The sequence below is a fragment of the Rufibacter sediminis genome, assembly GCF_014269285.1.
GTDB lineage: Bacteria > Bacteroidota > Bacteroidia > Cytophagales > Hymenobacteraceae > Nibribacter > Nibribacter sediminis.
Genome location: NZ_JACOAF010000042.1, coordinates 1 through 42,769 on the forward strand (window position 1 = coordinate 1; position 42,769 = coordinate 42,769).

General features: G+C 53.7%; 35 protein-coding genes. 14 read left to right on the forward strand and 21 right to left on the reverse strand.

The window, feature by feature from the left end; translation table 11 throughout:
• Positions 1-114 precede the first annotated feature (114 nt).
• Positions 115-504, reverse strand: coding sequence for a rhodanese-like domain-containing protein (locus H7U12_RS17755; protein WP_186640539.1), 390 nt, complete (start codon positions 502-504; stop codon positions 115-117).
• A 336-nt stretch (positions 505-840) separates the two neighbouring features.
• Here H7U12_RS17755 and H7U12_RS17760 point away from each other — a divergent pair, with 336 nt between their 5' ends.
• The 3 genes from H7U12_RS17760 to H7U12_RS17770 are packed head-to-tail and all read left to right on the forward strand — an operon-like array spanning position 841 to position 3,436.
• Positions 841-1,380, forward strand: a complete 540-nt coding sequence (locus H7U12_RS17760) for an RNA polymerase sigma factor (protein ID WP_186640541.1) — start codon at positions 841-843, stop codon at positions 1,378-1,380.
• A gap of 13 nt (positions 1,381-1,393) precedes the next feature.
• The gene (locus tag H7U12_RS17765) at positions 1,394-2,281 is read left to right on the forward strand and encodes a hypothetical protein (protein WP_186640543.1); all 888 of its coding nucleotides are present in this window, start codon (positions 1,394-1,396) and stop codon (positions 2,279-2,281) included.
• A gap of 12 nt (positions 2,282-2,293) precedes the next feature.
• Positions 2,294-3,436, forward strand: a complete 1,143-nt coding sequence (locus tag H7U12_RS17770) for an outer membrane beta-barrel protein (protein ID WP_186640545.1) — start codon at positions 2,294-2,296, stop codon at positions 3,434-3,436.
• A gap of 425 nt (positions 3,437-3,861) precedes the next feature.
• Here H7U12_RS17770 and H7U12_RS17775 read toward each other — a convergent pair whose 3' ends face one another.
• Complete coding sequence (locus H7U12_RS17775) at positions 3,862-4,608, reverse strand: RNA methyltransferase (RefSeq protein WP_186640547.1); 747 nt, start codon at positions 4,606-4,608, stop codon at positions 3,862-3,864.
• A gap of 13 nt (positions 4,609-4,621) precedes the next feature.
• On the opposite strand from H7U12_RS17775, the gene tamL reads away from it, so the two are divergent.
• Complete coding sequence (tamL, locus tag H7U12_RS17780; protein WP_186640549.1) at positions 4,622-7,072, forward strand: translocation and assembly module lipoprotein TamL; 2,451 nt, start codon at positions 4,622-4,624, stop codon at positions 7,070-7,072.
• Between the two features lie 133 nt (positions 7,073-7,205).
• Here the strand turns inward: tamL and H7U12_RS17785 are convergent, their stop codons facing one another.
• Positions 7,206-9,287, reverse strand: a complete 2,082-nt coding sequence (locus H7U12_RS17785) for an alpha-ketoacid dehydrogenase subunit alpha/beta (RefSeq protein ID WP_186640551.1) — start codon at positions 9,285-9,287, stop codon at positions 7,206-7,208.
• Between the two features lie 128 nt (positions 9,288-9,415).
• On the opposite strand from H7U12_RS17785, the gene hemF reads away from it, so the two are divergent.
• Together hemF and H7U12_RS17795 are read left to right on the forward strand one after the other, a co-directional pair.
• Positions 9,416-10,312 carry an oxygen-dependent coproporphyrinogen oxidase gene (hemF, locus tag H7U12_RS17790; RefSeq protein ID WP_186640553.1) on the forward strand — a complete coding sequence of 299 codons (897 nt, stop codon included), beginning with the start codon at positions 9,416-9,418 and terminating at the stop codon, positions 10,310-10,312.
• Positions 10,313-10,314: 2 nt separating this feature from the next.
• Positions 10,315-10,884: a phosphatase PAP2 family protein gene (locus H7U12_RS17795; protein WP_186640556.1), complete on the forward strand. Its 570-nt coding sequence runs from the start codon at positions 10,315-10,317 to the stop codon at positions 10,882-10,884.
• Between the two features lie 60 nt (positions 10,885-10,944).
• On the opposite strand, the gene H7U12_RS17800 is transcribed toward H7U12_RS17795, so the two are convergent.
• Both H7U12_RS17800 and H7U12_RS17805 read right to left on the reverse strand, forming a co-directional pair.
• Positions 10,945-11,532 carry a riboflavin synthase gene (locus H7U12_RS17800; RefSeq protein WP_186640558.1) on the reverse strand — a complete coding sequence of 196 codons (588 nt, stop codon included), beginning with the start codon at positions 11,530-11,532 and terminating at the stop codon, positions 10,945-10,947.
• A gap of 170 nt (positions 11,533-11,702) precedes the next feature.
• Positions 11,703-13,109, reverse strand: a complete 1,407-nt coding sequence (locus tag H7U12_RS17805; RefSeq protein ID WP_186640560.1) for a sugar transferase — start codon at positions 13,107-13,109, stop codon at positions 11,703-11,705.
• 181 nt (positions 13,110-13,290) lie between these two features.
• Between H7U12_RS17805 and H7U12_RS17810 the strand changes: the two genes are divergently transcribed.
• From H7U12_RS17810 to H7U12_RS17820, 3 genes are all read left to right on the forward strand, one after another.
• Positions 13,291-13,941, forward strand: a complete 651-nt coding sequence (locus H7U12_RS17810; protein ID WP_186640563.1) for a protein-L-isoaspartate(D-aspartate) O-methyltransferase — start codon at positions 13,291-13,293, stop codon at positions 13,939-13,941.
• Between the two features lie 137 nt (positions 13,942-14,078).
• Positions 14,079-14,600 carry an acyl-CoA thioesterase gene (locus H7U12_RS17815; RefSeq protein WP_186640566.1) on the forward strand — a complete coding sequence of 174 codons (522 nt, stop codon included), beginning with the start codon at positions 14,079-14,081 and terminating at the stop codon, positions 14,598-14,600.
• A gap of 32 nt (positions 14,601-14,632) precedes the next feature.
• A complete protein-coding gene (locus H7U12_RS17820; RefSeq protein ID WP_186640568.1) occupies positions 14,633-15,280 on the forward strand; it encodes a hypothetical protein in 648 nt (215 codons plus the stop codon).
• 73 nt (positions 15,281-15,353) lie between these two features.
• Here H7U12_RS17820 and H7U12_RS17825 read toward each other — a convergent pair whose 3' ends face one another.
• The 3 genes from H7U12_RS17825 to alaS form a co-directional block, all read right to left on the reverse strand.
• Positions 15,354-16,478 carry a TlpA disulfide reductase family protein gene (locus H7U12_RS17825; RefSeq protein ID WP_186640570.1) on the reverse strand — a complete coding sequence of 375 codons (1,125 nt, stop codon included), beginning with the start codon at positions 16,476-16,478 and terminating at the stop codon, positions 15,354-15,356.
• Positions 16,479-16,496: 18 nt separating this feature from the next.
• Positions 16,497-17,954: an Asp-tRNA(Asn)/Glu-tRNA(Gln) amidotransferase subunit GatB gene (gene gatB / locus H7U12_RS17830; protein WP_186640572.1), complete on the reverse strand. Its 1,458-nt coding sequence runs from the start codon at positions 17,952-17,954 to the stop codon at positions 16,497-16,499.
• A gap of 338 nt (positions 17,955-18,292) precedes the next feature.
• Entirely contained in the window at positions 18,293-20,929 is a 2,637-nt protein-coding gene (gene alaS, locus H7U12_RS17835; protein WP_186640574.1) for an alanine--tRNA ligase, read from the reverse strand.
• A 267-nt stretch (positions 20,930-21,196) separates the two neighbouring features.
• Here alaS and H7U12_RS17840 point away from each other — a divergent pair, with 267 nt between their 5' ends.
• The 3 genes from H7U12_RS17840 (at position 21,197) to H7U12_RS17850 (ending at position 23,620) form a co-directional block, all read left to right on the forward strand.
• Positions 21,197-21,535 carry a MerR family transcriptional regulator gene (locus H7U12_RS17840; protein WP_186640576.1) on the forward strand — a complete coding sequence of 113 codons (339 nt, stop codon included), beginning with the start codon at positions 21,197-21,199 and terminating at the stop codon, positions 21,533-21,535.
• Positions 21,536-21,639: 104 nt separating this feature from the next.
• Complete coding sequence (dprA, locus tag H7U12_RS17845) at positions 21,640-22,743, forward strand: DNA-processing protein DprA (protein ID WP_186640578.1); 1,104 nt, start codon at positions 21,640-21,642, stop codon at positions 22,741-22,743.
• 49 nt (positions 22,744-22,792) lie between these two features.
• Entirely contained in the window at positions 22,793-23,620 is an 828-nt protein-coding gene (locus tag H7U12_RS17850; protein WP_186640580.1) for an aminotransferase class IV, read from the forward strand.
• Positions 23,621-23,681: 61 nt separating this feature from the next.
• Here H7U12_RS17850 and H7U12_RS17855 read toward each other — a convergent pair whose 3' ends face one another.
• From H7U12_RS17855 to H7U12_RS17875, 5 genes are all read right to left on the reverse strand, one after another.
• Complete coding sequence (locus tag H7U12_RS17855) at positions 23,682-24,881, reverse strand: dipeptidase (protein WP_186640582.1); 1,200 nt, start codon at positions 24,879-24,881, stop codon at positions 23,682-23,684.
• 143 nt (positions 24,882-25,024) lie between these two features.
• The gene (locus H7U12_RS17860) at positions 25,025-26,230 is read right to left on the reverse strand and encodes a threonine synthase (protein WP_241749506.1); all 1,206 of its coding nucleotides are present in this window, start codon (positions 26,228-26,230) and stop codon (positions 25,025-25,027) included.
• A 74-nt stretch (positions 26,231-26,304) separates the two neighbouring features.
• A complete protein-coding gene (locus tag H7U12_RS17865) occupies positions 26,305-27,201 on the reverse strand; it encodes a LysR substrate-binding domain-containing protein (protein WP_186640584.1) in 897 nt (298 codons plus the stop codon).
• A 26-nt stretch (positions 27,202-27,227) separates the two neighbouring features.
• Positions 27,228-27,590: a cupin domain-containing protein gene (locus H7U12_RS17870; RefSeq protein WP_186640586.1), complete on the reverse strand. Its 363-nt coding sequence runs from the start codon at positions 27,588-27,590 to the stop codon at positions 27,228-27,230.
• A 174-nt stretch (positions 27,591-27,764) separates the two neighbouring features.
• Positions 27,765-28,091 (reverse strand): hypothetical protein, encoded by a 327-nt coding sequence (locus H7U12_RS17875; RefSeq protein ID WP_186640588.1) that lies wholly within the window; start codon positions 28,089-28,091, stop codon positions 27,765-27,767.
• Positions 28,092-28,447: 356 nt separating this feature from the next.
• Between H7U12_RS17875 and H7U12_RS17880 the strand changes: the two genes are divergently transcribed.
• Positions 28,448-29,929, forward strand: coding sequence for a nicotinate phosphoribosyltransferase (locus H7U12_RS17880; RefSeq protein WP_186640591.1), 1,482 nt, complete (start codon positions 28,448-28,450; stop codon positions 29,927-29,929).
• Between the two features lie 64 nt (positions 29,930-29,993).
• On the opposite strand, the gene pncA is transcribed toward H7U12_RS17880, so the two are convergent.
• The 4 genes from pncA to proB form a co-directional block, all read right to left on the reverse strand.
• Complete coding sequence (gene pncA / locus H7U12_RS17885) at positions 29,994-30,605, reverse strand: bifunctional nicotinamidase/pyrazinamidase (RefSeq protein WP_186640592.1); 612 nt, start codon at positions 30,603-30,605, stop codon at positions 29,994-29,996.
• 95 nt (positions 30,606-30,700) lie between these two features.
• Positions 30,701-31,321 carry a peptidoglycan recognition protein family protein gene (locus H7U12_RS17890; protein WP_241749508.1) on the reverse strand — a complete coding sequence of 207 codons (621 nt, stop codon included), beginning with the start codon at positions 31,319-31,321 and terminating at the stop codon, positions 30,701-30,703.
• A 60-nt stretch (positions 31,322-31,381) separates the two neighbouring features.
• Positions 31,382-32,629 (reverse strand): glutamate-5-semialdehyde dehydrogenase, encoded by a 1,248-nt coding sequence (locus H7U12_RS17895; RefSeq protein ID WP_186640593.1) that lies wholly within the window; start codon positions 32,627-32,629, stop codon positions 31,382-31,384.
• A gap of 85 nt (positions 32,630-32,714) precedes the next feature.
• Positions 32,715-33,809, reverse strand: a complete 1,095-nt coding sequence (gene proB / locus H7U12_RS17900; protein ID WP_186640594.1) for a glutamate 5-kinase — start codon at positions 33,807-33,809, stop codon at positions 32,715-32,717.
• 608 nt (positions 33,810-34,417) lie between these two features.
• Here proB and H7U12_RS17905 point away from each other — a divergent pair.
• Complete coding sequence (locus tag H7U12_RS17905) at positions 34,418-37,270, forward strand: T9SS type A sorting domain-containing protein (protein ID WP_186640595.1); 2,853 nt, start codon at positions 34,418-34,420, stop codon at positions 37,268-37,270.
• Between the two features lie 128 nt (positions 37,271-37,398).
• Here the strand turns inward: H7U12_RS17905 and H7U12_RS17910 are convergent, their stop codons facing one another.
• From H7U12_RS17910 to pcaF, 4 genes are all read right to left on the reverse strand, one after another.
• The gene (locus H7U12_RS17910) at positions 37,399-38,163 is read right to left on the reverse strand and encodes an enoyl-CoA hydratase/isomerase family protein (RefSeq protein WP_186640596.1); all 765 of its coding nucleotides are present in this window, start codon (positions 38,161-38,163) and stop codon (positions 37,399-37,401) included.
• A 317-nt stretch (positions 38,164-38,480) separates the two neighbouring features.
• On the reverse strand, positions 38,481-40,532 hold the full coding sequence (gene paaZ, locus H7U12_RS17915) for a phenylacetic acid degradation bifunctional protein PaaZ (RefSeq protein WP_186640597.1): 2,052 nt from the start codon (positions 40,530-40,532) through the stop codon (positions 38,481-38,483).
• A 270-nt stretch (positions 40,533-40,802) separates the two neighbouring features.
• Positions 40,803-41,399, reverse strand: coding sequence for an acyltransferase (locus tag H7U12_RS17920; protein ID WP_186640599.1), 597 nt, complete (start codon positions 41,397-41,399; stop codon positions 40,803-40,805).
• A complete protein-coding gene (gene pcaF, locus H7U12_RS17925; RefSeq protein ID WP_186640601.1) occupies positions 41,396-42,601 on the reverse strand; it encodes a 3-oxoadipyl-CoA thiolase in 1,206 nt (401 codons plus the stop codon). Before pcaF ends, H7U12_RS17920 begins: the two co-directional genes overlap by 4 nt.
• Positions 42,602-42,769: the final 168 nt, after the last annotated feature.

Sequence of the window (42,769 nt, forward strand, 5' to 3'; positions counted from 1 at the left end):
GATCTCATAACGACGCATAGGCTTTTTGATACTCTAACAACTGCCAGGAAAAATAATTCTACAATTGTCAACGCGCCCTAAAACAAGCAACGTGCTGATTTAAATAGCGCTTGGTTATTTCTTGGTTTGTTCTTTGGTTTTGAGTCCGGCGGCTTTCAGGTCTTTGTAGGCTCCCACGTTGTAGACCTTGGTAAAGCCGGCCTCCTGCATTAATTTCAGGGCTTGTCCGCTGCGGTTGCCCGAGGCGCAGTACAGGTAGTACGTTTTGTTTTTGTCCCACTGCTGGAAGTCCTGGCTGAACTGCCCTCCCCTGAAATCTGAGTTCACCGCTTTTTTGAGGTGGCCGCTCTGGAATTCCTCCGGGGTACGCACATCCACCAAAACGCCTTTCTCTTTCCGGCTGATTTCCTTGTATTCTGAAGGAGCAAGCAGGTGGGCGGGTTTCTCCTGCGCCCAAAGAGGCTGCGCACAAAACAAAGCGACGGCTAATAAGAATGTTTTCATAGCTCAAAGATGAGACGATTGTCTCTTTAAACCAACAACTGCCGCGCTGCCCGGTTGGTTCCTCCCCTGTTTTAGGCCTGCTTTCCAGAAAACAGCCCTAAAACGATTCCTCCACTTTTTTCAAAAGTTTTTAAACCGATTTCAGAATAGAGTAAACGATTAATTGCGCTGATTTTGAAGACTTTACCTGAATAAAAAGGAGCTGATTACTGAAAGTATTCGCAACTGCTTATATTTACTTAACTTTTTTTCTGGAGCCCGGGCAACCGATTTTACCGGTGGTGCATCTATCCATACAAACAGGCAAACTTTATATCGCTTAAACTTCTACAACCCGTGAATGAGACAGATCTGGTACTAGCACTGCAGCAAGGCGATGCCAAAGCCCAGCGACTCTTGTACGACCGCTACGCCGGCCCCATGATGGGAGTTTGCCTGCGGTACCTCAAGAATGAGATGGATGCCGAGGAAGTCCTCATTAACGGGTTCATGAAAGTGTACCAGCACGTGGGTCGGTTTGAGCAGAAAGGGAGCTTTGAGGGCTGGGTGCGCCGCATCATGGTGAACGAGGCGCTGCAGCAGTTACGCAAGCAGGAGCCCATGCACCTGGCCATTGAAAAAGAACACAACTACCTGGCCTCTGAGGATGCCTCGGCGGACAGCGACATGAGTGCCGGCGAGATGATGGAATTACTCCAGGAACTTCCGGCCGGTTACCGGGCAGTCTTCAACTTATACGCCATTGAAGGCTACTCGCACAAGGAAATCGCCGATATGCTCCAGATCAGCGAAGGCACTTCCAAATCACAGTTAAGTAAAGCGCGGGCCATGCTGCAACGCATGCTGGCCCAGCAAGGAGTAACAATCGCCCTCTAAACAGACAAAGACGATGAGCGCAGAAGATTTAGATAAACTATTCAGAGATAAGCTGAAAAACAACCCTGTAACACCCGGCAACGATGTGTGGGAACGGATGCAGGCGCGCATGCAGCAAAACAGCCAGTCGCAAGTACCCAATCTGTTTGTGGTGCCGGTGGCCGAAGAGCAGAAAGAGGAACGCAGCCCCATCCGGATGTGGTACTACTCGGCCGCCGCGGCCGTGACCATGCTGCTGAGTGTGGGTCTCTGGGTAAACCGCGAGAACATAGATCCGCTGCAGCCCTCGGGAACGGTAGCCACGGTGCAGGAGACCAAACCAACTGCCCCGCAAAGCGTCTCTCCTTCAAGTGAAATGGTGACAACTCCTGCGGCCCCTGAAAACGAGAGCACCGCTGAGTACCCAACTAATACGGCGGTAACGCCCGCCCCCAACCAAGCCCTAGCGGCAGTGGAAGCTAATTCAGCTGCTCCTGCTGTAAACGGAAACGTGAAAGCCACCCCGTCGGCAATTAAGAGAAACGAAGTTCGGGAGATGGAGGCACCTAAGGCGGTTTCTGCGCCAGAGCCCGCCGCTATGATGGCGGTGGCTACCCCCGCCAAAGTACAGGAACCTAACCAAGCCTCGGCAGATGCGGCCCCCGCTTTGGAAATAATTGTAAAATTAGACAATGCTCAGGCAACCACCTCCCTCGCCTCGGCATCTACTAAAGAAACGGACCCACCGCAGGGAGAGGAACCAGCTGGGACAGGACGCGTTCTGAAAGGCATCCTGAAGCAAGTGAAGAACCTCAAAGACGGTGAGAAAGTGAATCTTTCAGAACTAGGTATTACCAAACACACCTACGCCTTAGAAACCCGCATAGGCAACAAAAAAATCACAAAGTCAATAGAACTCTAAAATCCCATTTCAATGAAACGTATGTACGCCCTGCTTACGGCCATCATGATGGCTGCAGCTATCGCCTTGCCTTCTCACGCCAGTTCAAAAAGCCCTAAACCGGCTGCAATCCAGGATACGCTCATCATGAAGCTCAGAAACGAAGCCCGGTTGCTGATTGTAGTGAAAGACGTCAAGGATTTGAAAAGTCTTAAATCACAGAGCATTGACTCCATCATGCTGCTGGTAGAAAAATACGCCGACCAGATAGAAGCCGCCGGCAAAAAAGGCGATGAGGTCACCGTCACCATTGACAAATCCAGCGCCAACACCGCCGATGACGTGAACATCACCATCACCCAGCACGGACCAGAGGGAACCGAAGTCACCATCAAAGAGAAAAACCGCATCCGGATCACCGACAAGATCGGCATCGACATTGACCGTGACGAGGACAACAACTCCACCAAGGTAAAGGTGAACGTAGGCCAGGGAGACTCCACTGAGATAAGAGAAAGAGACGAGAAACGCTACAAGAACCGCAACCCCAGACAGGAATTTGATTTTCAGATAGACCTCGGCGTTTCGCACTGGATGAACAAAGAGGAACAGGCGGGCAGCCCCGTGCAGGACATCAAGCTTAGACCGCTGGCCTCGCGCTACATCAGCCTCAACAGCAAATGGCACTACCGCTTGGGTGGTGAAGCCAGCCCGCTGCGCCTGATCACCGGTTTTACTTTTGACTTCCACAACTACATGTTTGATGACAACATCATCATCTCCCAATCCGATGAAGGAACCCAGTTCTCCAAAGCAGTGGACATGAACATAGACAAAAGCAAACTGGCCACTACCTCCTTCAACGTGCCCCTGGAACTTGGCTTGGACTTCAAGAACCGGAAAGGGAAGACCAACTTCAAAATAGGCGGCGGCGGTTTCGTGGGCTACATGCTCAGCAGCCACTCCAAACTGAAGTACTCTCAGGACGGTGAAAACCACAAGAGCAAAACCAAAGATGATTTCTTCCTGAACGATTTCCAGTACGGAGTCTCTGGCTTCATTGGAGTGAGAAGCCTAGAGTTCTTCGTGAAGTACAACCTCAACGAGGTATTCGAGGAGAACAAAGGTCCGCAGGCCAATGCCATCGCCGCCGGCGTCCGGATCATGAAATTCTAATCCTTCACCTTTCTGCATAAAAACAAAAGAGGAGCGGCTTCGCTCCTCTTTTGTTTTTCTGGGAATTCTATCATGCACGTTTCAAAGCTCTTTTTCTGAAAACAGCCATAAAACGCCTAAGCGCACACTAGAGCAAAGTCTCTGATATTATCGAAAGCACCATTTCCCTTCTATGGCTCGGAACTTCTATGGCGCGGAAGTTACTTCCGTGACTAAAAAACAAAACCTATTAGTCACGGAAGTAACTTCCGCGCCATAGAGGGAGCTTCAGCCCTAAAGGGATGCAACTAAACCGTTCAAGCTTCAAAGATTTATGGCACAACCGGACGCTTGCGCCAGTACCGCCCGTTTTGAAGCTCCTTTTCTGAAAACTGCCTCAAAATGTCTTTAGCCTAACATCAACTGAAAGAGTACAACGCGAATGGTTAGATGTTCCGGAAGAAGTTATCCAGGAGAATGGCCGTGGCAGTACCTACGTTCAAGGACTCGGCGCCGCCTCTGCCGGGAATGTGCAGGGGCTTTGTCACCAGTTGCATGATCTCTGGCCGGATGCCGTGCGACTCGTTGCCCATCACCAGCACGCCTTCGGGTTGTAAGCTTAAGCGGTGGACATTCTCGCCTTCCAGGGCCGCGCCAAACACCGGCACGTTTTGGGGCCGGTTTTTCATAAACGCGGCTAAATCAACGTACTGCGGGGTGATGCGGGTAAAGGAACCCATGGTGGCCGCAATGACTTTCTGGTTGTAGAAATCGGCGGAGGTCTCGGAGAGGATGATGGAGGTGAGGCCGTACCAGTCGGCAATCCGGATGATGGTGCCCAGGTTTCCGGGGTCTCGCACCTCGTCCAGGGCCAGCACAAACGGGTGGTCTGGCCAGGAGAACTCGGGCACGGGGCGCATCTTGGCAATGGCCAGCGCGGCGTTGTTGGTTTCCATGGAACCGGCTTTCCCCAGCTCGTCTTCCCCTACCGTGATCACCTCAAAACCTTTCCTGAGCAGATGGGTATGTCTGGAAAGAAATTTATCCGTGGCCAGCACCGTTTCCAGTTCAAAGTCTGATTGCAGCAGTTCGGCCACACTCTTTTCACCTTCCACCGTGAAAGCTTGGTGAAGCAACCGATATTTCTTTATTTGCAGTGACCTAATGTACTTCAAAAGCCCCTTTGAGATCATAATCCTTCTACGTTTGAAGCTACGATGTTACGTATTCGGCGCGGTATTCACAATGCTGGGCTTGTCCATGGGCTGCACGCCCACCCGTCACTTAGCTCCAAATGAGCGGCTCCTCTGGAAAATAAAACTGGAGGGAGTGAAACAGGCAGACAAATCTGCCATCTCGCAGCTGTACCAGCAGAAACCCAACCGCCGGGTCTTAGGCGCGCCTATCTACCTGAACCTTTATTACTTAGGCAAAAGCTTCTATGACCCGGAGCGCATTCAGCAGGACATAGACAAAGAGACGGTTGACTTCAATAGCCGTATTCAGCGGGCCGGCAGTGATTCCGTCAAAGTAGACAAGCTGATCGAAAAAAAGGAGAATCATTTAACCAAACTGCAGAACAAGAAAGAGAACGGCAACTGGCTCATGCGCACCGTGGGTGAGCCGCCGGCCATCTTTGACTCCCTGAAACTGGTGCAAACCGAGGAGCAGGTGGGCATTTACTTAAGCTCCAAAGGCTTCTTCCGGAACAAGGTGTCTTCCGTAACCGAGGTGAAAAACAAAAAGGTGTTTGTCACGCTGCAGGTACAGGAAGACAAGCCATACGTGGTCACCAACCACACCTATCAGGTGCAGGACACCACCATTCAGCGGCTGCTGAATCAAAGCCAGGCGGCCAGCCTCATCAAGGTAAACCAGAACTTTGACGAGGCCCTGCTCACCCAGGAACGCACCCGCATAGAGCAACTCCTCAAGAACAACGGCTTCTATGATTTCCGGCAGCAGTTTATCACCGTAGAGGCAGATACCAGCTATGAGGCCTACACCGTTCGGCTGAACACGCTGGTGGCAAACCCCACTGACTCTACCGAGCACAAAGTCTACTCCATCCATGAGGTGTACTTCACCTCAGACGCCAACATCAACCGGTTTGGCCGCACCAGAGATACGGTAGACCTGAACAACATCCACTTTCTGGCCTATGAGCAGCGCGTGAAACCGCGCATCCTGAACCGGAAAGTGATCATTAGAAGAGGTCAGACCTATTCCGCGAACCGAACGTTGAACAACCAGCGCATCATCAGCAACCTGGATGTCTTCAAGTACACCACCATCAGCTACACGAAGGTAGACACGGCCCAGACCGATCCGCACTATGGCTGGCTGAACGCCCACATCAACACCGCGCTGCTGCCCCGGTTTCAGGAAACCACCGAGGTGGGCGGAACCTTTACGGAGCAGGTGCCCGGCCCTTACGCCAGTATCCGGTTCCGGATCAGGAACATCTTTGGCGGAGCCGAAATTTTCGACATCGGGGTACGGGCGGGCGTAGAAGGCCAGCTCCGCCGAAACGTGGCCACCGTGGGCCGCCGAACCGAGATTGGTGCTGACATGGGCGTGACCTTCCCGCAGATTCTGGTTCCCTTCCGGACCAATGACATTCTCATCCGGTTTAACCCGCGCACACGGTTGAGTACCGGCTATACCTATGTAGACCGCAATGAGTACACCAGAACCAACCTGGACTTCTCGTTTGACTACATCTGGCAGCGCCTGAACATTCACCAGTTCAGTTTCTCGCCGCTGGACATCAGCGTAATCAGCACCCCCAGAATTGACCCTACGTTTGAGCAGTACCTGGTGACGCTGGAACAGTCCGGCAACCCGTTGCGGGAGAGTTTCAGGAACGCCTTTGTCTCGTCCATTAATTTCACCAGCCTGTACAACACCGCCAACTACAACCAGTCCAATGACGCCAAACTGTTCCGGATTTTCGTGGAGACGGGCGGGCTCCTCTGGAATTATGTGGCGGAGCAGGTCAAGGATTTCAATACTTATCGGTTTGCCAAACTGAACCTGGATTACCGGCGGTACCACGTGTTGGGCAACAATACATCCTTCGTGTACCGCGCGAACGGCGGGGTGGCTAAACCGCTGGGCAGTTCCAAAGCGCTGCCCTATGATAAATACTTCTTCGCCGGTGGATCTTCCAGCGTGCGGGCCTGGTTGCCGCGCCGTCTGGGACCCGGTTCCAGCTCCCTCATCAGCAAAGAAACCGGCGAGACGGACTATCTGTTCGAGCAAACCGGCGAGATTCTGCTGGAGCTGAACACCGAGTATCGGTTCCGGATGTTCCGTTTCGGGAACACCAATGTCAACGGAGCCTTGTTTATGGACGCCGGGAACATCTGGTTATTCAACGAGCGGAATACTAACCCCAATCCAGATCTGTACGTGGCCCAATCTGGGGCCAAGTTTGAGTTTGACCGGTTTTACAAAGAATTCGCCGTGGGTACCGGTTTCGGGCTCCGGTTCGATTTCACCTTCGCCATCTTCCGGTTTGACATCGCCACCAGAGTGTATGACCCCGCTTTGCCCGAAGGCAGCCGGTTTGTCATCAACAAGTTCCGGAGCGATAGAATCTTTGGCAACAACACCCAAACCACTTTCAACCTGGGAATCGGCTATCCGTTCTAAGAAAGTAGCTGTTGATCGGTACATCATCGGAAACAAAGAAACCGCCTTCGTTTTGCGCTCAGTTTTTAGAAAACTGGCTTAAAACGAAGGCGGTTTCTGTTTAGATCTACCGAGCTAGTGCTGGTTAAAGACGTTAATATGCCAGCAACTCAGTTAAAGCAGCCAGAACCTTATCGGCGTTAGGTAACATCATCTTCTCCAGCTCCACGTTCAGCGGCACGGCAGGCAGGTTCTCGGCACCTAAGGTGAGAACCGGGGCATCCAGGTGTTGGAAGCAGGTTTTACCAATGCGGCCGGCCAGAGACTCGGCGAAGGAATTCATCAGCGGTTCCTCAGTCAACACCAGCACCTTACCGTGACGCTTCACCGAGGCTTCCACTGCTTCATAATCCAGCGGGTTCAGCGTTCTCAGATCCACGATCTCCACGCTACCAGTTAAGTGCTTACTTGCGGATTTCGCCCAGTAAACGCCCATGCCGTAGGTGATCACCGTGACGCTGTTCCCCTGGCGCACCTGCTCTTCCGCAGCGTGCTGGACCACGTTGGCTTTTCCCAGCGGCAGTACATAATCTGCGGCTGGCTCGGTAGTTTTTGCGTCTTCGGTGCCCGGCACTTTAGACCAGTACAGGCCTTTGTGTTCCAGCATCACCACGGGGTTCGGGTCCAGGAACGCGGCTTTCATGAGCCCTTTCATATCGGCCGCGTTGCTGGGGTACACCACTTTGATGCCCCGGATGTTCAGCAAGGTAGACTCAATGCTCCCGGAATGGTAGGGTCCGCCACCGCCGTAAGCACCAATGGGCACCCGGATCAAGCTTTGGATGGGGAACTTGCCCATGCTCAGGTAGCAGCTTTTGGAAAGCTCTTCCACCAACTGGTTGATGCCCGGCCAGATGTAATCCGCAAACTGAATCTCCACGATGGGTTTGGCCCCCACCGCTGACATGCCCGCTGTAGACCCCACAATGTACGCTTCCTGGATGGGCGTGTTGAAGACCCGGTTATCGCCGTATTTCTTGGCCAGCAGAGCCGCCTCGCGGAACACGCCACCTAATTCGCCGCCTACATCCTGGCCGTAGAACAGCGCCTCTGGGTATTGCTTCAGGAGATCATCCACGGCGTGGAGTGCGGCATCTACCATGGTGGTTTTCTCCCCTTTTTCCGGGGTTCTGGTGCCGCTTTCCTCGGTCACGGGCGTGGGCGCGAACTCATGCAGGTGAAACGTGGCGGGGTCTGGATCTGCGGCTGCCAACGCTTTCTGGTATTGTTCCTGCACCTCCTGCTTCACCTCCTGAGCAATGGAAATGAGGGCATCGGCGGTAATGCCTTGCTCCAACAGATACGTTCCCAGTTTCGGCAGCGGGTCCAGTAAACTATGCTCGGTTAAGTTGTCGCCCCGGTACCATTCCCGGCGAACGCCCGAGGTATGATGGCCCAGCAACGGGCACTTGGCGTGCACCAGCACCGGACGGCGTTCCTGGCGGGCAATCCGGAAAGCCTCGGTTAGGCCGGTATACGAATCAATGAAATCAGCCCCGTCTACGCGCATTCTTTCCAGACCTTTGAACCCGGCCGCGTACTCGTAGGCATCCATGGCCCGCATCTCCGTTCCTTTCGCCGAGATTCCCCAGTCGTTGTCCTGCACCAGGTAAATGATGGGCAGCTTTTTCAAGACCGCCATCTGGAAGGCCTCGGCCACTTCGCCTTCGGTCACGGAGCCATCGCCCAGGGAGCAAACCACCACGCGCCCTTCAGCAGCCTCCATGATGTTCTGTGACTCCAGGTAAGCCAAGGCGTGCGCCATGCCGGTGGCCGGAATGGCCTGCATGCCCGTGGCGGAGCTTTGGTGCGGAATTACGGGAAAGCCTTCCCGCCGGAGCGACGGATGGCCGTAATAGGTTCTGCCGCCGCTGAACGGATCATCGCGTTTGGCCATGAGCTGGAGCATGAGCTCGTACGGCGACAAACCCAAGCCCAGCAAAATGGACTCGTCTCGGTAGTAAACGGATAAAAAATCTTTCTCAGTGAGATGAAACGCCGTGGCCAACTGAATGGCTTCATGGCCGCGGGAGGTGCTATGGACGTATTTGCTGCAAATGGCCTTGTTTTCTTCGTATGTATCGGCCAGCGCTTTGGCGGTGAGCATCAGGCGGTAGGCTTTAAGCAGAAGGTCCAACTCCACTTGGGGTGCGGCTTCAACAGAAGTCTGGTTCATAAGCTAACATTTGTTCGGTTTTCTAAGTTAGGGCTTCTGCCGTAGAAAGCAAAATCAGGAAAGTATGGGCCTCTGCCATTTATCGCCTATTTTTGCCAAAACGCCTGTAAAACAGAAAAGAATCTACCATGAGAGATACGATACAAAAATGGTTTAAGTCATTTCAGGAACGCCTTTGCCAGGATCTGGAAACCTGTGACGGCGTGGCCCACTTCCAGGAAGACCATTGGGAGCGGCCTGGCGGCGGCGGCGGTGCGGCTCGCGTGATCCAGAATGGCGCTGTTTTTGAAAAAGGAGGCGTTAATTTCTCCGCCGTGGAAGGGGTTTTGCCGCCCAAAGGAGCCGCCGCGCTGCATTTGCCCGACCCGCATTTCTTCGCCACCGGCGTATCGGTGGTCATGCACCCAGGTAATCCGCATGTACCCATTACGCACATGAACGTGCGCTATTTTGAGGCGGGCAACGGCGAGGCTTGGTTTGGCGGCGGCATAGACCTCACGCCCATTTACGTGAACAAGGCGCAGGTAAAATTCTTCCACCAGCAACTGAAAAACACCTGTGACCGGTTCCAGCCGGCTTACTACCCGGAATTCAAGAAGTGGGCCGATGACTATTTCTACATTCCGCACCGCGAGGAAACCCGCGGCGTGGGCGGTATTTTCTTTGACCGGCTCAGCGCCACCCCCGAGATTTCCATCGAAGAACGGTTTGCCTTTGTGCAGGCTGTGGCAGATACCTTCGCGCCCACGTATACAGCCATTGTAAACGAGAATAAAACTCGCGATTTCAGCCCGCAGGAGAAAGAATGGCAGCTGATCCGGCGCGGACGCTACGTGGAGTTTAATCTGGTCAACGACAGGGGCACCAAATTCGGGTTGGAGACAAACGGTAGAACCGAATCCATTTTGATGAGCCTGCCCCCGCTGGCCAGCTGGCACTACAGCCACGCCCCTGCTGAAGGATCGGCGGAAGCCGAAGCTTTAGCTTGCTTCCGGAAAGACATAGATTGGGTCAATTCCCTATAACCATGGACGAGATCATCGCATTTGACCAGGCCCTTTTTCTGGAGCTGAACAGCCACCAGTCCCCCTTCTGGGATGCCGCCATGGTGCTCATCTCCAACAAGTACGTGTGGTTTCCTTTTTACGGGGTGCTGGTGGGCCTGTTCATCTACTTCTACAAACGGAAAGGCTGGCTGATGGTCCTTTCGCTGGGTGCCAGCGTGGGCCTCGCGGATTTTATTTCCTCCGGAATTCTGAAGCCCACGGTCGCCCGCCTGCGGCCCTGCCATGATGCTATGTTAGGTACCGTGAACGCCATTGACGGCTGCGGCGGCCAATACGGGTTTGTCTCTTCACACGCCGCCAACGCCTTTGCCGTGGCTATTTTCGTGATTCTGCTGCTGCCTAAAAAGCAGTGGCTCTTCAAGATTCTGCTGTTGGTCTGGGCGCTGGCTATTTCCTACAGCAGGGTGTACCTGGGCGTGCATTACCCCGGAGATATCACCGCCGGAGCTTTGATTGGCATAGCCACCGCCTGGCTGAGCATGTACTTCTACCGGAAAGCCTCAGAACGCTTTCTTTTCTGGCAACGCTAAGCTTCTGCAGAAAATCTGTTTTGGGCCTCTTTTCCCAAAAAAAGGCCTAAAACAATTATGTTACTTTTGCAGCAAGCGGGCCACGTATTTCCCGATGATATCAAATTCTAGGTTCACCTGATCTCCTGGTTTCACCGCGTGCAGGTTGGTGAACTCATAGGTATACGGGATGATGGCCACGGAAAAAAAGTTCTCCCCAGATTCCACCACCGTAAGGCTGATGCCGTTCACGCAGATGGAGCCTTTCTCCACGGTCACGTTCCCCGCCGCCTGCGGTTGATAGGAAAACCGGAAAAGCCAGCTTCCCTGTTGGTCTCTCACCTCTTCACAGATGCCCACCTGGTCCACGTGCCCCTGCACAATGTGTCCATCGTAGCGGCTGTTGGCCAGCAGGCAACGCTCCAGGTTCACCTTGTCCCCCTCCTTCAGCTGCCCCAAATTGGTCCGGGACAACGTCTCGGCAATGGCCGTCACGGTATACGTATCTCCCTCTAGAGCCACCACGGTGAGGCAAACACCGTTATGGGCGACACTCTGGTCAATCTTCAGCTCATGGGTGAACGGACAGCTCAGCGTGAAATGACGGTTCGCCTGCTCATCTCTAATGGCCTTCACCTGGGCCTGCGCTTCTATGATTCCTGTAAACATGGTTTCTAATGTGCTAATTAGGTAATGTGCTGATGTGCTATCTTCTAGTTTGCTACTTAGGGAATGTGCTTATTAGTTCTGAATTTTTTGATGTACATGTGTGATACTCATAGCAATGTACGTATGTGATACAATTAGCACATCAGCACATTAACCAATTAGCACATTCCCTACTTCCCTCTTCCCTGAATAATGATCTTGATGGTGTAGAGCAGTACCCGGAAGTCCATGACCAGGGACATGTTCTCAATGTAGAGGATGTCGTATTTCAGGCGGCGGACCATTTCGGGCACGTTCTGCGCGTATCCAAACTTCACCTGCCCCAGGGACGTGATGCCGGGCCTCACCCGCTGCAGGTGTTTGTAGTGGGGAGCCTGCTCGGTGATCAGATCGATAAAATGTTGCCGCTCCGGCCGCGGCCCTACCAGACTCATCTCCCCGATCAAGACATTGTAGAACTGCGGAATCTCATCCAGCCGTACTTTTCGCATGAATCTACCTAGTTTGGTCACCCGAGGGTCATCGTCCGAGGAAAGCGCCGGACCGAATTTCTCGGCATCCTGGTACATGCTTCTGAATTTAAGGATGTTGAACGGCTTGCCGTGCTGCCCGATCCGCTCCTGCCGGAATAGCACGGGCCCCGGGGAGGACGTTTTCACCAAAATAGCCAGTAAAGCGTACAGAGGCGAGAGAATGGTCAAGACCAGAATAGCGGTGACCAGATCCAGTACCCTTTTGAGCAGTTGTTGCCAAACGGGCATCAAATCGCGTTTCACTTCTATCAGCGGCGTCCCGAACAGGTGCGATACCCTTACGGAACCCAGCAGAATCTGGTAGACATCGGGCAGAATACTGATCCGGACATCCTCTCCTTCCAGGTACGTCAGAATCTGCTGAATGAGTTGGTGTTCTGAAGGCTCAATAGCGATAATCACTTCCTGCACCTGCTGCTCTTTGATCACCTCGGGCAGCTTATGGAAAGAACCCAGTGAGGGAATCTCCTCCTGAAACGCATGCGGTTGCGAGGGCTGGCTCTGCACAAAGCCGATGATCCGGAGGCCCAGGTGCCGGTTGTTGTTCACCAATTCATTGTACACCTCCCGGGCATTGCCGCTGGAACCCACCACCACCGTCCGGAAATACACCTCTCCGTTGTAGACCAGCTTTTTAAGATGGCTCAATACATAGGTCTTGATGAACACCGAAAAGAAGAAATGCAGCAGAAAGTACATTCCAATGGGCTTGGAATACACATGGAATTTGATCAGCTCAGGGTCATCATAGATAAACGCCAGGTAAATGGCCGTGGCTCCCCCCAGCGAGATACTGGCCAGGAGAACAACTTCCCGGAACCGCGACAACCGGAAGATGTCCCGGTAGCGGCCCAGCAAGGCGTAGAGCACCACCCAGGAGCTGGCAATGACAAAAGAGCGGCTTAGAAAAGCCAGATTGAGAATATCGGGGAAGCCGACAAAAGCATAGTTATTAGAAAGATAGAAGACAGACCAGGCCAGGAAGGCTGCCAAAAAATCTCCGAGAATAAGTTTGTAGATATGTCTGGTACGGGTGAACAGCATGGATTCTCACATGAACAGAGCAGCGGAAAATGGCTCCATCGGGCCACAAAGCTACACGAATTTCAGAACGCAAGGTTAAAAATTAAATTTCGTGTCTATGAACACCTAATTGCTAATTTCGCGACGTTGTTTCTTCAGATTCGGCAGCTAAACGTATAAAAGTAATTTACCTGACCCATTTATGCTGATAGATAATTACCGACACAAAGGCATGCGCAAGAGTTTGGTGCGTACTGTTCAGGAAAAAGGAATCAAAGACCCAAGGGTGTTGCAGGCGCTGGAGAAGGTGCCCCGGCACTTCTTCTTTGAGAAAGCCTTCCTGGAGCAGGCGTATCAAGACAAAGCGTTCCCCATTGGCGAAGGACAGACTATTTCTCAGCCCTACACCGTTGCCTACCAGACCGAGCTGCTGGAAGTGCAACCCACTGACAAAGTGCTGGAGATTGGCACCGGCTCTGGATACCAGTGCAGTGTGCTGTTGCAACTTACCCCGCAGGTGTACACCATTGAGTACAACGAAGTGCTCTTCCAGAAGGCCAACCGCCAGTTTCAGCTGATGGGCCTGGCTCCTTTCACCTTTCTGGGCGACGGCTCTGAAGGCTTGCCGCAACACGCCCCGTACCACAAAATACTGGTCACCGCCGGTGCCCCCATCATCCCCAAAACCCTGCTCCGTCAACTCACCATCGGGGGGAAACTCGTGATTCCGGTGGGCGATACCGGGGTACAGAAAATGCTGCGCATCACGCGGGTGGGCGAAGGGGAATTCACCAAGGAGGAGTTTGGCGACTTTAAGTTTGTGCCGCTTCTGGGTAAGCAGGGCTGGCAATAACTCGGCTGTTTTAGCCTTCCTTTTTCAGAAACACCCCTAAAACGCTGCGCGAGGGCAGCGGCTCTGCAGGCAAAAAAGTAACGAGCTTTGGGGTTTCCGGTGTATCTTTACCAACTCAATTACACCTCTTCTATTATATGCGTAAGCAAAAATCTGTTAAAGAATCCTATGTAAGGATGACAGAACTCGTTCTGCCCAATGATACCAATACCCTAAACAACCTCATGGGGGGCAGAATGATGCATTGGATGGACATTGTTTCGGCCATTTCGGCCCAGAAACACTCCAACCGCATTGTCGTGACCGCGTCCGTAGACAATGTCTCTTTCCGGGAAAGCATTAAACTGGGCAACGTGATCACGCTGGAAGCGCAGGTTACGCGGGCTTTCAGCACGTCTATGGAAGTGCACATCACCGTGTGGGCCGAAGACATTCCTTCCGGCACCAAGGTAAAGTCCAATGAAGCCTATTTCACCTTTGTGGCGCTGGATGAGAATGGACAGGCGGTCACCGTGCCAGAAGCCCTCCCCGAGTCTGATGAGGAAAAAGAGCAATATGCCGGAGCCCTGCGCCGCCGTCAGCTTCGCCTCATTCTGGGTGGCCGCATGAAACCGCATGACGCAAACGAACTCAAAGCCATCTTTGACTTAGCAGATTAATTCACAGCGTTTTAAATCACGTCACCAACTCTATGTCTTCAACTGCCAACGACCTCTTGTTTCTACAGAACCTGTACGGACAAGACACGCTGTATGTGATCCCTGAACCGGCAAACGAAGAAGCCATCTCCTTCACCCAGGCAGCGACCGTCACTCCGGAACCAGTGCAGGTGGAAGTTCCGTTAGCCACGACAGCTCCTCTTCTGGATAAGATTTCGGTGCCGGAGGAAGTGCAACCAGAACCAGCTCCTGCTCCTATTTCGACGCCAGCCGCCGTAGCGCCGACGGAAATCCAGTGGCTGGGAGAAGCTGAGCGCGGTACGTATCTGTTGTTTGAAGTAGCAGATGACGTGTTCCGGAAATTGCCGCAGCACCAATTCCTGCAGAAGGTTATGGCGGCAGTGGGCTTAACCACGGCGCAGATCAAGTTCGGGAATATGTCCCGGGAGCTGACGCATGACGTGAAACAGATTGCCGCTCAGAATGCCGCCAGACACATCATCCTGTTCGGGCAGGGCTTGCCGGTGGCTAACTTGTCCCGCATGGAGTTCTACCGGATGTACAAGTTTGAGGAATCGCGCTTTGTATTGGTAGACTCGCTGGAGGACATTGAGCAAAGTGTGGAGTTGAAGAAGAAGCTCTGGGAGGTATTGCAGAAGATATTTTTGCAGCAGAATTAAAAAAACGGCCCTAAAACGGAAACGGCTGCCATTGAGGAATGGCAGCCGTTTCTGTTTTAGGGTACTTAATAAATTATTGCAGCAGGGAAGCGAGTTTCTCCTCCAGGGCAGCGCCCCGTAGGTTTTTCGCGATGATCTTACCTTCCTTGTCCAGCAGCACGGTTTGCGGAATGGCGGTGATGCCATACAGGGCAGCGGCAGAACTTTCCCAGCCTTTCAGGTCAGACACATGCGGCCAGGTAAGTTTATCGTTTTCGATGGCTTTCAACCATTTGCCGCGATCCTGGTCCAGACTCACCCCGAATATCTCGAAGCCTTTGTCTTTGTATTTGTTGTACATGCGCACCACGTTGGGGTTCTCCTGGCGGCAAGGTCCGCACCAGCTCGCCCAGAAATCAATCAAAACATACTTGCCCCGCAGTGAGGTCAACGCGATCTCAGGACCCGACGGAGACGGAAGTTTGATATCCGGCGCGGCACTGCCCATGGCGGTGCTACGCATTTTGCTCAGGCGCTCTTCCAGCGATTTGGTGTACTTGGAGTTGGGCAAAGCCGCTTTGAACGAAGTAGCCATGCTGTCCACGAAGGTGTAGTGCTCATCCAGGTTCAGGATGTTGCCCGCCGTGTACACCGATACCACCGAGTTTGGATTCGCTTTCACGAAGGCCTTTAGCTGGCTCTGGTTTTCCTGCTGCAAGGCCATGAATTTCTCCTGCAGTCGTTTCACCTCGTCCTGGTTTCCGGCGTTCGCCGCTTCCTGGAACTGCTGGTTCAGGGCCGTGGCGTTCTGCTGCATGCCCTGCATGATGTTGTTCAACTGCTGGATCAGCTCAGAATCCTTAGAACCCTTCACAGTATACGACTGGGCCACCTTGCCGGAGTCAGCGGTCACTTCAATGGCGTTGTTCTCTACCACCAGCATGATGCCTTCCTGGTTCTCGAACCCGAGTTTGTAGATGGCGGGCTCAGCCACGGTGCCTTCCAGCACAAAGGTGCCGTCTTTGTTGATGGTGGCGGTGTCAAAAGGAACAAACGCCTGTTCGCCCAGCTCGTCCAGGTAGACTTTGCCGGTGGTCATGTTGTTGATCTTGCCCGAGATCCGATAGCTTTTATCGGTATCAGTGGTCGCCACTCCTTTCTTTTGGCAGGCACCCATCACCAGAAGCATGGAGGCGGCCAGTAGTATGTTCTTCTTCATCTTTTTATAGAATTGAGCTTATCTTTCCAGACTCTCCTTCAGTAACTTATTCGCCAGTTTAGGATCGGCTTTGCCTTTGGTTTGCTTCATGAGATCGCCCATGAACATGCCCAGCAACGACGCTTTCCCGGCTTTGTATTCAGCCACTTTCTGCGGATTGGAGGCCAGCACCTGGTCAATCATTTGTTGCAAAGCACCCTCGTCTGACTCCTGCACCAGGTTCTGCTCCGTGGCTACCTGCTGCGCCGTTTTAGCGGGGTTTTCCAGTAAATACGGGAAAATCTGCTTGGCTGCCACGCTGTAGCTTACTTTGTTGCTGTCCACCAAGTCAATGAGTCCGGCAAGTTGCTCCGGCTTCAGCGGGAAAGCATCCATGGACAGCGTGAGTTCGTTCAGGTACGATTTCACCGGACCGCTCATCCAGTTGGCAGCGGCTTTGTAGTTTTTGGTTTGCTGGCAAAGCGCGTCAAAGTACAGCGCGATGTCTTTGTCATCGGTGAGTACGCCGGCATCATAGTCAGACAGGCCGTACTCCTGCGTGAAGCGGTTGTAGAGCACCTGCGGCAGCGCGGGCATGCTTTCCTGCACAGACTGGAGCCACTCCTCGGAGATGATCACCGGCGGAAGGTCGGGCTCCGGGAAGTACCGATAATCGTTCATGGTTTCCTTGGAGCGCATGCCGGTGGTGGTGCCGGAGTTGGCGTCAAAGTTCCGGGTCTCGGAGTCAATGGTGCCGCCGTTCTCCAGAATCTCGATCTGCCGCTCAATCTCGTGCTCAATGGCGCGCTGCACGTTCCGGAAGGAGTTCATGTTCTTCACCTCCACCTTGGTGCCCCACTTGCTGGCGCCTTTCTTCATCACGGAGATGTTGGCATCGCAGCGCAGCGAGCCTTCCTCCATGTTGCCGTCGCAGATCTCCAGGTACTGCACCAGTTTCTTGATCTGGGTCAGGTAGGCGTAGGCTTCCTCCGAATCCCGAATATCGGGCTCCGATACAATCTCGATCAGCGGCGTTCCGGCGCGGTTCAAATCCACCAGCGTCTCGGTCTCGCCGGCCAAGTGCATGGATTTCCCGGCATCCTCTTCCATGTGGATGCGGGTAATGCCAATACGTTTCTCGCCGCCTTCTTTGGTTTTGATGTCCAGATGCCCTTGGGTGCAGATGGGCGTTTTGTCCTGCGTGATCTGGTAGCCCTTGGGAAGGTCTGGGTAGAAGTAGTTTTTGCGGGCGTAATAGTTGTTGCGCGTGATCTGGCAGTCAGTGGCCAGGCCCATTTTCATGGCCATCTCCACTACTTTCTTGTTCACGCGCGGTAACGTACCCGGGTGGCCTAGGGTAATCACGCTCAGGTTGGTGTTCGGCAGCATGCCGAACTCCGTGGAATCTGAGGAATACGCCTTGCTCTCGGTGAGCAGCTGGGCGTGCACCTCCAGACCGATGATGGCTTGGTATTGGGAACGGATCTCTTCGTTCATGTTTTTAGGGGCACGTGTCACGTTTGGCACGCAACACGATTTCTGTTTTAGGTCTATTTTTCAGAAAACAGCCATAAAGTGGCTCTTGTTTCTCTCTTCTACAACTCTCTGGCTCACTCTGGCGCGAGTCTCAGACTCGTGCCGAAGGATGAGTGGAGTCTCCAGACTCCTTTTTCAATATGTTTCAACGGCGGTCTGGAGACTCGCCTCATCCCCAGGTCACGCGTCTGAAGACTCGCGCCAGAAATGGCTGATTCAGCGTTAAACCAGTGAGGTTGTGAAAACTTCACAGGTTTCTACTTTGGGGCCGTTTTCCGGAAAATGGCCCCAAACTAGACTTATTTGGAGAGTTCCTGCTGAACGAATCCTTCGGCTTTGGCGAGGGCGGCTTCTAAACCGGCTACTTCTTTGCCGCCGGCCGTGGCGTAGAACGGTTGTCCGCCGCCGCCGCCTTTGATCTCTTTGGCGAGTTCCTTCACCATCTGCACGGCGTTTAGTCCTTTGCCAGCCACCACCTCATCTGAGAGCATAACGGCCAGTTGCGGTTTTCCGTCTACATCGGCGGCCAGTACCAGCACCAGGTTGTTAACCACGCTGCGCAGGTCGAAGGCGAGTTTCTTCAGGTAATCGGCGGAGCTCACGTCTACGCGGGCAGCCAGGAAGTTGAGACCCTGCACGTCGCGTACCTGCGCAGCCAGTTTCTCTTTCTGGGCAGTGACCTGCTTCAGTTCGAAGGCTTCCAGTTGCTTGCGGAGCGCGGTATTCTCGTCCTGTAGTTTTTCAATGGCTTTCCCGAATTCCTTCTGCACGCCCAGGAGCTGCTTTACTTCCTCAAACTGAGTGATCTGCTCGTCCACGAACTGCTCGGCCACATCGGCGGTCACGGCTTCAATGCGGCGTACGCCTGCGGCCACCGAGCTTTCGCTCACAATCTTGAAGAACCCGATGTTGCCGGTGTTGGCCACGTGGGTACCGCCGCACAGTTCAACGGAGTACTCTTTATTGAAGGTGATGACACGCACAAACTCGCCGTATTTCTCCCCGAACAGAGCGGTCGCGCCAAAGGCTTTGGCTTCCTCGATGGGCACATTGCGGCGCTCGTCTTTCTCAATGGACTCCCGGATGCGCTCATTTACGATCTGCTCCACCTCGCGGAGTTGCTCCTCGGTTACTTTGGTGAAGTGCGAGAAGTCAAAGCGCAGCAGTTTGTCGCTCACCAGTGAGCCTTTCTGGTTCACGTGATCGCCCAACACCTGCTTCAAGGCCGCGTGCAGCAAGTGGGTGGCCGAGTGGTTCTTCTGAATCAGGGCGCGGCGCTTGCGGTCAATTCTGGCTGTTACCGGCGCTTCCAAATCTTTGGGTAGCTCGGCGGTGATATGCAGAATCAGGTCGTTTTCTTTCTTGGTGTCCAGCACTTTTACGTTGCCGGACGCAGATTCCAGCACGCCGGTGTCGCCTACCTGTCCGCCGCTCTCGGCGTAGAACGGCGTGCGGTCCAGCACCACATGGTATTCCTTTTTGTTTTTGGTGGTCACCTGCCGATACCGCACAAGGCGGGTTTGTACTTCCTCGGCATCGTAGGCCACCCATTCGGTCTCCACATCGGGTTGCAGCACCACCCAGTCGCTCTGCTCCGACTGCGCCGCGTTGCGGGAGCGGTTTTTCTGCTGCTCCATTTCAACGGTGAAGTCCGCCTCGTCAATGGTGAAGCCGTTCTCTTTGGCGATCAGGGCCGTTAAGTCCAGCGGAAACCCGAAGGTGTCATATAATTCAAAAGCGGTTTTGCCGTCAATGGTATTGCCGTTCGCTTTGAAGGTATCTTGTAAAGTATCCAGCCGTTTCAGGCCGTTCTCCAGCGTGCGAAGGAAGGCGTTTTCCTCTTCCTCAATCACGCGCTGCACAAAGGCTTGCTGGGCTTTCAGTTCCGGAAACACGTTCGCCAACTGATCTGCTAAGACCGGCACGATGGTGTTCAGGAACGGTTTCTTGAAGTTCAGGTACGTAAAGGAGTAACGTACGGCGCGGCGCAGAATCCGGCGGATCACGTAACCGGCCTTGTTGTTGGACGGCAACTGCCCGTCCGCAATGGTAAAGGAAATGGCCCGGATGTGGTCTGCGATAACCCTAATGGCGATGTCCGTTTTCTCGTTTTCGCCGTAGATCACGCCCGCTTCCTTCGCGATGAACTGGATCATCGGCTGGAAAACGTCAGTGTCATAGTTGGACTGCTTGCCCTGGATGGCCATGCACAAACGCTCGAAGCCCATGCCCGTATCTACGTGTTGCGCAGGTAGTTTCACTAAAGATCCATCGGCCAAGCGGTTGAACTCCATGAACACGTTGTTCCAGATCTCCACCACCTGCGGGTGATCGTTGTTCACCAGGTCTTTACCCGGAATTTTGGCAATTTCCTCATCGGAGCGCAAATCCACGTGTATCTCGGAGCAGGGTCCGCAGGGGCCGGTATCGCCCATTTCCCAGAAGTTGTCTTTTTTGTTGCCCTGCAAGATGCGGTCTTCGGCAATCATGGTCTTCCAGATATCATACGCCTCCTGGTCCATGGGCAGGTTCTCAGAACCGTCTCCCTGGAAAACAGAAACGTACAATCTGTCTTTGGGCAGCTTGTAAACCTCGGTGAGCAATTCCCAGGACCATCTCAGCGCGTCCTGCTTGAAGTAGTCGCCAAATGACCAGTTACCCAGCATCTCAAACATGGTATGGTGGTAGGTATCATAGCCTACTTCCTCCAGGTCATTGTGCTTGCCCGACACGCGCAGACACTTCTGGGTATCGGCCACGCGCGGCGATGGCGCGGGTTTGTTGCCCAGGAAATAGTCCTTAAAAGGCGCCATGCCCGAGTTGATGAACATAAGGGTAGGATCATCTTTCACCACGATGGGTGCAGACGGAACAATCTGATGGCCTTTGGAGGCAAAGAAATCGAGGAACTGCTGGCGTATCTCGGCGGAGGTCATGTATCTAAATAATTGCTTTCTTAAACTGGGCGCAAGGGCTTGTAAATGCGAAAGAAAAAGCGAATTTTTGCCTTTTCGGTGCGCCCCGCAGTGTCTGCAAAAGTAAGCTTTTTTGGCAAACTGCGGTGGATGTGCCTGTGTTTTACGCCTGTTTTTCAGAAAACAAGCTTAAAAAGAGTCCTGAGTTCTGCCTCTTGAGTCCTGAGTCGATTCAAGATACTTCCCAGACTCAGCACTCAAGACTCAAGACTCTGAACTTACAAAAAGGTGCCTTACAAAGAACGAGATATAGAAAAGCAGTATTACAGCATTGGGGAAGTGGCGGCCATGTTTGAGGTAGCTCCTTCGCTGATCCGGTTTTGGGAGACGGAGTTTGACATCCTCAAGCCCAAGAAAAACAAAAAAGGAAACCGGCTGTTTTCACCAAAAGACATTGAAAACCTGCGGTTTGTGTACCATCTGGTGAAGGAGCGCGGCTACACCATCCAAGGAGCCCGCGAAATGCTGAAGACCCGCGGGGTGCAGGCCAGAGAGAAATTTGAGATGATTCAGAGCCTGGAGAAAGTAAAGGAGTTCTTGATCAGCATTAAATCACAGCTTCCTTAAAGAAGTCCTGAGTTCTGAGTCTTGGGTTCTGAGTCAAACCAGGATCTTATTTCCCGTATACTCCAACTCAGGACTTAGAACTTAAGACTCAGAACTCTCATCCTATGCTCCACGAAGTTGCTTTGCCTTTAATTCCGGGAATTGGCGGCGGAAACGCGCGGCTGCTGGTGAGTTACTGCGGATCAGCTAAGGACGTGTTTTCGTTCCCGAAGGACCGGTTGAAGAAAATTCCGGGCGTGGGCGAAATCCTGGCCAGTAGAATTGCCTCGTACCAGAAAGAGGTGCTACGGCAAGCCGAAGTGATACTGGAAAGGGCCGCGCGGGAAGAAGTGAAGCTTCTGTTCTACACCTCGCCGGAGTACCCCAGCCGACTCCGGAACCTGCCCGATTCCCCGCTCCTGCTCTACTACAAAGGAACCGCTGATCTGAATGCCTCCAAAGTCATCAGCGTTGTGGGCACGCGCAAAAGCACCGAGTACGGCCGGGTAGTCACCGAGCAGTTGGTGCAAGGGCTGGTCAAGCACCAGGCCCTGGTGGTGAGTGGACTGGCGTACGGGATTGACATCTTAGCCCATCGAGCAGCTTTGAAGGCGGGTTTACCCACGGTGGGCGTGATGGCCACCGGCATTGAAGCCGTGTACCCGGCAGTACATAAACCGTACGCCGAGAAGATGCTCCTGCAAGGCGGATTGCTGACCGAGTTTCCGTTCGAGACCAAACCAGACGCGCCCCGTTTCCCGGCCCGCAACCGGATCATTGCTGGCCTCGCTGATTGCACCATTGTCATTGAATCAACCCAGAAAGGCGGCTCGCTGATCTCAGCGGACATCGCGCACAGCTATGACCGCGAAGTGATGGCCGTGCCCGGCCCAATCACCTCCGAAACCTCGCAGGGCTGCAACCACCTGATCAAATCCCTGAAAGCGGTGCCCTTTACCCAGCTCAAAGACCTGGAAGAACTCCTGAACTGGGACAAAGCCCTGGCCTCCTCCAGCATTTCCGCAGCGCAGGAGGAGTTTGATGTGACGCAGTTTACCGAGGAAGAGCGCCGGGTCCTCCGCGCTTTAAAGGAAGCAGGCCCCACGCACATCGATGTCCTCAGCCGGTATACGCAACTTTCCATGAACCAGCTTTCCACGGTTTTGTTAACGCTGGAGTTTACCGGAAAGGTTAAAAGCCTGCCCGGTAAACAGTTCGCCTTACTTTAATCTTCTGTTTGTTGAACTTACTTCCACCTATCCTTTAGCTCCCACCCACGTGTTTCTGCTTTACAACGGCCAACTTCTTCCTGAAAACGAGCTCCAACTACCGCTCTCTAATCGGGCGTTCCAGTACAACGACGGCTTCTTTGAAACCATCATCCTGGAAAACGGCAAGCTGCGGTTTTGGCCGGAGCATCAGGAAAGAATCACAGAAGCCGCCGCCGTGCTGGGTCTTGAACTTCCGGAGGAAATCATGAACGAAACGTTCCAGGAGCGGGTGAAGGAATTGGCCCGTCGCAATGAAGGGTTGGGAAATGCCAGAATTAAATTGAAAGTCTGGCGGGCGGGCGAAGGGCTCTACACTCCACAAACTGATCAAGCCGATTGGCTCGTGACCACGAGTCCTGCACCGAAGGTTTCTGAAGAACCGCTACATGTAGGGATTGCCCAATCCGTATGCACCGTTCCTTCGGTCTTTTCCTCCTTCAAAGGCATCCATTCACCGGTGTACGTGTTAGCCAGCCGTGAAAAAGCAGCCCACGGGTTGGATGACGTGATCCTGCTGGACCCCAACGGAAATCTGGCCGAGTTGACCGCTTCTAACTTGTTTTGGCTGAAGGAAAAAACCTTGTACACCCCCGCCCTAACCACCGGCTGCCTGAACGGCATCATGCGCCGGAAACTTCTGCAATGGGCGAAGCAAAAAGTCTGGAAGGTGCAGGAAGGATTATATCATCCGGAAGAACTTGCCAGCGCGGCCGTGGTGTTTGCCGGAAATGTGACAGGTCTCCGCGGAATAGAAACCTTGAACCATGAGCCGATGAATCTCGATCCGGATCTTCTACAGCAAATCAGAAGCGAGATCTTTCAGTCTGGTTCTTAACTGATTTTTTACTTTGGGGCTGGCTTTGAGAAAACATGCTCTTAACGCTCTATTCGGCTACTTACTTTTTAGCCACGGCCGCAGGTGCGTTGGCTTCCAACACCCGGAGAAAGTTGCCGCCCAGAATCTTCATGATGTCTTTCTTTTTGTACCCGCGCTCCAACAGGGCTTTGGTGATCAAGGGATAGGTGCTCACATCCTCCAGTCCTAGGGGAGCGGAGCCGATGCCATCGTAATCGGAACCGAGGCCCACGTGGTCAATCCCGGCGAGTTTCACCACATGGTCAATGTGATCGATCAGCAGGGAAATGGGTGGTTCAATGCTTTTGGTTTCCTGGGGGTACTTCTGGTACAAGGCGTTTTTCAGGGCCATGCCATTCACGCCCTTCGCCTGGAGATCTTTGATTTCCTGCGAATGGGCCGCCATGAACGCATTGATGCGCTGGCTGTAGCCGGGGTCAAGAAATTCTGAGAAGAAGTTCAGGTGGATGACGCCGCCGTTCTTCCCGATGGCTTTGATTTGGTCATCGGTTAAGTTACGCGGGTGCGGACTCAGGGCGGCGGCACAGCTATGCGATACCAGCACTGGTTTGGTAGTAGTAGCCAGAGCATCCCAGAACGTCTGCTCCCCCACGTGCGACAAATCCACCAACATCCCCAGCTCGTTCATGCGGCGCACCACCTGCTTCCCGAATTCATTCAGGCCCTTCTTTCCGTTGAAGCCGGTGCCTTTGGTCTCATCGGCGGCCGAAGAGGCCCAGGAGGTACTGTTGTTCCAGGTGAGGGTAAGATACCGGACCCCGCGGTTATACAGGAGGTTCAGGTTGTCCAGGTTGTCTTCGATCATGTGTCCCCCTTCCACCCCGGTTAAGGCTGCAATTTTCTTCGCCTTGATGGCCGCCGGAATCTGACTTGGCGTATACACCAGTTGGAGTTGATCAGGGTTCCGTTTCACGATGGCTTCCAGGGTGTCAATCTGCTGGTTCGCAAACTTGAAGGCCCGGCCCGGACCGTAGGTTTCATCCGAGAAAACGGCAAACACCTGCACATCCATGCCGCCTTGCTTCATGCGGGCCAAGTCAGTGTGCGCTTTTCCGGTTAAATCCTGTTCCACCGACTGGCCTTCCATGATCACCTGGGAGAGAACGTCATTGTGCGTGTCTACCAAAATGGCTTTCTGATGAAGGGACTGGTACGAACTGGTGCAGGAAAACAGAAACCCGAGGGCGGTACAGGCAAGAAGAGACGCGGAGACTTTCATGAAGTAGATAAAGGCTAAACACAGATTTGCGTTTACAGTTTACACATTCCCGGCCAATCTGCCAAAGGTGTTTTAAGCCTCAAATCCTGAATCTTGCCCCAAAGCGACATCACCACTCAGAACTCAAGACTCAGAACTCAGGATTAACCAATGTATCGGCCTTCAATGTTCTCCATGTACTTCTGCCCCGATCCGGTATTCAGCAGCAAGACCTGCTCCTGCGGCTGAATCCAGCCCTGTTTGAGCAATTGGCGGGCGGCCATCCAAACAGCGGCTCCTTCCGGCGCGACAAACAGGCCTTCTTTACGGCTGAGTTCGCGCACGCCTTCCACCATGTCATCTTCAGAGATGGAAATAGCGGTTCCGCCTGACTGTTCCAGCACCTGCAACATGAGCGGTTCCCCCAGTGGGCGAGGCACCGCCAAGCCATTGGCCAGCGTGGGCAGGCCGTTGTAGTTTTGGGAATTGGCGTGTACGCCCTGGAACGTATCTACCAAGGGGCGGCAGTTTTCGGCTTGCACGGCCACCATCCGGGGCAAACGGATCTCTTTGTCCAACCACCCCAGCGCGATCATCTCCTGAAAAGCTTTCCAGATTCCAATGAGCCCGGTTCCGCCCCCTGCCGGGTATAAGATCACGTCAGGTACTTGCCATTGCAGCTGCTCAGCAATCTCGTAGCCCATGGTTTTCTTGCCTTCCAGCCGGTAAGGTTCTTTGAGCGTGGAGACATCCAGCAAGTGCCCGTCCTGGTTCAGTTTTCTCACTTCGGCGGCGCAGTCATGGATGAGGCCATCAATGAGATGGATCTCGGCCCCGTACCAGTAACACTCTTCTTTGAAGGCTTTGGGGGTATGCCGGGGCATGACCACGATGGCCGGCAAGTTGGCTTTGGCGCAATATGCCGCCATGGCCACACCGGCATTTCCGGCGGTAGGGATGATGCAGCCTTCGGTTCCCAGCTCCAGGGCTTTGGAAATGGCCATGCTCAGGCCGCGGGCTTTAAAGGAACCGGTGGGGTTCTGCCCTTCGTCTTTCAGCTTCAGGTTATCAAACCCGTACGCATCTGCCAGGTTCTTCAGGTCCAGCATCGGGGTGCAACCTTCGCCTAGAGACACTTTATAGGTTTCGTTCAGGACGGGCAGCACTTCGCGGTAGCGCCACATGGTGCCTTCCCGGTTTTGGAGGTCTTCTTTGGAAAACGGCCCTGAAACGTCATAGTGCGCCAGCAAGGGCATGGCGCAGCAGGAAGAAACACGTTGCAGGATTTCATAGTCGTGCTCTTTGCCGCATTTGGAGCAGGTAAGCACGGTGATGCTACTCAGGTTGGTTTCTACTTGGGGTGCCATCATCATTTTAATTAAGGCGGCAAGTAGTACAACTACTATGAGTGAATCAAATAGCAATTAGGCATAGACTATTCCATTCAGGAATACTGACGCTTCATGAACTGGATGAAGTTTTTATACGGGGCGTTGTTCTCGGTGCCTTTGCGCTGGATGAAGTTGAAGGTTCTTTGCACGTGGAGGTCTTTGATCTTGACTTCCACCAGCTCACCGGAGGCCAGTTCCTTCACTACCGCTTGGCGGGGCAGAAAGGCCAGACAGGTGTCTACGCGCACAAAGTTCTTCAGGGCTTCGGTTCCGCCTAACCGCACCCGCACCTGCAGTTGAGAGAGCTTGATGCCTTTCTGGAGGAAAGCCTCTTCCAGCACCGCCAAGGTGCCCGAGCCAGCCTCCCGCAACGCCAACGGCACCTGGTACAGGTCTTTCACTTCCAGATCGTGCTTTTTAAGGGGATTGCGGTGCGAGCAGACGGCAATCACCTCATCGGTGAGGAAGGGCGTGTACGTGACCTGGCTTACTTTATTGATACCCTCAATGATGCCCAGATCGATGTCATGGTCCAGCAAGGCTTTGAGGATGTTCTCGCTGTTTCGGTTCCGGAGGCTGAGTTCCACCTGGGGGTACTGCATGAGGTAAGCCGAAAGCACCGGCGGTAAGATGTACAGCGAGATGGTAGTGCTGGCGCCCAGCACCAGCTTGATCTGCGGCCTGAACTCCTGACTGAGCAGCGGGAGTTCCTGGTGTAAATCGTTCTGAATCTGCTGAACGGCCTCCAGCTTCTCAAACAGCAATTGCCCGGCCGGCGTGAGGCTGATGGTGTTGCCGTGCCGCTCAAAGAGCCCGGTTCGGTAATGGTCTTCCAGTGCTTTGATCTGCTTGCTGATGGCTGACTGGCTGATGTACAGAATCTGGCTGGCCTTGGTGAAACTCAGCTGGCGGGCCACCTCAAAAAAGACGACGTGTTTGTGCGAAATCACGAAAGATACATATGTGAAGCCGGGTCTTAGATATGGTCCAAGTGCAGGCGGGTACGATCGCTGTCATCGCGGTTGCCGGTGTTCAGGGTGGAAGCCGGTTCAAACAACAAGACACTCACCTCCTCCTCGGCCACGGGCCGGTGCTCCACTCCTTTCGGGACAATCAGAAACTCGCCCTCGCGCAGTTCTACGGTCCGGTCCCGGAACTCCATCTTAAACTGCCCCTGCACAACCAGAAATAATTCATCTTCGTGGTCATGGTGATGCCAGACAAATTCGCCTTTCAGCTTCGCCAGCTTCACGTGCTGACCGTTCAGTTCCCCCACAATTCTGGGGTTCCAGTGGTCGGAGAATAAGGTTAGTTTTTCGGCTAGATTGACTTTCTGCATACGTGGAAATTAAGCGGGTAAAGCGATCCGGTAGTTGTGTTCGCCGGGTGCTGTTTTGGGCCTGTTTTCTGGAAAGGTACATAAAACAAAAAAGCCTCTCAACAGGTGAAAGGCTTTTTCTGAGTTTGGGTACAGGTTATTTCATACGCACGTGTTTTTAGATAAGTGGATTTGTCATGCAGTTTTTCCGTTCAATTTCTGGCTTTTAAGTTCTCTGCGCTGTTTTTTCAACTGATCGGCTAGCACGTACACATCGCCGTATTCTTCAGAGAATTTCTCAGCGTCATACAAAACGGAGTCAATTTCAGGATCAGGCTGGGGGTTGTCATTGGTCATGAGCTTGTCCCAGAAGATGGAGAGGATGGAAACGAAACAACCGATCAACAGGTAGGCTAACACCCGCATGGCGGCAGTATCGGTGTCATTGGAGGTGAACGCGATCACAAAAGTACCCGCGAAGAATCCAACGGCAATCAGGGTAGATAATTGATCTTTTTTCATGAGTACATGGTTTAAAGTTCCCTATTGCAATGCACTTTCTGCTCATACTGTATAGAACAATATGTATGTACGTTTACGAACCGTTTTTCACATTGTTCTATTAAAACCTTTTATTTATCCAATTAATTTACAATTCAACAATCAACAGAGCTATTCTTTTGCATTCTTTGAAATGATCCATCAATTTATGGTAAATGCTTGCTGCTCCTTCTAAGGAGCACCTCCGTATGTTTTTTCCTGCTGAACTAGGTTTTTTCCGTAGGATTTTATCTGTTTGCCCTAAATATTTGGTGACTGCGCCTATGGATTTCTTTCCTTTTCCGTAATCCTGTAAAACTCAAGTCAAATTGCAGTATATGAACATCAGCCAACGTTACCAGCTTTCCCTCGCCCTACTCACCGACATGTACCAGCTCACCATGGCCCAAGGGTACTGGAAGAAAGGAATGGCGGAGCAGGAAGCGGTCTTTCACCTGTATTTCAGGAATAATCCTTTCAAAGGCGGGTACACCGTGTGCGCCGGCCTCGCCGATGCCATTGATCTGCTGCTGCACTTCCGGTTCACCGAGGAAGACCTGGCTTACCTGAGAAGCCTGAAAGGCAGCCAGAACCAGCAACTGTTTGAAGAAGGGTTTCTGGACCACCTGCGCCAGCTCTCCTTCAGCTGTGACGTGGATGCGGTGCCCGAAGGGACCGTCATTTTCCCCAATGAACCGCTGTTGCGCATCAAAGGCCCCATTCTGCAGTGCCAGCTCCTGGAAACGCCTTTGCTCACCATTTTGAATTTCCAGACCTTAATCGCCACAAAAGCTGCGCGCGTGGTGGATGCCGCCCAGGGCGATAACGTGCTGGAGTTTGGCATGCGGCGCGCTCAGGGACCGGATGGAGCGCTGAGCGCGGCCCGGGCGGCTTTTATTGGCGGCGTGGGCGCCACCTCCAACATGCTGGCCGGGCAGCTGTTCAACATTCCGGTGAAGGGAACCCACGCGCACAGCTGGGTGATGTCATTTGACCAGGAACAGGAAGCGTTTTCGGCGTACGCCGATGTGTTCCCCCATGACTCGGTTTTCCTGGTAGATACTTATAACACGCTGGAGGGAATTAGAAAGGCCATAGAGGTAGCCCAGAAAATGCGGGAGAACGGGCAGGAACTGAAAGGCATCCGGCTAGATTCCGGTGATCTGGCCTACCTCAGCATTGAAGGCCGCAAACTGCTGGACGAAGCCGGTTTCCCTCAGGTTTCCATTCTGGCCAGCAACGACCTGGACGAGCACCTCATCCAAAGCTTGAAACTGCAGGGTGCCCGCATTGATACCTGGGGCATTGGCACCAAACTGGTCACCGCCTACGACCAACCCGCTTTGGGCGGCGTCTACAAACTGGCCGCTTTCCGGCAAGCCGATGGCGAATGGGAGTACAAACTCAAGCTCTCTGAACAGCTGATCAAGGTCTCTACGCCGGGCATTCTGCAGGTGCGCCGTTTTTACAAAGGCGACGTGATGGTAGGCGACATGATCTATTCCGAGCCTTTGCAGATCAACGCCTCCTCTACCATGGTGCACCCCAATGACCCCACCCAGCGCAAAAGCTTCGCGCGGGACTGCGTGCAGGAAGACCTGCTGGTGCCAGTGTTCCGGAACGGCGAGGCGGTCTACACCTCTCCTGATTTACGCGCCATCCAGCAGCGCACCCGGGAGCAGGTAGGCCGTCTGCACGAAACTTACCGCCGATTCCTGAACCCCCACATCTACAAAGTTGGCCTGGAGGAACAGCTGCACGAAATGAAAATGAACCTGATCATTGCGCTCCGGAAAACCGAGCAAGCCAAAGAATCCTAACGAAAACGATTCTCCCGTTTTAAGTCAGTTTCAGGAAAACAGGCTCAAAACGGGAGAATGGGTTTTAACCTAAAAGACTGGCGCTTTGCAAGAAGGTGCCGCCTTTGGCCTGGACCTCGGCTTTGGCTTTCTGGTAGCCTTCTGAGCTGATAGCGCGAGTGGCGTCCTCAATAAAGTAGGTGGTGAAACCTTCTTTCAAGGCATCTAACGCGGTGAAGTAGACACAGAAATCGGCGGCAAGCCCTACCAGATACACCTCGGTTACTCCTTTTCCCTTCAGGTATTCTGCCAAGGCGGTGGATTTCAAATGACCGTTGTCAAAGAAGCCGCTGTAGGAGTCAATCTCCGGATCAGTGCCTTTCCGGAAGATGGCTTCTACCCGGTACATGTCCAGCTGGGCAGAAAACTCCGCCCCGGGCGTACCCTGCACACAATGGTCGGGCCAGAGGACCTGCTCCAAGCCATTCAGCTGTGTTGTTTCGAAGACCTGCTTGCCCGCATGCTGCGAGGCAAAGCTCTTGTGGTTTGCCGGGTGACAATCCTGGGTCGCCACCACTACGTCAAACTGCGGTTGCAGCGCATTGACGATGGGCAGAATAGCATCTCCCTCGGGCACCGCCAACGCGCCACCCGGAATAAAATCATTTTGTATATCGATCAGCAGAAGTGCTTTCATAGCTTTTATGGGTAAATCTGATGGTTAATGAAGGGGCTAACGGGTAAAGGATCAGGTAGAGTTATTCCCTTTACTCTTCACCTGTAAACTGAACCCTACATTTTGCCGCTGTTCACCATGGCTCTGAGTTCCGGCAAAAGCTGGTACAGGTCTTCGCCGGGGCAGGCGGTGGTGGCATTGTCTTTATGCCCGGAGATGTTGTCGCCGGAGATCTTCCAGCGTTTGGCTACGGACAGCATCAGAGTTTTCAGGCTTTTGAGCTGCGGCTCGGTCACTTTTTCATTGTTGAAATTGCCCTCCAGCACAATCAAGACATGGCCCGATGGATCATACGGGGTATTAGAGTCACCTACGTACTGCAGCTGTCGGCCTTCGCCAATAGACCCGTCAACCGAAATGTAGAAGTGGTAAGGCACATCGGCCCAGGGTTCTTTGATGCGTCCATCGGAAAGCGGGCTGCGCTCCACCGAAAATTTTTGCAGGGCCTTGAGCTTCTGTTCCAGGGTGCGGCTGGCGTTCTGCTTGGTTGCGGTGTGGTGGATGGTGATTTTCTGGGGAACGTGGGTCTTCATGGGGAGGACCGGTTCCAGGGCTTCCCACTGGGCACGGGTCACTATAGGAACACCTTCGGGCAACGAAACAGTTTTGGCAGAACGGCAAGCGCCCAGTAGCAGCAACAGAGCCAGGAAGCCCAGCGATTTGGTAGATTTGAACATGATAGGTGAAATGGTGAAGTGGAGCAAAAGTAGAACGAAAAGCCGCAAACAGGCAAGAAGTTAACTTCTCACTTGCCCGTTGCCGCGCACCAGCCATTTGTAGCTGGTGAGCTCCTCCAGCCCCATGGGCCCGCGGGCGTGCAGCTTTTGGGTACTGATGCCAATCTCGGCCCCCAGCCCAAACTGCGCCCCATCCGTGAAAGCTGTGGAAGCGTTGGCGTACACCGCGGCGGCATCCACGCTGTTCAGGAAGGTCTGCAGGCTTTCAGGATCCTCCGAGATGATGGCTTCGCTGTGTTTGGAACTGTACCGGTTGATGTGCTCCAGAGCGGCAGCTAGATCAGGAACGATTTTTACGGCCATTTTCAGGGAAAGGAATTCCGTCCCGAAGTGGTCTGGGGCGGCTACGTGCAGCAAGTCGGCGGGATAGGTGGGTTCCAGCGCCTCAAAGGTGTGCTCATCGGCGAAAATTTCCACCTTTGCCTCGGCCAAAGGTGCCGCTAAGGCGGGAAGATCTGTCAGGCGAGCCTGGTGCACCAGCAGGCAATCAAGGGCATTGCAGACGCTCACCCGGCGGGTTTTGGCGTTGAAGATGATCTTCTTCCCTTTCTCCAGATCGCCGGAATAGTCAAAGTACGTGTGCACGATACCGGCTCCGGTTTCAATGACCGGCACTTTGGCGTTCTGCCGCACGAAGTCAATCAGGGACTGACTACCGCGGGGAATCAGCACATCCACGTAACCAATGGCCTGCAACAGCGCTTCGGTGGCCTGGCGTTCGGGCGGCAGCAAAGTGATGAGATCAGGATTCAGACCGTGCCGCTGCAAGACTTGGTGAATGATGGAAACGATGGCCTGGTTAGAAGCATCGGCATCGCTGCCGCCTTTCAGCACACAGGCGTTGCCGGTCTTAAGGCAGAGCGCAAACACGTCAAAGGTCACATTGGGCCGCGCCTCATAGATGATCCCGATCACCCCCAGCGGCACCCGCACTTTGGAGAGCTGCAAGCCATTGGGCAGCTCCCTCTCCAGCAACACTTTCCCCAAAGGTGAGGTAAGCCCGGCAACGTTCTCCAGATCCTTCGTGATATCCTGGAGCCGAGACGGGGTCAGTTGCAAACGGTCATATTTAGGATCGTCCGGAGCCATGCGGGCCAGGTCTTTCCCGTTCTCAGCGAGTAGAAGGTCCTGCTGCGCGATTGCCTGGGCGGCTACTTCCAGCAGCACCGCCGTGATCTGGTCATCAGATAACCTTCCCAACGAGCGGCTGGCGGTCTGGGTCTTCTTGAAATAATCTGTGTACTCCATGCGTGAATGAACTTGAGGGATGCACCCATAACTTGCCAGCTGGGTGCGTTTTAGACCTGTTTTCCTGAAAGAAGGCTTGAAACGATCACGCCACCGGCTCGGGGTTCAGGAAGAGGTAATCATAGTGAACGAGCGGTTTCTGTTTCTGCTGGCCCAAGCGTTCCAGAGCTTTCTCGGAGCCGTACTCCGCAATCCCGAATCCCACCTGTTGGTGCTGTTCATCGATGAGCTTCACAATGTCGCCCTTCTGGAAATCGCCCTGAATCTGCAGCACGCCCACGGGCAGCAGACTTTTCGCGGTGAAGGAGCCGCACAGAGCGGCTTTGGCGCCTTCGTTGATTTGAATCACGCCTTTGGCAAACGTGCCCGAGTGCGCGATCCACTTTTTCTTGCCGGAAGCGGATTTATCCGGCAGAAAGCGGGTGTTCTCAACTTCGTTGTTGAACAGCTTCAGCAGCACGTTTTCGGTTTTCCCGTTGGCAATGTGCACGGCAATGCCCAACTGCGCCACTTTGCGGGCCATGTGGCATTTGGTGATCATGCCGCCCCGCCCGAACTGCGAACGTTGGGTGGTCACGAAGGAGGAGAAACCGGTGGTGGACGCGTCAATGTCTTTGATAACGGTATTGGCTGGATCTTTGGGGTCGCCGTTGTAGATGCCGTTCACGTTGCTCAAAATCAGGAGCGCATCGGCGTTGAGCATGGAGGCGATGAGGCCCGCCAGCTCGTCATTGTCGGTGAACATCAATTCAGTCACGGAGATCACGTCGTTCTCGTTCACCACCGGAATCACGTTGTTCTGCAACAGCACCTGGAAGCAGTTCTTCATGTTCAGGTAATGGCCCCGGTCCCGGAAATCTTCTTTGGTGACCAGCACCTGGGCGCAGACGAGTTGGTGCTGGCTGAACAGCTGCGAATAGGTATTAATGAGTTTCACCTGCCCCACCGAGGCCAGCAACTGCCGCGCACTCACGGCATCAGTCTTTTCTGAAAGTTGGATCAGGCTTCGGCCGGAGGCCACGGCCCCGGAGGAGACCACGATGACTTCCTTCCCCTCCTTCTTCAGAGTGGCGATCTGCTCCACCAGATGCCGGATACGAGCCTCGTCCGGCATGCCGTTCTCCTGCGTCAGCACGTTGGACCCAATCTTAACAATGATACGCTTATAGTGGAATGACATTCTACTGTTTTCTTCTACTGAGAAAGTAATTTTACATGTTTTTATTCATTTAGCCTATATTATATTAACTAAAATGCTTTTTACATGTAAAAGCGTTAATCCAGATCATTGTACCACAAGACCATCATCAAGGAGGTGCTCATCCTACATTACAACGTTTGTGTAGCAAATCAAACCTTGTTAGTAGGTTTAGTTTCATTTTGGGGCTCTTTTTCGGAAAACAGCCTCAAAAGGCAAAAATGTGCCTACCATTTGTTAGTTGCTTCACCGAAGCCACCCTTTATGCTCTAAGAGTAAGCTGCTTTTAAAAGAAGTATGCTGAAATTGAAGGTGTTACAATAGAGAAAATACCTAACCCTAAATAAACTATCGTCTCACTTAGCATCTATCCTAATTGCAATTATATACTTAACTACCAGGAACTCTTTTTAGAATTATTTCATTGAACACTCAACTTATACACGCCTTGAAGCTACATATAGTTGAATTAGATGAAGATAAAGCTTTACAATCCTCTATTAAAAATTATATTTTTTCTTTTACTTTATACAGGTTATTCCTCTTCGCTTAAAGCCCAAATTGGGAGTTGGGTTCCCGCTCAGGCAGATTTGAGCTACCCGCGTACGTTATTGAAAGCCTCGCAGGTGCCCAACGTGCAGCAGGCGATTTCCTCGGGAGTACGGTATACTCTCTACTCGGGAGTGTACAGCAACGTGACGGGCTCGGCCACCACCAACAACACTTCCTCCAATGACCGGAGGGCGAGGGCCGCTTTTGCCAAAAATGCCGCCTTTGTCGCACTCCTGAACCGTAAACCGAGTGGTGGCACCGTCCTGCAGCTTTCAGAAACAGAGCGCGCCGCCTTCGTTTCCAAATCGAAGAAGCTGCTGGAGGGCATCAACACCGCCGTGGAAGTATACGCCTCTTTCTCCGGGGGTACTTACACCGAGTGGCAATGGCGATCCAAGGAATTGATTGATTACATGGTGGCCTATGACTTGCTGCGGGGCGCGGGTGAACCAGTAGATTCTCTGATTACGGCCCGGGCCAAACTACAGGAATTTGCGGGGAACCTGTACAAACAGTCCATCACCCCTTTTTGGGGAACCACGTTTTATGGGACCATCAAGAACAACCACACCCTAATGACCGCCTCGGCCTTAGGCTTGGCGGCGGTGGTCCTGAACGACGTAGGCGGCACAGATGCCTGGCTGCAACCCAGCAACTGGATCAACACCGGCCTCTACCACATGGACAACGTACTCTGGCGTGATGCCAACCGTCAGTCGGACCCCAATGTGCTAACCGGCTACGCCGAAGGCCCCTACTATTTCAAGTACGCCTTCCTCAACTGTCTGCCCTTCATCCGATCCATGGGGAATTTTCTGCCCGATGTGGCCATGAATTACACCTACGGCACGACTACGCGCAGCATCCGGAATCCCTACTTTGACCCCAGCTATGACCTGCTGTATGACTGGATTTACGCCATTCAGATGCCCGACGGGCGGTTTCCGGCGCTGGAAGATTCATACGTAGACATGGGCATGCCCGAACTGGCCCTCACCGGCAAAAGCAAGTACCTGAACCCCATGGCCTTTACCAATTTTTCTACCAATCAGCTGAACTCTCTGGCAAAGCAGCTGAAAGATGGCACCGTGGACATGCGGGCGGCTTTTCTGGCATCTAACTTAGCTTTCTCCACTCCTGCCAACCCCTCTCTCACGGCGTTGCCACACAGCGGGAACCTGGTCTTCAGATCAGATAATGACACGCTGGCTAGCTACCTGCACGTGTACGGTAAAAACGGTTTGTCGCAGAAAGTCTCCGGCGGCCACAACAACGGCGATGCCAGTTCTTTCATCCTGCACGCCAAAGGGCAATTGCTGGCCCTGGACCCGGGTTACCTGAGCAGCGCCAACCGAGCCGCCGTGGGCGAAGGAGTGCACCACAACCTTATTCTAGTTGACGGAGCCGGTCCGGCTATGGGTACCGCGGGGGCCACCAATGACGCCGAGGGTTTTATCCAGAACACGTTCAGCAACAGCCGTCTCAGTTATGGCGAAGTGAAAACCACCTACCAGGGCACCGAAATCATCCGTAAAACGCTTCACGTACGGAACAACTACTTCCTGATCGCCGATGCCGTGAGTTCTACCTCTGCCCACACCTACACCTGGCAACTGCATGGCTACGGCTTGGAGGGCGGCACCGCCGCCACCGGCACGTTCACTGATAGCCTGGCGGCGCATGAAGGTATCTGGCAGAAAAACGGCATACGCCTGAAAGCCCACGTCACCGCCACCGATGGGGCCTCGGGCTATGTGAAAGCCACGAACGGACATGAGCTTGTCTACAACACCACCGAGAACCACACGACCATGCAAGTGCAAAAGACAGGGGTAGCGCAAACGCAGTTCCTGTCTCTGTTGCAACCTTATACCACTACTTCGGCCACCATCACCACGGAGAGCTCGCCACAGGTGGCGGCCCTTGCCTCCGATGAGGCAGAGTATCAGGATTTGGCTTTTGCCCAAGGTGATACCATCAGCGTGACCCAAATCAAATTAGCCGAGCCGGTTTCCTCAGATGCGCGCTTCACCTTCTTCTCCCTGAACAAGGCCGGCCATTTCTCTCAGGCGTTTCTGGAAAAGGGACGAGAACTGCAATATGGATCAAAAGTGCTGCTGCAATCCAGCCAACGGGTGAACAGCCAGTGGGAACGCCAAAGCGACTTCGCCTACACTGGCTACGTCAGCGATGCTACCGTGCTCACCTTGGCGATGGAGGCGGCTCATTCCTCGGTGACCGGGGACAAGGTGGAATTCTCCCGCTATGATCCCATTAAAAAGAACCTGATCGTTTCCTTAAGCGGTTCCTCGGCGTTTAATGTGACGCTCCCGGTAACCACCTTACCCGTAAAATTGACTCAATTCAGCGCGAAAAGAGGGCGGCAGCAGGTAGAGCTGCACTGGAGCACCGCCTCTGAAAAGCAGAACGCAGGGTTTGAGGTGTACCGGAAAACGGATTCGGAGCCGGAATTTAGAAAAATCGGGTTTGTACCGGGCAAAGGGAACTGCGCCACAGCCTCGCAGTACCTATTCCTGGATGAAGCAGCACCCACTGAGACGCTATATTACCAGCTGAAACAGGTAGACGAAGGCGGCGGGTTTGAATTATCTTCTGTAGTTGCGGTAAAAGGTAGTAAGGCACAAAAGGCGGATATCTCCGTGTTTCCGGTGCCTAGTAACGAAGTAGTGCAGGTGCAATGTGCCGGTGTAGCGGGCCAGGTAGAAGTGCGGCTGCTCAATAGTCAGGGACAGCTTTTGCACCGCCAGAAATTCACGGGGCAAACCCAAATCTCCACCCAAGCATTGGCCCCAGGCATGTATTACCTGCAAGTACTTGATCTGAACGGAAAACCCGTAACGGGCACTAAGAAAGTGCTGGTCCAACATTAACCATAGCGATTTATGCTTACCGTTTTGGGGAGTATTTTCAAAAAAGAGCCTCTAAACCTTCCTTAAGCAAATGCTAATAAAAAAGCCCCGCCTGTCTTGCACAAGCGGGGCTTTTAATTAAGTATCAGTTACTTTGACTTAAAACCCTGGATAAAGTTGCGGGTGAAGTCAGACAAGACCAGCGTACCGCTGATGCCGGCGCGTTGCAGCAGAAGCGTGTCCCAGTGTTCGGTGCCGGACCAGAAGACTTCCTTGAGCGCCGTCAACGCCTCGGGGCTGTAGCTGGCAAGTTGAAGGGCAAAGGCTTGCACGGCTTCATCCATCCCCTGAACAGAATCATACACCTCGGCGTACAGGCCCTTTTCTTTGGCCCATTCAGCGGAACGGAATTCGGTGGCATCCAGCGCCAGCTGAGAAAAAGCGGACAGCCCCATCTTCCGCTCCACGGCCGGACCAACCACAAACGGCCCGATGCCCACGGCTATTTCGCTCAGTTTCACCGCGGCGTTCTGGGTGGCGAAGCAGTAATCGGTTGCGGCGGCCACGCCCACTCCCCCGCCAATCGCTTTCCCTTGCACCCGCCCGATGATGATTTTGCCACAGGTACGGCAGGCGTTGATCACCTTCGCGAAACCGGAGAAGAATTCCAGCCCCTGTTCTTTGTTCTGAATGGCAATCAGTTCATCAAAGCTGGCCCCGGCGCAGAACGTGCGCTCTCCTTCACTTTTCAGCACAATCACTTTCACGTTGGCCTCATTCCCAGCTTGGGTAATGGTAGAGGCTAACTCATGTAAAATCTTACCCGGAAGTGAGTTATGCGACGGATGAAAAAAAGAAATGGTGCAGATTCCTGCTTTGTCAAGGGTGGAGTTTACGTGGCCTGTCTCGGTCATTTTTGCTTTATATTTCTAATCATTACTTAAAACTGGCGCGAGTCTCCAGACTCGTGCCAATGGATAAGGGATAGTCTCTGACTATCCTCGCTGCCCCAGCAGCGATCTCACGCATTGCGAAATGCACCTCCTACCTTTCCGGCGAGTCTGGAGACTCGCAACATCCCATGTCACGAGACTGGAGTCTCGCGCCAGAATCATTATTTCCTGATTAGCGGCTCTTTTTCTAAAAACAGCCGCTAATCAGGAATTCTAATCCATCCAGAATTTTCAAATTTTCAAATTTCCACATCTCCAAATTTCCCCATCTACAAATCTCAGCTCTGATCCCGCTTCTTCACCATCGTCATAATGGTGGCAATGGCGACGGTTTCGCCGGTTTCATCGGTGACATCCACGAGCCATTTCACAATGCCTTTGGCGACGTCTTCTGCGCTGCGTTTCTCCTGAGCCACTTTTTCTTTCACGGTTAGTTTCACCCCGATGGTCATGCCGGGGTATACAGGTTTGGTGAAGCGGCAGTTCTCCAGACCGTAGTTTAAGAGCACGGGGCCTTTCTTGGGGTCCACAAACATGCCGGCGGCTTTGGACAGGATGTAGTAGCCGTGGGCCACGCGTCCGGTAAACAAGGTGCCTTCCAGCGAGGTGGCATCCACGTGGGCGTAGAAATGGTCACCGGAGACGTTGGCGAAGTTGGTGATATCCGCTTCGGTTACGGTATGGCGGTGCGTCACCCAGGTTTCGGAGATCTCCAGTTCCTCGAAGTGCTTCCGGAAGGGATGTACGTCTTTTTCGATCTGCTTCGCCCCCTGCTGGTACACGCCCGTGATGGCCGTGATCATGGTGGGCGAGCCCTGGATGGCAGTGCGTTGCATGAAATGCTTCACGCCCCGGATGCCGCCCATCTCCTCGCCGCCGCCCGCTCTGCCCGGACCGCCGTGCGTGAGCATGGGCATGGGCGAACCGTGGCCGGTGCTTTCCTTCGCGCAGGCGTTGTCCAGCACCAGAATGCGCCCGTGATGCGTTGCCGCGCCAATCGCGAATTCCTGCGCGATCATCGGGTCCGCCGTGGCGATGGATGCCACCAGAGAGCCTTTGCCCATTTTGGTCAGTTCAATGGCCTCCTCCAAGTCTTTGTACGGCATGAGAGTGGCCACCGGGCCAAACGCCTCCACTTCGTGGGAATCGGTGAACCGAAACGGCTCGGGGTTCAGCATCACGATGGGCGATATAAACGCGCCTTTCTCCTGATTCGCGCCAATGAGGTTCACCTTGTCCAGATCGCCGTATACAATGGGCGTTTGCTTGGCGAGTTCCTTCACCTGCGCGCGCAGTTTCTGTAGTTGCTCGCGGCCCACGAGCGAGCCCATGCGCACCCCCTCGGCCTGCGGATTCCCGATGGCTGTTTTGGAGAGTTCCTTCCCTAACGCGATCTGCACGTCCTCCACCAGCTTCTCCGGCACAATGGCTCTCCGGATAGCGGTACACTTCTGCCCGGCCTTGGACGTGATTTCCTTCCGGATTTCCTTAATGAACAGATCAAACTCAGGAGTGCCCGGCACCGCATCTTCGCCCAATACGGAGCTGTTGAGCGAATCGGCTTCCATGGTAAACGGCACCGCTTCCTGGATGAGCCGCGGGTGCGCTTTGAGCAAACGCCCCGTGTGGGCCGAGCCCGTAAAGGTCACCACATCCTGATAGGTCACATGATCCAGAATGCCTTCGCCGGTGCCCGTCACCAGTTGCAGAGCGCCTTCAGGCAAAAGGTTAGAAGCGATGATTTCCCGCACCACGGCCTCCGTGAGGAAAGCGGTGATGGGCGCGGGTTTCACGATGGCCGGCATGCCCGCCAGCAGGTTCACCGCAATCTTCTCCAACATGCCCCACACCGGGAAGTTGTAGGCGTTGATGTGCACGGCCACGCCTTCTTTGGGAACAAGAATGTGGTGGCCCATGAACGTACCGCCCTTGGACAAGCCAATGGGTTCGTCCTCCACAAAGTAAGGCTTGTCCGGGAACTGCTTGCGCAGCGAGGCATAGGCAAACAGGTTCCCGATACCGCCTTCAATGTCCACCCAACTGTCGGCCCGGGTGGCTCCGGTGCGGTAGCTCAGCTGGTAGAAGCTTTCTTTCTTCTCCTGCAGGTGCAAGGCCAGCGCTTTGAGCATGCGGCCGCGTTCCTGGAAGGTCATCTTCCGGAGGGCGCGGTTTCCCTTGGCGCGGGCGTATTCCATCATGGCGTTGAAATCCAGACCGCCGCTGTAGGCCACGCAGATGAATTCTCCGGTGACGGCATCTACAATCTCGTTTTCTTTTCCAGAACCGGGGGTCCATTGCCCCATGGCGTAATTCTGCAATACTGCGTCCATATCTGTAGTTGTTAATTGCTGCTTGTTAGTCTTTGGATAATATCCTACCCATTTTAGTGTATCCTTTCACTCCTTTGTCGTCCTGGAAGGATCTTGTGGGCGAACTAGAAAAGCACCTAATACACGTTTTCCGCTTGCACCGAGATCCTTCTAAGATGACAAAGAGGGAGCAGCGCTCTAGCTCAAGGACTATTCTTCTGCTCGCTTTTTGTTAAGGATGAAGTGTATTTTAAAGCCGATTTTTTAAAAACGTGCTCAAAACACTATCCTCTACTCGCCTTTCCGCTCGTTCCAGGTCTGGTAACCGGCGGCTTGCTTTTGCCGGTCTTGCGGTACTTTCCGCAGCGGCTCGCAGGGTTTTAAAGAAGCGTGGCAATCCTGAGGAAGTTGCATGTACACCTGGGTGCCTTCGGTTTTCCAGGAGATCATCTCGTCGTTCACCTCTTTCACAATCTTATGCGGATTGCCTACCACTACGCTGCGGGGCGGAATCTTTTCATCGGCCCGCACGAAGCACAGGGCGCCCACAATGCTTTCATCACCAATCTCCACCCGGTCCATAATTACCGCGTTCATGCCCACCAGCACGTTACGCCCGATGGTTGCGCCGTGGATGATGGCTCCGTGCCCGATATGGGCCATTTCCTTCAGGTGTACGGTGGTGCCGGGGAACATATGAATGGTGCAGTTTTCCTGCACGTTGCAATTGTCTTCAATGATGATCTCGCCCCAATCGCCCCGGATGGCTGCTCCCGGCCCGATGTAGACGTTTTTCCCGATGATCACATTACCCGTGACGGTGGCCTGCGGGTGCACGAAGGCGCTCTCGTGGACGACCGGAATGTAGCCGTTGAACTCGTAGATCATACCCGTTCAATGATGGCGGCGTACCCTTGCCCTACGCCTACGCACATGGTCACCAGGGCGTACCGCTTGTTCTGTTTGTGCAGCTCAATGGCCGCCGAGTTCAAGATGCGGGCCCCACTCATGCCCAGCGGATGGCCCAACGCAATGGCTCCGCCGTTGGGGTTGATACGGGAATCCTGGTCATCAATACCCAAGGCGCGGGTGCAAGTCAGGACCTGCGAGGCGAAGGCTTCGTTGATTTCGATCAGGTCGATGTCGTTCAAGGTGAGGCCCGCTCTCTGGAGCGCCATCTGCGAAGCAGGAACCGGACCCATGCCCATGTACCTGGGCTCTACGCCGGCCGCTCCCATGGAGACATAGCGGGCTTTGGGCGTGAGGTTATACGTTTTTAGGGCTTCCTCCGAGGCAAATAAAAGCGCGGCGGCCCCATCGTTCAGCCCTGAGGCGTTGCCGGCGGTCACGGTTCCTTCTTTGTGGAAAGCGGGTCGCAGCTTGGAAAGAACCTCCAGGGTAGTAGTAGGCTTGATGAATTCATCCTGCGCAAACACCTTGGGCTCGCCTTTCTTCTGCGGAATGGAAACCGGTACAATCTCTTCGGCAAACCGTCCGGCGGCTTGCGCCTGGGTGGCTTTCTGCTGCGACCATAGCGCAAACGCATCCTGGTCCTCGCGGGTGATGTTCTCGCGGCGGGCCAGGTTTTCGGCGGTTTCTCCCATGCCATCGGTCCCGAACACCTCATGGATTTTCGGGTTTACGAAGCGCCAGCCGAAACTGGAATCGAACATCTGGGCATCGCGGCCGAAGGGCGTGCTGGTTTTGGAAATCACCCAAGGGCCGCGCGTCATGTTCTCCAGTCCACCGGCCACAAACAGATCGCCATCGCCGCTCTGAATCGCGCGCGCAGCCGCCACGGAGGCTGACAAACCTGAGGCGCACAGCCGGTTGATGGTCTCGCCGGGCACCGAAAACGGCAAACCCGCCAGCAGCAACGACATGCGTGCCACGTTGCGGTTGTCCTCGCCCGCTTGGTTCGCGCAGCCCATAATGACATCAGCGATGGCCGCCGGATCAACGCCGGGATTCCGTTTCAGTAACTCCTGGATCACGAGGGCTCCCAAATCATCGGGCCGGACAGACGCCAAGGCTCCGCCAAAGTTGCCAATGGGCGTACGGATGCCGTCTACTAGATATGCTTGCTTCATCTGTTTTCTGCTATTGGTTCAATGACTTGACGTCATTGTTGTACTTTGAATAAACTACGATTCGTTTTGAGCCTGTTTTAAGAAAAGAGCCCCAAAACGGATGATTTTATCTCTATGGCGCGGATTTACTTCCGTGACTAATGAATGGTAAGTCACGGAAGTAAATCC

Excerpts from the sequence above, each read along its gene's own strand:
- H7U12_RS17755 (WP_186640539.1), bottom strand. The coding sequence starts at position 504 with ATGAAAACATTCTTATTAGCCGTCGCTTTGTTTTGTGCGCAGCCTCTT.
- H7U12_RS17765 (WP_186640543.1), top strand. The coding sequence starts at position 1,394 with ATGAGCGCAGAAGATTTAGATAAACTATTCAGAGATAAGCTGAAAAAC.
- H7U12_RS17770 (WP_186640545.1), top strand. The coding sequence starts at position 2,294 with ATGAAACGTATGTACGCCCTGCTTACGGCCATCATGATGGCTGCAGCT.
- H7U12_RS17775 (WP_186640547.1), bottom strand. The coding sequence starts at position 4,608 with ATGATCTCAAAGGGGCTTTTGAAGTACATTAGGTCACTGCAAATAAAG.
- H7U12_RS17785 (WP_186640551.1), bottom strand. The coding sequence starts at position 9,287 with ATGAACCAGACTTCTGTTGAAGCCGCACCCCAAGTGGAGTTGGACCTT.
- hemF (WP_186640553.1), top strand. The coding sequence starts at position 9,416 with ATGAGAGATACGATACAAAAATGGTTTAAGTCATTTCAGGAACGCCTT.
- H7U12_RS17795 (WP_186640556.1), top strand. The coding sequence starts at position 10,315 with ATGGACGAGATCATCGCATTTGACCAGGCCCTTTTTCTGGAGCTGAAC.
- H7U12_RS17800 (WP_186640558.1), bottom strand. The coding sequence starts at position 11,532 with ATGTTTACAGGAATCATAGAAGCGCAGGCCCAGGTGAAGGCCATTAGA.
- H7U12_RS17805 (WP_186640560.1), bottom strand. The coding sequence starts at position 13,109 with ATGCTGTTCACCCGTACCAGACATATCTACAAACTTATTCTCGGAGAT.
- H7U12_RS17810 (WP_186640563.1), top strand. The coding sequence starts at position 13,291 with ATGCTGATAGATAATTACCGACACAAAGGCATGCGCAAGAGTTTGGTG.
- H7U12_RS17815 (WP_186640566.1), top strand. The coding sequence starts at position 14,079 with ATGCGTAAGCAAAAATCTGTTAAAGAATCCTATGTAAGGATGACAGAA.
- H7U12_RS17820 (WP_186640568.1), top strand. The coding sequence starts at position 14,633 with ATGTCTTCAACTGCCAACGACCTCTTGTTTCTACAGAACCTGTACGGA.
- H7U12_RS17825 (WP_186640570.1), bottom strand. The coding sequence starts at position 16,478 with ATGAAGAAGAACATACTACTGGCCGCCTCCATGCTTCTGGTGATGGGT.
- gatB (WP_186640572.1), bottom strand. The coding sequence starts at position 17,954 with ATGAACGAAGAGATCCGTTCCCAATACCAAGCCATCATCGGTCTGGAG.
- alaS (WP_186640574.1), bottom strand. The coding sequence starts at position 20,929 with ATGACCTCCGCCGAGATACGCCAGCAGTTCCTCGATTTCTTTGCCTCC.
- dprA (WP_186640578.1), top strand. The coding sequence starts at position 21,640 with ATGCTCCACGAAGTTGCTTTGCCTTTAATTCCGGGAATTGGCGGCGGA.
- H7U12_RS17855 (WP_186640582.1), bottom strand. The coding sequence starts at position 24,881 with ATGAAAGTCTCCGCGTCTCTTCTTGCCTGTACCGCCCTCGGGTTTCTG.
- H7U12_RS17860 (WP_241749506.1), bottom strand. The coding sequence starts at position 26,230 with ATGATGGCACCCCAAGTAGAAACCAACCTGAGTAGCATCACCGTGCTT.
- H7U12_RS17870 (WP_186640586.1), bottom strand. The coding sequence starts at position 27,590 with ATGCAGAAAGTCAATCTAGCCGAAAAACTAACCTTATTCTCCGACCAC.
- H7U12_RS17875 (WP_186640588.1), bottom strand. The coding sequence starts at position 28,091 with ATGAAAAAAGATCAATTATCTACCCTGATTGCCGTTGGATTCTTCGCG.
- H7U12_RS17880 (WP_186640591.1), top strand. The coding sequence starts at position 28,448 with ATGAACATCAGCCAACGTTACCAGCTTTCCCTCGCCCTACTCACCGAC.
- pncA (WP_186640592.1), bottom strand. The coding sequence starts at position 30,605 with ATGAAAGCACTTCTGCTGATCGATATACAAAATGATTTTATTCCGGGT.
- H7U12_RS17890 (WP_241749508.1), bottom strand. The coding sequence starts at position 31,321 with ATGTTCAAATCTACCAAATCGCTGGGCTTCCTGGCTCTGTTGCTGCTA.
- H7U12_RS17895 (WP_186640593.1), bottom strand. The coding sequence starts at position 32,629 with ATGGAGTACACAGATTATTTCAAGAAGACCCAGACCGCCAGCCGCTCG.
- proB (WP_186640594.1), bottom strand. The coding sequence starts at position 33,809 with ATGTCATTCCACTATAAGCGTATCATTGTTAAGATTGGGTCCAACGTG.
- H7U12_RS17910 (WP_186640596.1), bottom strand. The coding sequence starts at position 38,163 with ATGACCGAGACAGGCCACGTAAACTCCACCCTTGACAAAGCAGGAATC.
- paaZ (WP_186640597.1), bottom strand. The coding sequence starts at position 40,532 with ATGGACGCAGTATTGCAGAATTACGCCATGGGGCAATGGACCCCCGGT.
- H7U12_RS17920 (WP_186640599.1), bottom strand. The coding sequence starts at position 41,399 with ATGATCTACGAGTTCAACGGCTACATTCCGGTCGTCCACGAGAGCGCC.
- pcaF (WP_186640601.1), bottom strand. The coding sequence starts at position 42,601 with ATGAAGCAAGCATATCTAGTAGACGGCATCCGTACGCCCATTGGCAAC.